This window comes from Micromonospora citrea (assembly GCF_049629545.1).
Taxonomy (GTDB): Bacteria; Actinomycetota; Actinomycetes; order Mycobacteriales; family Micromonosporaceae; genus Micromonospora; species Micromonospora citrea_A.
In genome coordinates this window covers 1-55,628 of record NZ_JBNADX010000022.1, presented here as the reverse complement: position 1 = coordinate 55,628, position 55,628 = coordinate 1, and the positions used below count along the sequence as shown (strand labels likewise).

The 55,628-nt window shown below is 74.6% G+C and carries 50 protein-coding genes, 6 pseudogenes and 2 riboswitches (1 of these 58 running past the window's edge); of the genes and pseudogenes, 31 read left to right on the top strand and 25 right to left on the bottom strand.

What is annotated here, in order from left to right; translation table 11 throughout:
• Together ACPFP2_RS22140 and ACPFP2_RS22135 are read left to right on the top strand one after the other, a co-directional pair.
• A protein-coding gene (locus ACPFP2_RS22140; protein ID WP_424091081.1) for an ABC transporter permease subunit crosses the window boundary here: on the top strand, positions 1-922 show its 3' portion. It extends 92 nt beyond the left edge of the window; 922 of the gene's 1,014 nt are visible here — the last part of the coding sequence; its start codon lies beyond the left edge, outside the window; its stop codon occupies positions 920-922.
• Positions 923-1,071: 149 nt separating this feature from the next.
• On the top strand, positions 1,072-1,563 hold the full coding sequence (locus ACPFP2_RS22135; RefSeq protein WP_424091080.1) for a DUF3263 domain-containing protein: 492 nt from the start codon (positions 1,072-1,074) through the stop codon (positions 1,561-1,563).
• Here ACPFP2_RS22135 and ACPFP2_RS22130 read toward each other — a convergent pair whose 3' ends face one another.
• On the bottom strand, positions 1,564-1,776 hold the full coding sequence (locus tag ACPFP2_RS22130) for a hypothetical protein (RefSeq protein WP_091299833.1): 213 nt from the start codon (positions 1,774-1,776) through the stop codon (positions 1,564-1,566).
• 290 nt (positions 1,777-2,066) lie between these two features.
• Here ACPFP2_RS22130 and ACPFP2_RS22125 point away from each other — a divergent pair, with 290 nt between their 5' ends.
• The 12 genes and pseudogenes from ACPFP2_RS22125 (at position 2,067) to ACPFP2_RS22070 (ending at position 9,202) form a co-directional block, all read left to right on the top strand.
• Positions 2,067-2,966 carry a hypothetical protein gene (locus ACPFP2_RS22125; RefSeq protein WP_424091079.1) on the top strand — a complete coding sequence of 300 codons (900 nt, stop codon included), beginning with the start codon at positions 2,067-2,069 and terminating at the stop codon, positions 2,964-2,966.
• Between the two features lie 131 nt (positions 2,967-3,097).
• The gene (locus ACPFP2_RS22120; protein WP_424091078.1) at positions 3,098-3,607 is read left to right on the top strand and encodes a GNAT family N-acetyltransferase; all 510 of its coding nucleotides are present in this window, start codon (positions 3,098-3,100) and stop codon (positions 3,605-3,607) included.
• Positions 3,608-3,897: 290 nt separating this feature from the next.
• Positions 3,898-4,368, top strand: coding sequence for a hypothetical protein (locus ACPFP2_RS22115; protein ID WP_424091077.1), 471 nt, complete (start codon positions 3,898-3,900; stop codon positions 4,366-4,368).
• Positions 4,369-4,370: 2 nt separating this feature from the next.
• Positions 4,371-5,600: an SRPBCC family protein gene (locus tag ACPFP2_RS22110; protein WP_424091076.1), complete on the top strand. Its 1,230-nt coding sequence runs from the start codon at positions 4,371-4,373 to the stop codon at positions 5,598-5,600.
• 41 nt (positions 5,601-5,641) lie between these two features.
• A pseudogene (gene gvpJ / locus ACPFP2_RS22105) lies at positions 5,642-5,824 on the top strand (gas vesicle protein GvpJ); the annotation flags it as partial.
• 208 nt (positions 5,825-6,032) lie between these two features.
• On the top strand, positions 6,033-6,788 hold the full coding sequence (locus tag ACPFP2_RS22100) for a GvpL/GvpF family gas vesicle protein (protein WP_424091075.1): 756 nt from the start codon (positions 6,033-6,035) through the stop codon (positions 6,786-6,788).
• Between the two features lie 3 nt (positions 6,789-6,791).
• On the top strand, positions 6,792-7,121 hold the full coding sequence (locus tag ACPFP2_RS22095; protein ID WP_424091074.1) for a gas vesicle protein GvpG: 330 nt from the start codon (positions 6,792-6,794) through the stop codon (positions 7,119-7,121).
• A gap of 5 nt (positions 7,122-7,126) precedes the next feature.
• Positions 7,127-7,468: a gas vesicle protein gene (locus ACPFP2_RS22090; protein WP_424091073.1), complete on the top strand. Its 342-nt coding sequence runs from the start codon at positions 7,127-7,129 to the stop codon at positions 7,466-7,468.
• Between the two features lie 49 nt (positions 7,469-7,517).
• Positions 7,518-7,670: pseudogene (gene gvpJ / locus ACPFP2_RS22085) on the top strand (gas vesicle protein GvpJ); the annotation flags it as partial.
• A 151-nt stretch (positions 7,671-7,821) separates the two neighbouring features.
• Positions 7,822-8,643 carry a GvpL/GvpF family gas vesicle protein gene (locus ACPFP2_RS22080; RefSeq protein WP_424091072.1) on the top strand — a complete coding sequence of 274 codons (822 nt, stop codon included), beginning with the start codon at positions 7,822-7,824 and terminating at the stop codon, positions 8,641-8,643.
• A complete protein-coding gene (locus ACPFP2_RS22075; protein ID WP_424091071.1) occupies positions 8,640-8,852 on the top strand; it encodes a gas vesicle protein in 213 nt (70 codons plus the stop codon). Before ACPFP2_RS22080 ends, ACPFP2_RS22075 begins: the two co-directional genes overlap by 4 nt.
• Positions 8,849-9,202 (top strand): gas vesicle protein K, encoded by a 354-nt coding sequence (locus ACPFP2_RS22070; protein WP_424091070.1) that lies wholly within the window; start codon positions 8,849-8,851, stop codon positions 9,200-9,202. The genes ACPFP2_RS22075 and ACPFP2_RS22070 overlap by 4 nt, the downstream gene beginning before the upstream one ends.
• 51 nt (positions 9,203-9,253) lie before the next feature.
• Here the strand turns inward: ACPFP2_RS22070 and ACPFP2_RS22065 are convergent.
• From ACPFP2_RS22065 to ACPFP2_RS22030, 8 genes and pseudogenes are all read right to left on the bottom strand, one after another.
• Positions 9,254-10,813: pseudogene (locus tag ACPFP2_RS22065) on the bottom strand (AAA family ATPase); the annotation flags it as partial.
• Between the two features lie 135 nt (positions 10,814-10,948).
• Positions 10,949-11,650 (bottom strand): annotated as a pseudogene (locus tag ACPFP2_RS22060) (AAA family ATPase); the annotation flags it as partial.
• Between the two features lie 40 nt (positions 11,651-11,690).
• Positions 11,691-12,158, bottom strand: coding sequence for a hypothetical protein (locus ACPFP2_RS22055; protein WP_424091069.1), 468 nt, complete (start codon positions 12,156-12,158; stop codon positions 11,691-11,693).
• A gap of 45 nt (positions 12,159-12,203) precedes the next feature.
• Complete coding sequence (locus ACPFP2_RS22050) at positions 12,204-12,785, bottom strand: GTP-binding protein (protein ID WP_424091136.1); 582 nt, start codon at positions 12,783-12,785, stop codon at positions 12,204-12,206.
• A gap of 154 nt (positions 12,786-12,939) precedes the next feature.
• The gene (locus ACPFP2_RS22045; RefSeq protein ID WP_424091068.1) at positions 12,940-13,401 is read right to left on the bottom strand and encodes a DUF742 domain-containing protein; all 462 of its coding nucleotides are present in this window, start codon (positions 13,399-13,401) and stop codon (positions 12,940-12,942) included.
• Positions 13,398-13,862, bottom strand: a complete 465-nt coding sequence (locus ACPFP2_RS22040) for a roadblock/LC7 domain-containing protein (RefSeq protein ID WP_091299877.1) — start codon at positions 13,860-13,862, stop codon at positions 13,398-13,400. Before ACPFP2_RS22040 ends, ACPFP2_RS22045 begins: the two co-directional genes overlap by 4 nt.
• Positions 13,859-16,615: a nitrate- and nitrite sensing domain-containing protein gene (locus ACPFP2_RS22035; RefSeq protein ID WP_424091067.1), complete on the bottom strand. Its 2,757-nt coding sequence runs from the start codon at positions 16,613-16,615 to the stop codon at positions 13,859-13,861. Before ACPFP2_RS22035 ends, ACPFP2_RS22040 begins: the two co-directional genes overlap by 4 nt.
• On the bottom strand, positions 16,605-17,843 hold the full coding sequence (locus ACPFP2_RS22030) for a hypothetical protein (protein ID WP_424091066.1): 1,239 nt from the start codon (positions 17,841-17,843) through the stop codon (positions 16,605-16,607). The genes ACPFP2_RS22035 and ACPFP2_RS22030 overlap by 11 nt, the downstream gene beginning before the upstream one ends.
• A gap of 377 nt (positions 17,844-18,220) precedes the next feature.
• Between ACPFP2_RS22030 and ACPFP2_RS22025 the strand changes: the two genes are divergently transcribed.
• A complete protein-coding gene (locus ACPFP2_RS22025; RefSeq protein ID WP_424091065.1) occupies positions 18,221-21,118 on the top strand; it encodes an alpha/beta fold hydrolase in 2,898 nt (965 codons plus the stop codon).
• Positions 21,118-22,005 carry an ABC transporter permease gene (locus ACPFP2_RS22020; protein WP_424091064.1) on the top strand — a complete coding sequence of 296 codons (888 nt, stop codon included), beginning with the start codon at positions 21,118-21,120 and terminating at the stop codon, positions 22,003-22,005. Before ACPFP2_RS22025 ends, ACPFP2_RS22020 begins: the two co-directional genes overlap by 1 nt.
• A 108-nt stretch (positions 22,006-22,113) precedes the next feature.
• Here ACPFP2_RS22020 and ACPFP2_RS22015 read toward each other — a convergent pair whose 3' ends face one another.
• Complete coding sequence (locus ACPFP2_RS22015; protein ID WP_424091063.1) at positions 22,114-22,770, bottom strand: DUF4232 domain-containing protein; 657 nt, start codon at positions 22,768-22,770, stop codon at positions 22,114-22,116.
• Positions 22,771-22,919: 149 nt separating this feature from the next.
• Between ACPFP2_RS22015 and ACPFP2_RS22010 the strand changes: the two genes are divergently transcribed.
• Positions 22,920-23,366, top strand: a complete 447-nt coding sequence (locus tag ACPFP2_RS22010; protein ID WP_424091062.1) for a DoxX family protein — start codon at positions 22,920-22,922, stop codon at positions 23,364-23,366.
• A gap of 66 nt (positions 23,367-23,432) precedes the next feature.
• Here the strand turns inward: ACPFP2_RS22010 and ACPFP2_RS22005 are convergent, their stop codons facing one another.
• Complete coding sequence (locus ACPFP2_RS22005; protein WP_424091061.1) at positions 23,433-24,107, bottom strand: hypothetical protein; 675 nt, start codon at positions 24,105-24,107, stop codon at positions 23,433-23,435.
• A gap of 126 nt (positions 24,108-24,233) precedes the next feature.
• On the opposite strand from ACPFP2_RS22005, the gene ACPFP2_RS22000 reads away from it, so the two are divergent.
• Entirely contained in the window at positions 24,234-25,532 is a 1,299-nt protein-coding gene (locus ACPFP2_RS22000; protein WP_424091060.1) for a low temperature requirement protein A, read from the top strand.
• A gap of 18 nt (positions 25,533-25,550) precedes the next feature.
• On the opposite strand, the gene ACPFP2_RS21995 is transcribed toward ACPFP2_RS22000, so the two are convergent.
• Positions 25,551-26,255: a hypothetical protein gene (locus tag ACPFP2_RS21995; protein ID WP_424091059.1), complete on the bottom strand. Its 705-nt coding sequence runs from the start codon at positions 26,253-26,255 to the stop codon at positions 25,551-25,553.
• A gap of 164 nt (positions 26,256-26,419) precedes the next feature.
• Positions 26,420-26,552, top strand: a riboswitch (SAM riboswitch).
• A gap of 11 nt (positions 26,553-26,563) precedes the next feature.
• Here ACPFP2_RS21995 and thrC point away from each other — a divergent pair.
• Positions 26,564-27,853 carry a threonine synthase gene (thrC, locus tag ACPFP2_RS21990; RefSeq protein ID WP_424091058.1) on the top strand — a complete coding sequence of 430 codons (1,290 nt, stop codon included), beginning with the start codon at positions 26,564-26,566 and terminating at the stop codon, positions 27,851-27,853.
• Between the two features lie 503 nt (positions 27,854-28,356).
• Positions 28,357-29,376 carry an N-acetyltransferase family protein gene (locus tag ACPFP2_RS21985; protein WP_424091057.1) on the top strand — a complete coding sequence of 340 codons (1,020 nt, stop codon included), beginning with the start codon at positions 28,357-28,359 and terminating at the stop codon, positions 29,374-29,376.
• Positions 29,377-29,395: 19 nt separating this feature from the next.
• Here ACPFP2_RS21985 and ACPFP2_RS21980 read toward each other — a convergent pair whose 3' ends face one another.
• Positions 29,396-29,686, bottom strand: a complete 291-nt coding sequence (locus ACPFP2_RS21980; protein ID WP_424091056.1) for a hypothetical protein — start codon at positions 29,684-29,686, stop codon at positions 29,396-29,398.
• A 173-nt stretch (positions 29,687-29,859) separates the two neighbouring features.
• Here ACPFP2_RS21980 and paaN point away from each other — a divergent pair, with 173 nt between their 5' ends.
• Positions 29,860-31,533, top strand: a complete 1,674-nt coding sequence (gene paaN, locus ACPFP2_RS21975) for a phenylacetic acid degradation protein PaaN (RefSeq protein WP_424091055.1) — start codon at positions 29,860-29,862, stop codon at positions 31,531-31,533.
• 246 nt (positions 31,534-31,779) lie between these two features.
• Here the strand turns inward: paaN and ACPFP2_RS21970 are convergent, their stop codons facing one another.
• A complete protein-coding gene (locus ACPFP2_RS21970; protein WP_424091054.1) occupies positions 31,780-32,310 on the bottom strand; it encodes an N-acetyltransferase family protein in 531 nt (176 codons plus the stop codon).
• 219 nt (positions 32,311-32,529) lie between these two features.
• Between ACPFP2_RS21970 and ACPFP2_RS21965 the strand changes: the two genes are divergently transcribed.
• The 3 genes from ACPFP2_RS21965 (at position 32,530) to groL (ending at position 36,132) form a co-directional block, all read left to right on the top strand.
• On the top strand, positions 32,530-32,733 hold the full coding sequence (locus ACPFP2_RS21965) for a cold-shock protein (RefSeq protein WP_111217633.1): 204 nt from the start codon (positions 32,530-32,532) through the stop codon (positions 32,731-32,733).
• Between the two features lie 108 nt (positions 32,734-32,841).
• On the top strand, positions 32,842-34,233 hold the full coding sequence (locus tag ACPFP2_RS21960; RefSeq protein ID WP_424091053.1) for a hypothetical protein: 1,392 nt from the start codon (positions 32,842-32,844) through the stop codon (positions 34,231-34,233).
• Between the two features lie 276 nt (positions 34,234-34,509).
• A complete protein-coding gene (groL, locus tag ACPFP2_RS21955) occupies positions 34,510-36,132 on the top strand; it encodes a chaperonin GroEL (RefSeq protein ID WP_424091052.1) in 1,623 nt (540 codons plus the stop codon).
• Between the two features lie 79 nt (positions 36,133-36,211).
• On the opposite strand, the gene ACPFP2_RS21950 is transcribed toward groL, so the two are convergent.
• The 3 genes from ACPFP2_RS21950 to ACPFP2_RS21940 all read right to left on the bottom strand — a co-directional run bounded on the left by ACPFP2_RS21950 (position 36,212) and on the right by ACPFP2_RS21940 (position 40,065).
• A complete protein-coding gene (locus ACPFP2_RS21950) occupies positions 36,212-36,454 on the bottom strand; it encodes a hypothetical protein (RefSeq protein ID WP_424091051.1) in 243 nt (80 codons plus the stop codon).
• Positions 36,455-36,554: 100 nt separating this feature from the next.
• Positions 36,555-37,475: a GNAT family N-acetyltransferase gene (locus tag ACPFP2_RS21945; RefSeq protein WP_424091050.1), complete on the bottom strand. Its 921-nt coding sequence runs from the start codon at positions 37,473-37,475 to the stop codon at positions 36,555-36,557.
• Positions 37,476-37,521: 46 nt separating this feature from the next.
• Complete coding sequence (locus tag ACPFP2_RS21940) at positions 37,522-40,065, bottom strand: S8 family serine peptidase (RefSeq protein WP_424091049.1); 2,544 nt, start codon at positions 40,063-40,065, stop codon at positions 37,522-37,524.
• 186 nt (positions 40,066-40,251) lie between these two features.
• Between ACPFP2_RS21940 and ACPFP2_RS21935 the strand changes: the two genes are divergently transcribed.
• Both ACPFP2_RS21935 and ACPFP2_RS21930 read left to right on the top strand, forming a co-directional pair.
• Complete coding sequence (locus ACPFP2_RS21935; protein ID WP_424091048.1) at positions 40,252-42,084, top strand: glycerol-3-phosphate dehydrogenase/oxidase; 1,833 nt, start codon at positions 40,252-40,254, stop codon at positions 42,082-42,084.
• An 88-nt stretch (positions 42,085-42,172) separates the two neighbouring features.
• Positions 42,173-42,682: a hypothetical protein gene (locus ACPFP2_RS21930; protein ID WP_424091047.1), complete on the top strand. Its 510-nt coding sequence runs from the start codon at positions 42,173-42,175 to the stop codon at positions 42,680-42,682.
• A 63-nt stretch (positions 42,683-42,745) separates the two neighbouring features.
• Here ACPFP2_RS21930 and ACPFP2_RS21925 read toward each other — a convergent pair whose 3' ends face one another.
• The gene (locus tag ACPFP2_RS21925; protein ID WP_424091046.1) at positions 42,746-44,146 is read right to left on the bottom strand and encodes an FAD-binding oxidoreductase; all 1,401 of its coding nucleotides are present in this window, start codon (positions 44,144-44,146) and stop codon (positions 42,746-42,748) included.
• Between the two features lie 35 nt (positions 44,147-44,181).
• Here ACPFP2_RS21925 and ACPFP2_RS21920 point away from each other — a divergent pair, with 35 nt between their 5' ends.
• Positions 44,182-44,475 (top strand): DUF4031 domain-containing protein, encoded by a 294-nt coding sequence (locus ACPFP2_RS21920; RefSeq protein ID WP_424091045.1) that lies wholly within the window; start codon positions 44,182-44,184, stop codon positions 44,473-44,475.
• A gap of 139 nt (positions 44,476-44,614) precedes the next feature.
• Here ACPFP2_RS21920 and ACPFP2_RS21915 read toward each other — a convergent pair whose 3' ends face one another.
• A complete protein-coding gene (locus ACPFP2_RS21915) occupies positions 44,615-45,250 on the bottom strand; it encodes a metal-dependent phosphohydrolase (protein WP_424091044.1) in 636 nt (211 codons plus the stop codon).
• A gap of 66 nt (positions 45,251-45,316) precedes the next feature.
• Here ACPFP2_RS21915 and ACPFP2_RS21910 point away from each other — a divergent pair, with 66 nt between their 5' ends.
• Entirely contained in the window at positions 45,317-46,576 is a 1,260-nt protein-coding gene (locus ACPFP2_RS21910) for an FUSC family protein (RefSeq protein WP_424091135.1), read from the top strand.
• 41 nt (positions 46,577-46,617) lie between these two features.
• Here ACPFP2_RS21910 and ACPFP2_RS21905 read toward each other — a convergent pair whose 3' ends face one another.
• Positions 46,618-47,889: an aminotransferase class V-fold PLP-dependent enzyme gene (locus tag ACPFP2_RS21905; RefSeq protein ID WP_424091043.1), complete on the bottom strand. Its 1,272-nt coding sequence runs from the start codon at positions 47,887-47,889 to the stop codon at positions 46,618-46,620.
• Positions 47,890-47,940: 51 nt separating this feature from the next.
• A riboswitch (SAM riboswitch) is annotated at positions 47,941-48,061 on the bottom strand.
• Between the two features lie 23 nt (positions 48,062-48,084).
• Here ACPFP2_RS21905 and ACPFP2_RS21900 point away from each other — a divergent pair.
• Entirely contained in the window at positions 48,085-49,575 is a 1,491-nt protein-coding gene (locus tag ACPFP2_RS21900; RefSeq protein WP_424091042.1) for a PrsW family intramembrane metalloprotease, read from the top strand.
• A 53-nt stretch (positions 49,576-49,628) separates the two neighbouring features.
• Here ACPFP2_RS21900 and ACPFP2_RS21895 read toward each other — a convergent pair whose 3' ends face one another.
• On the bottom strand, positions 49,629-49,796 hold the full coding sequence (locus tag ACPFP2_RS21895; RefSeq protein ID WP_170839495.1) for a hypothetical protein: 168 nt from the start codon (positions 49,794-49,796) through the stop codon (positions 49,629-49,631).
• 95 nt (positions 49,797-49,891) lie between these two features.
• Positions 49,892-50,239 (bottom strand): GroES family chaperonin, encoded by a 348-nt coding sequence (locus tag ACPFP2_RS21890; protein ID WP_424091041.1) that lies wholly within the window; start codon positions 50,237-50,239, stop codon positions 49,892-49,894.
• A gap of 160 nt (positions 50,240-50,399) precedes the next feature.
• Here ACPFP2_RS21890 and ACPFP2_RS21885 point away from each other — a divergent pair, with 160 nt between their 5' ends.
• The gene (locus ACPFP2_RS21885) at positions 50,400-51,698 is read left to right on the top strand and encodes an AI-2E family transporter (protein WP_424091040.1); all 1,299 of its coding nucleotides are present in this window, start codon (positions 50,400-50,402) and stop codon (positions 51,696-51,698) included.
• Positions 51,699-51,754: 56 nt separating this feature from the next.
• On the opposite strand, the pseudogene ACPFP2_RS21880 reads toward ACPFP2_RS21885, so the two are convergent.
• Together ACPFP2_RS21880 and ACPFP2_RS21875 are read right to left on the bottom strand one after the other, a co-directional pair.
• Positions 51,755-52,441 (bottom strand): annotated as a pseudogene (locus tag ACPFP2_RS21880) (ATP-dependent DNA helicase); the annotation flags it as partial.
• A gap of 111 nt (positions 52,442-52,552) precedes the next feature.
• Positions 52,553-53,911: pseudogene (locus tag ACPFP2_RS21875) on the bottom strand (ATP-dependent DNA helicase); the annotation flags it as partial.
• Positions 53,912-54,048: 137 nt separating this feature from the next.
• On the opposite strand from ACPFP2_RS21875, the gene ACPFP2_RS21870 reads away from it, so the two are divergent.
• Positions 54,049-54,555 carry a DUF402 domain-containing protein gene (locus ACPFP2_RS21870; RefSeq protein ID WP_424091039.1) on the top strand — a complete coding sequence of 169 codons (507 nt, stop codon included), beginning with the start codon at positions 54,049-54,051 and terminating at the stop codon, positions 54,553-54,555.
• Between the two features lie 7 nt (positions 54,556-54,562).
• On the opposite strand, the gene sigJ is transcribed toward ACPFP2_RS21870, so the two are convergent.
• On the bottom strand, positions 54,563-55,477 hold the full coding sequence (gene sigJ / locus ACPFP2_RS21865; protein ID WP_424091134.1) for an RNA polymerase sigma factor SigJ: 915 nt from the start codon (positions 55,475-55,477) through the stop codon (positions 54,563-54,565).
• Between the last annotated feature and the right edge of the window lie 151 nt (positions 55,478-55,628).

Genomic DNA, 55,628 nt, shown 5'->3' with positions numbered 1-55,628 from the left:
CGCCACGGTCTTCGCCTTCTCCAGCCACAAGCTCTCGCCGGCCGTCGTGGCGCAGGCCCAGGCGGAGTCGGACGCGCAGTACCGGCAGGCCGTCCAGGACTGGCAGAAGTCGGTCGCCGAGTGCGACGCCGCCCAGGCGCGCGGGGAGCAGACGGAGGAGCGGTACGGCCCGAACTGCGGTCGTGACTGGCAGCCGCAGCCGGACATGTTCGATCCGAAGTGGAACCTGCCGTACCAGTTCGACTTCCGGGCGGAGTTCGGCATCTTCGTGGCCGTCTTCGCCGGCGCCGTCGGGCTCTTCGCCTTCCTGGTCGGGGCGTCGTTCGTCGGAGCGGAGTGGAGCACCGGCGGAATGATGAACCTGCTGCTCTGGCGGCCCAGACGGCTGGCCGTGCTCGGCACCAAGCTGGCCGCGGTGCTGACCGTGCTCACCGGCGTGACCGTGGTGCTCGGCGCGCTCTGGACGCTGGCCTTCTGGCTGATCGGCACGTGGCGGGGCACCACCGCCAAGGTCACCGGCGGGGTCTGGCAGTCCGTGGGCCTCGACGGGCTGCGTGCGCTGGCGCTGATCCTGGCGGTGGGCGCGGTCGCGTTCGCGCTCGCCTCGATCGGCCGGCACACCGCGATGGCGCTGGGTGTCGCGGTCGGTCTCGGCGTGGTCAGCGAGATCGGGGTGCGGATCGGCACGGCGATCGCCGATGTCCCGTTCGGCGACCGGTACGTCCTCTCGACCTACGCGATGGCCTGGTTCCAGAAGCAGTGGAAGCTGGTGGACTACAACTCCTGCCAGTTCGTCCAGGGCGCGTGCGAGCCCAAGGAGATGATCGTCACCTGGCAGCAGTCGGGCCTGCTCTTCGGGCTCGGTGCGGCCCTGGTGCTGATCGCCGCCTTCTGGCTGATGCGCCGGCGGGACGTCACCTGACCCGTGCCGCCCGGTGCACGTGACGGGCCCGCGCCGACCCCGGTCGGCGCGGGCCCTCGTCCGCTGCGATCGTCGCCCGCCCTGGTTAGGCTGGGTGTCCCCCTCCGGTCGGCCTGCCCCACCGGACGTCCGCCCTGCTGAGGAGCGCCATGCCCCCCGCCGACGCCGCCCCGGCCGCCGCCGACCGGTCCGAGCCGTCGTCGGGCCGGGCCACCACCGACGTCACCGGACGTACGGTCCCGCCGCCGCGTCCCGTCCCTTCGGTGGAGAGCACCGGCTCCGCCTCGGAGGTCGCCGGGCGGCTGCCGGACGACAGCGCGCCGGCCTCTCCCGCCGGCGCGGTCGCGACCGGTGCGGAGTCCGACGGGGACACTGCCGCCGTCGCGTCCGACGGGGACACTGCCGCCGCCGACACGCTCACCGAGCGGGAGCAGCGGATCCTGGCCTTCGAACGGCAGTGGTGGCGGCACGCCGGGGCGAAGGAGCAGGCCATCCGCGACACCTTCGGCCTCTCCGCCACCCGCTACTACCAACTGCTCAACGGCCTGCTCGACCGGCCCGCCGCGCTCGCCGCCGAGCCGGTGCTGGTCGGGCGGCTGCGCCGGCTGCGCTCGTCGCGCGCCCGCAACCGCCGTCGCTGATCACTTCTCGTACGTGCGCAGGCCGTTGCCGAGGGCGAAGAAGGTCGGGGCCCACTCCCCGATGAAGATGCCCCAGCGGTCCGCCCGGGCGACCCCCGCGCGCTCCAGGTGCTTGGAGAGGAACCAGCTGGTGAAGGAGAGCCCGATGCTGACGAAGCCCGCCAGGTAGGCGTGCTCCGCCTTCAGTCCCGACTCGTGCAACCGTTCCAACATGGCGATCCCCCTGTCGCGTCGTACGGCTCCCCCGGCGCGGTCGGGTCGTCCCGCCGCGTCGGCCCGGTGCTGACCCGGGAAGCCGACCGCCTCTGACGCTACCGTCGGTGACCGTGGTGTACCGCTCGGTTTCCGTGATCCCGGTTCCGGCGGCGCTCGCTGCCGGTGCGCTTCGGCACGGTGGTGACCGGGCCGGACGCGGTGGCCGAACCGGGTGCGCCGAGCGGCGGCGGGCATGGCGGGCCCCGGTCCGGGTAGCCGGGCCCGGGGAGCGAGGAGGGAGCGGCGAGATGGCGGGACCGGAGGCGCGGCACCCGGCGGGGCACACCGTCCGGACGGTCGGGGAGGCGTCCACGATGCGGGTCCGCTCCGCCTCGGTGGCCGCCCCCGGACGGCTGGAGAACGAGGACGTCGTCTTCCGGTTCGGCCCGCTGGTCGGGGTGCTCGACGGCGCCACGGTGCCGGACGGCTTCGACACCGGGTGCGTGCACGGGCCGGCCTGGTTCGTCCGGCACCTGGCCGCCCGGATCGGGCTGGCGGTGGCCGCGCGACCGGCCGCGACCCTGGTGAGCAGCCTCGCGGCGGCGCTGCTCGCGGTCCGCGCCGACCACGGCGACAACTGCGACCTGGACCACCCGGGCACCCCGTCGGCGACGGTCTGCCTGCTGCGGGAGGGCGTCGACGAGATCGACTACCTGGTGCTCTGCGACAGCCCGCTGGTCCTCGACGTCGGTGGGCGGGTCGAGGTGGTCTCCGACGACCGGCTCGACGTCGCCATGGCCGACCTGAGGCGGATCGCGGCGGGGCTGCCGGCCGACGGGATCGACCCGCAGACCCGGTTCCGGCAGGCGGTGGCGGTGCAGCGGGAACGGATGAACCGGACGCACGGCTACTGGGTCGCGGCGACCGACCCGGACGCGGCGTACCACGCGGTCACCGGGACGCTACCGCTGCGCGGGCCGGACGCGGTGCGCCGGGCGGTGCTGCTCAGCGACGGCGCCTCCTGCGCGGTCGAGCAGTTCGGGCTCCTCGACTGGGCCGGGCTGCTCGACCTGGTCACCGCCGAGGGGCCGGGCGCGCTCATCGACCGGGTGCGCGCCGCCGAGCGCGAGCACCCGGACCGGCTGCGCCGGCACAAGCGCGCCGACGACGCGTCGGCGGTGCTCTGCGAGTTCCCGTCACGCGACTGAACCGCACCCTCCGACAGCGGAGCGTGACGTGGACCACCCCGGTGGTCCGACCGGCCGATACCGGGGGACGGAGGGCCAGTCCACCGCCGAAAGGCTGGACGAGCGGTGAATGGGACGGCAGACTCCGGCTCGTGAGGGGTGCCGTACGACTGGAGCCGGTGGACGAGCGGAATCTGGAGCCGTTGCTCTCCGTAGCCGTTGCCGAGGCGGAGCCGGACGACGTGATGCCCCCGGTCGAGGCCCCGGCCGGCTGGTCGGCGGCCCGCCGGGAGGCGTTCCGCGAGTTCCACCGGGCCAGCTTCGCCGGCCTGGACGGCCCCACCCGCACCCTGATGTACGCGATCCTCGCCGGTGGCGAGGTGGTCGGCATGGTCCGGATGAGTCGGTGTGACGAGCCCGGTGTGGTGGAGACCGGCATGTGGCTCGGCCGCTCCGCCCGGGGGCAGGGTCTCGGCGTGGCCGCCCTGCGGGAGTTGATGGACGCGGCGGCGGCCGCCGGCATGCAGGCCGTCGTCGCCGACACCACGCGGGACAACGCGGGCGCGGTGGAAGTGCTCCGTAAATGCGGTGCCAAATTGCTGGAGAATGGCGACAGGGTGCACGCGGAAATCTGTCTCGACGCCACGCCGCCGGCGCTCTGACAATTATTTGCGAGGTCTGAACCGGTCTCGGATCCTCCCTGTTCAACCCGCATCACATGTCCGCTTCGTTCCTGATCGTACCGCCCTGCCTCCGCCTTTCCCGTTTCCGCGGTGACCCATTCCGGAATTCGCGGGGAAATGTTTCGCGAAGGGGGCCGCGGGTACTGCCGGCCGGGTCCGCTGATACGGGACATCCGATCACAGGCCCGCCACGTGCTGATTCCCCGGCAGTTGTCTTCCGGCCTGCGGTGGATCGGGTCGTCCCACCACCGGGGAGTGAAGGAGAACTGATGAAGAGCGGAATGCGGATCGGCCTCGCGGTCGGTGCCGGATACCTCCTCGGGCGGCGCAGGAAGCTGCGTACCGCCCTCACCCTGGCCGCCGCGGTCGCCGCCGGCCGGGCCAGCCGCGACCCGGGGCAGCTGCTCAAGCGCGGCGGTGACCTGCTGAACTCGTCGCCCCAACTGGCCAACCTGGGCAAGCTCGGCGGCCCGCTCGCCTCGGCCGGCAAGGCCGCCGCGACCGCCGCCGCGAGCAGCGGCATCGACGCCGTCAGCGGCCGGCTGCGCGGCAGCGCCGACGCCCTGCGCCGCAAGTCCACCGGCGGCGCCGGTCAGGACCAGGCCCGCGACGACGAGGCCGGCGACGACCAGGCCGGCGACGAGAGCTCCGCGCCGGACGAGGAGCAGGAACTCGACGAGCAGCCCGGGGCCGACCACGACGAGCCGGCCGAGCGCCCGGTTGCGAAGCGGAGGCGGTGACCATGGTGACGAATCCCGCCGGCGGTCTCGCCGGCAAGGCCCGCGACCAGCTCGGCAACGACCTGAAGGACCTGGCGTCCGCGATCGGCGAGCGGGCCGTCTCGGTGGTCACCGAGCGGCTCACCGGCGCCACCGGGCGGCTCAGCGAGTACGCGAAGACGGGCGGCGGTCCCGGCCTGATCGCGGCGGCCACCGGCGCGCAGAAGCTGGCCGAGGGCGACTCCCCGATGAAGGCCATGTTCCAGGCCGGTCTGGCCGGCGGTAAGGAGAAGCTGATGTCGGCGTTCGGCGGCGGCAAGGGTGGCAAGGGCGGCGGCAAGAAGCTCAAGGTCACCAACATCGTCGAGACGATCGAGGTCGGCGTACCGGTCCGGGCCGCGTACAACCAGTGGACGACCTTCGGCGACTTCCCGAGCTTCATGAAGAAGGTCGAGCAGGCCGAGAACGACTCGGACGAGAAGATGACCTGGCGGGCGCAGGTCTTCTGGTCGCACCGCAGCTGGGAGTCGACCATCGTCCGGCAGATCCCGGACAAGCTCATCCACTGGCGGTCCAAGGGCGAGAAGGGCACGGTGGACGGCACCGTCAGCTTCCACGAGCTGACCCCGGACCTGACCCGCATCCTGGTCGTGCTGGAGTACCACCCGAAGGGCCTCTTCGAGCACACCGGCAACCTCTGGCGGGCGCAGGGCCGGCGGGTGCGGCTGGAGCTGAAGCACTTCGTACGGCACGTGATGACCAGCACCGTGCTCGACCCGGACTCCGTCGAGGGCTGGCGGGGCGAGATCGAGGACTCCCAGGTGGTCAAGGACCACGAGACCGCGCTCCAGGAGGAGCAGGAGGCCCGCGAGCAGGTCGAGCAGGCCCAGGCCGAGGAGCCCGAGGTCGAGGAGCCCGAGGCCGAGGAGGAGCCGGAGGAGGAGCGCCGGCCCGCCGCCCGCGGGCGCCGTCGGCCGCCGCAGCGTCGTCGTCCCCCCGAGGAGGAGGAGTACGACGACTACCACGAGGGCGAGGACTACGACGAGGGGTACGACGAGGAGGAGCCCGAGGAGGAGCAGCCCCCGCCGCGCCGCCGTCAGCCGGAGCGGGCCCGCCGCCCGCAGCCCCGTGCCGAGCGGGAGCCCCGGGAGGAGCGCGAGCCCCGCGAGGAGCGTCCCCGCCCGGCCGCCCGCCGCCCGGAGGCGCCCCGCCGTCCGGTGGTCCGCCGCCGGCGCGAGGAGCGCGGCGAATGACGATCGCGACGACCAGCGGGGGCGGGCAGCCCGGCAGCGCGTTGGAGCGTGGCGGCAACGGCGGCGGCGGCTCGTTGGCCGACGTGGTGGAGACGGTGCTCGACAAGGGCGTCGTGATCGACGCCCAGGTCTCCGTCGCCGTGGTCGGCATCCAGCTGCTGGAGATCAACGCCCGGATCGTCATCGCCAGCGTCGAGACGTACCTGCGGTTCGCCGAGGCGGTCGACCGGCTGGCCATCGTGCCCGAGGACCAGAAGGGCCTGCCCGACCTGGTCGACGGCGCGACCGGGGCGGTCACCAAGGGCAAGGCGATCTCCGGCCTCGGCAAGGCGGCCCAGGAGATCAGCGGCGCGGTGGTGGACTCGCTGGGCGACCGGGGGTCCGACCGGGAGCGGGAGCGCCCGCGCCGACGCCGGGACGAGGAGCGCTGAGATGGCCGACGAGAACGGACTGTTCCTGTACGGCATCGTGCCGTCCGACGTGGAGCCGACCCCGGACGCCGCCGGGGTCGGCGAACCGCCGGGCGAGGTGGACGTCGTCCGCCACGGCGACCTGGCGGTGCTGGTCAGCGAGGTGGGGCTGGAGGAGCCCATCGGTCGGCCGGCCGACCTGACGGCGTACCAGACGCTGCTGGACGGGACGGCGGAGGTCGCGCCGGTGCTGCCGGTGCGCTTCGGCACGGTGGTGACCGGGCCGGACGCGGTGGCCGACCTGCTGGAGGCGCACCACGACCGGTTCGCCGCCGCCCTCGACGAGTTCGAGGACCGGGTCCAGTACACGGTGCACGGCCGCTTCGACGAGCAGCAGCTGATCAGCGAGCTGCTGGCGGAGAACCCGGACGCGGCGGCGCTGGCCGAGCAGGTCCGGGGCCGCCCGGAGATCGAGAGCCGGGAGCAGCGCATCCGTCTCGGCGAGATGATCGCCCAGGCGGTGGAGCTGCGCCGGGAGACGGAGAACCGGGCACTGATCGACGCGGTCGGTGACCTGGCGGTGCAGCACGCGCCGCGCCAGCCCAGCGACGAGCTGGACGCGGCCAACGTGGCCTTCCTGGTCGGGGTGGACGACGAGGAGGATTTCGTCCGGGTGCTGGAGGACTTCGCCGAGCAGCGCCGGGACCTGATGCGGACGAGGCTGCTCGGCCCGATGGCCCCGTACGACTTCGTCAGCGCCCATCAGCTGGTGGAGTGAGCCGTGGACATCCTGTGGGGACTGCTGACCCTGCCGTACGCCCCGGTGCGCGGCCTCACCGCGGTGGTGAAGGCGATCGCCCGGGAGGCGGAGGCCAAGCAGTACGACCCGGCCAACATCCGGCGCGAGCTGGAGGAACTGGACCAGGCGGCGCGCTCCGGTGACCTCACCGCAGCCGAACGGGACCGGGCCCAGCAGCAGGTGCTGGACCGGCTGACCGGGACCAGCGGTGGCGTCGCCGCGCCGGCGGACCGCCCCACGCGGCGGCCCGCCGGCACCCGGCGCCGGCCGGCCGCCCGACGTGACGACCACGACCGACGGCGAGGGAGGTGAGCGGATTGGCGCCAGGACGGATCCGCGGCGACGGCGAGCGGGAGCGACGACCGGACCCCGAAACCCGGTACGACGACGAGGACTACGAGCCGATCTCGACGGCCGAGGCGGCCCGGGAGGGGCTGAAGCAGATCGTCGCCCTCACCGGCAAGGACCCGCTCGGGATCACCTCGATCCAGGCCACCGACGACGGGTGGCTGGTCGGCGTGGAAGTGGTGGAGGACCACCGCATCCCCGCCTCCACCGACCTGCTCGGCCTCTACGAGGTGGAGCTGGACATGGAGGGGCAGCTGCTGGGCTACCGGCGGGCCCGCCGCTACCAGCGCGGCAAGGGCGACGGGGGTTGACATGACCAGTCCACGGCAACCGTCGGTGGTGCAGAACACCGGCCAGGTGATGGGGGCCGGCCACGAGCCGGCGAACCTCGGCGACATCCTCGAACGGGTCCTCGACCGGGGCATCGTGATCGCCGGTGACATCCGGGTCAGCCTGCTCGACATCGAGCTGCTGACGTTGAAGCTGCGGCTGGTCATCGCCTCGGTCGACACGGCCCGGCAGATCGGGATCGACTGGTGGGAGCACGACCCGTGGCTCAGCTCGAAGGCCCGGCCGCCGGTCGAGCCCGGCCCGCGCGACCCCGAGCAGGTGGAGGCCGAGCGTCGGCCCAGGGTCGCCCGCCGGGCGGCACGGGAGGAGTGGAATGAGTACGACGGCTGAGCCGGCGGTCACCGTCGGCGCCTGGCTGCACGGCGTGGTCTCCGACGCCGACGACGGCGTACTGGCCACGGTCACCGGCATGGACGGCGTCGCGGTCCGCGCGGTGCGCGCCGCCGGCCTGGCCGCCGTGGTCAGCGCCGTCCCGCTGGACGGGTACGGCGAGGAGGCGCTGCGCCGGAACCTGGAGGACCTGGCCTGGCTGGAGCGGGCCGCCCGGTCGCACCACGCGGTGGTGGCCGCGCTGAGCCGGACGGGTCCGGTGGTGCCGGCCCGGCTGGCCACCGTGCACCACGACGACACCCGGGTCGCCGCGATGCTCGCCGCGCGCCGCGCCGACCTGACCGGCGCGCTGGAGCGGCTGACCGGTCGCGGCGAGTGGGGTGTCAAGGGGTACGTGGTGCCGGGCGCCCTGCCTCGCGGCGAGGAGCCCACCGGCGGGGGCGGGGCCGGTGCGGCGTACCTGCGGCGGCGTCGCGCCCAGCTCACCGCCCGGGACGAGGGGCAACGGATCGCCGCCGAGGCGGCTGCCGCCGTGCACGCCGCCCTCGCCGGGTACGCCGTCGAGGCACGCCGGCACACCCCGCAGGACCGGCGGCTGTCGGGCGCGCCGACGGCGATGGTGCTCAACGGCGCGTACCTGGTCGGCACCGGGTCCGTGGACGGCTTCGCCGCGCTGGTACGCGAGCTGGCCGAGCGCCACCCGGAGATCCGGCTGGAGTTGACCGGCCCGTGGCCGCCGTACTCGTTCGTCGCCGAGCGGCCGGAGGAGGAGGCCGTGCACACCGTGCGGGAGGCGGCGTGGTGACCACCCAGCTCGCGCCGAGCACGGCCGACGACCCGCTGGCCTACCGTCCGGTGGCCCTGGTGGACCTGCTCGACCGGGTGCTCGGCACCGGCGTGGTCATCACCGGCGACATCACCCTGGCCATCGCCGACATCGACCTCGTCCGTATCTCGCTGCGCGCGCTGGTCGCCTCGGTCGGCGCCCTCGTCCCGCCGGAGGTCGCGTCGTGACCGGGCGGGACGAGGCGGCCGAGCTTGCCGCCGCGCTCGGTGAGGCGACCTGGCAGGCGCCCCGGGTGAAGCCCCTGGACCGGCGGCTCGCCGTCGACCGGGACTCGGTCGAGCGGGGGCTGGCCAGCCTCGTGCTCACCGTGATCGATCTGCTGCGCCAGCTCATGGAACGGCAGGCGCTGCGCCGGGTGGATCTCGGCGACCTGACCGAGGAGCAGATCGAACGGGTCGGCGCGACGCTGATGGCGCTAGAGCAGCAGATGACCGAACTGCGCGAGTACTTCGGCCTCGCCCCCGAGGACCTGAACCTGGACCTGGGCCCGCTGGGCCCCCTGCTCCCCACCGACTGACCCCACCCCCGTGGGTCTGCCGGAGTGCGGTCGGGACGTGGCGGCGGCCGGTCAGTGGTGTTTGTCGGCGTAGGCGGCGAGCCAGGCGACCTGGGCGGGGTCCAGGGAGGGACGGACGCGGCGGCGTGCGGTCGCCACGTGGGCGGCGGTGACCGTGGACGCGGTCAGCGACTCCCGCATCGCGGCCAGGGCCGCCTCCCGGATCAGCGCCGCGCAGTCCGCCGCCGAGAAGCCGTCCAGTTCCCCGCCGAGCGCGGACAGGTCCACGTCCTCGGCGAGCGGCACGTTCCGCGACGACGCGCGCAGGATCTCCGCCCGGGCGGGCCCGTCCGGCGGCGGCACGTAGACCAGCCGTTCCAGCCGGCCGGGACGCAGCAGCGCCGGGTCGACCAGGTCCGGCCGGTTCGTCGCACCCACCACCACCACGTTGCGCAGCGCCTCCACCCCGTCCAGCTCGGTCAGCAGCGCGGCGACCACCCGGTCGGTCGTACCCCCGTCGGTGGCCTGGCCGCGGACCGGGGCCAGCGCGTCCACCTCGTCGAGGAAGACCAGCGTGGGCGCGGCCTCCCGGGCCCGCCGGAACAGCTCCCGGACGGCGCGTTCGCTCTCGCCCACCCACTTGGAGAGCAGCTCCGCGCCCTTGACCGAGAGCACGTTCGCCCGGCCGGAGCCGGCCAGCGCGGTGACCAGGTAGGTCTTGCCGCAGCCGGGCGGGCCGTACAGCAACACCCCCCGAGGCGGCTGCACGCCCAGCCGGGCGAAGGTGTCCGGGTAGGTCAGTGGCCACAGCACCGATTCGGTGAGGGTCTGCTTCACCTCGACCAGGTCGCCGACGTCGTCCAGCGTGACCGAGGCCAGCTCCAGGGTGGACGCGGCCATCGTGGTCGGCCGGACCACCTCCAGCGCGGCGGTGAAGTCGGCCATCGCCACCGTCGGCGTCCGCGCCGACTTCTGCCGCAGCGCCGCGCGCACCCCGGCCTCGCGGACCAGGGCGGCCAGGTCCGCCGCGACGAACCCGGGGGTACGGCCGGCGACCTCGTCGAGGCGTACGTCGTCGGCCAGCGGCACCTGCCGGGTCAGCACGGTCAACTGCTCGCGGCGCAGGGCCGGGTCGGGCAGCGGGACGGTGATCCGCAGGGAGAGCAGGTCCGGGGCGCGCAGCGCCGGGTCGACCGCCTCGGGACGGGAGGTGGTGCAGACCACCGCCGCCCCGGACCGGACGGTCTCGGCGAGCACCTGCCGGAACACGGTGGCCAGCGGGCCGGCGTCGTCGGCCGGGGCGAGCGCCTCCACGTCGGCGACCAGCAGCACGGCCGGTCCCTCGGCGCGTACCCCGGCGGCGGCCTCGCGCAGCCGGCGGGCCGCCGCGTCGTTGGTCAGCGCGGCCAGCTCCGGGGCCCAGAGCCGGCGGACCCGGGCGCCGACGGTCGCGGCGACCGCCCGGACCAGCGCCGACTTGCCCGATCCGGCCGGCCCGCTCACCAGTACGCCCAGCGAGACGGTGGTGCCGAGCCGGCCCAGCACCTCGCGGTGGTGGAAGCCGAGGTCGAGCAGTTCGGTCAGCTCCTCGGCCTGGGCCCGTAGCCCGGGCAGCTCGTCCACGTGCGGCGCGTCCTGCGCGGCCAGGTCGTCCTGTTTTCCATCGACGCCGGCCACCCCGGTCGCGCCGCTCGCTCCGGTGCGGGTGGCCGTCGCCCGGCCACCGCCCGCGCCTGTGCCGCTGCCCGTGCCCGTCCCGCCGTCCGCGGTCGGCGCGCCGCCGCCCTCCGCCCTGCCCGGGAGCGTGCTCCCGGTGCCCGTGCCCGCCGTGGCACCGGCCGGGCCGCCCGCACCGGCCGCCGGGCCACCGCTCGCCGGGGCGGCGCCGTGGGTGGTGTGGCCGTGCTCCCAGCCGACCACGGTGTCCATGGTGACCAGCGCGCCGTCTGCCGGCTCGGCCGCGACCACGGTCAGCAGGGTGCTCGTCCAGGCGTACCCGACGGTGTTGGCCAGGCTGCGTCGGGCGGCGTCGACCAGGGCGCGGACCGAGGCGTCGGGGAGCACGTCCTGCGGCAGCAGCGAGACGTCGTCGCCCGGGGTGACCATCTTGCCGAGCAGGGCGAGCCGGAGCATCTCCGGCGACACCGCCGCGACGACGGGCACCGGGCCGGCCAGGATCACCCGGCGGGCCGGCGTCACCGGGGCGGGGGAGACCGTCACCTGCCCGCCGTCGCGCAACCCCAGGTTGCCGAGGACGAGATCGTCGGCGTGGAGCACCGTCGCGCCGGCCCGCGCCTCGGCGGGCGCGACGATCCCGGCGGTCACCCGCCGGCCGGCCAGCCGGACCGGGTCGCCGGGGCGCAGCGCGAGCGCGGTCAGCACCTCCGGGTGCAGCCGGACGATGCCGCGCCGCGCGTCCAGCGCGGCCGGTCGCAGGCTCGCGGTGAGGGTCAGCTCCGGTTCGGCCATCGCCCGACAGTAGCGGCCCGCGGCACCACCCGCCGGGCCGTCACCGGTCGTCGGTCAGCAGCGAGGGGTCGCGGCGGATCATCTCGGCCAACCGGGCCGCCGGGTCACCGCCCGGCCCGTCACCGGTCGGCGTCCAGGCCGGCACCGTCCGCCCCGACAGCGGCCAGGCAGGCGGGGACGCGGCCGGGGTGTCCGGCCCCACCGTGGCGCCGGTCTCCGTCCAGTCGATCCGCAGCGGGTACGTCCGCCCCTCGTACTCCACGCGGAGCGTCACCGCGAGCCCGGGGTGCGCGTCCACCACCCGGCGGGCCGCCTCGACGACCTCCCGTACCGGGTCCCGGCCCTCGCCGGCCCGCCCGGGATGTCCAGGTTGCCCGCCCCGGCCCGTCGGCTCGACCGCGCCGGCCGACGCGTCCCGCGCCTCGTCGCCCGGATCACCGCCGCGGCGCCGCAGCGCCTCCTCCCGGCGGGCCATCCGGGCCAGCGCCTCGTCCAGACCACCTCTCATGACGTCCCCCTCTCCGCTGAAGAACGGGTCGCAGCGCCGAACGGTTCAGCTGCCTCTCTCCCTGGTCGCCCGGTCCAGCGCCCGGTCCAGGACGACCAGCAGGGCGTCGCGTACCGAGAGCCGGTCCCGGGCGTCGAACTGGACCAGCGGCACGTGGTTGCCGACGGCCAACGCCCAGCGGATCGCGTCGAGGTCGTGCGCGATCCGGCCGTCGAAGGCGTTCACCCCGACCACGAACGGCAGTCCGGCCCGCTCGAAGTAGTCGATCGCCGGGTAGCAGTCGTCGAGCCGGGAGCTGTCCACCACCACCAGCGCGCCGAGCGCGCCCCGGGCCAGGTCGTCCCACATGAACCCGAACCGGGCCTGCCCGGGCGTGCCGAAGAGGTACAGCTTCAGGCTGCGGTCGATGGTGACGCAGCCGAAGTCCATCGCCACCGTGGTGGTGGTCTTCGTGCTCCGGGTGCCCGGGTCGTCCACCCCGATGCCCGCACTGGTCATCTCGGCCTCGGTGGTCAACGGGGCGATCTCGGAGATCGCGCCCACCGTCGTGGTCTTGCCGACGCCGAAGCCCCCGGCGATCAGGATCTTCACCGGGATGGGCGCCGAGCCGGACCCGCTCCGGGTCACCGGTGTCGGTCCGGCCTCCGGTGGCGTCGGCGGCCGGTACGGCGGCGGTGGCGGGACCGCGGCCGGTGGCGGCGCGGCCGGACTGCCGCCCGGGGCGACGTAGCGGGCGGAGGCGCTGTTCGCGGCGAGCCCACCCAGCGGGGCGACCGGCCAGTCAGGAGATCGCACGGAGTCCATCAATCACTCGCAGGATGATGTCGGGGTCAAGGGCGTCCTCGACGTCCCCGACGTGCACGTCGAGGTGGCCGGCGGCCCGCAGGTCGCCGACCAGGACGCGGGTCACGCCGAACTGCATCCGCGTCCGGGCGGAGATCTCCGCGACCGAGATCGGCTGGGCGCAGAGCGCGATGATCGCCTGCAACTCCGGGGCGAGCCGGGCGGCCGGGACGGCGGTCCCGCCCCGCGCGGTCACCTGGGTCTCCAGGCCGATCGCCGGATCCGCGCCGGCGACCCGTCCGGCGGTGAGCACGAACGGGCGCGGCCCGGCCGGGCGGGCGGCCTCCGGGTCGGCGGTCGCCGACTCGTCCTCGGCGGACGGTGCCGGCGACCGCAGGTAGGGCCGGATCCGGACCAGCGGTTCCGGGTCCGGATCCTCGCCGCCGGCCAGCGGGGTCATTGCTGAACGGCGTTCTTCAGCTCGGCGATCAGTCTCGGGGTCAGCGCGCCGCCGGCCCGCCCGGCGAAGAGCGTCATCTCGTACGCCACGGTGCCGAGGTTGGCCGACCGGTCGGCGACCACGCCGAGCACCGAGCCGCTGCTGATCGCGCTGATCAGCAGGTACCCGTCGGCCATGTCGACGATCACCCGGTTCAGTCCGCCGAGGGCGTACCAGCTCGCCGCCCCGCCGGCCAGGCTGGTCATGCCGGAGACCACGGCGGCGAGGCGTTCGGCGTTGGACCGGTCCTTGATCGCCGACATGGCCATCAGCAGCCCGTCCGACGAGACGGCGATCGCCTCCATCACCCCGGCGGTGCTGGAGGTGAACGAGTCCAGCAACCAGTTGAAGGTGCGGGCCTCCGGGCTGAGCTCGGCGCCGGTCGTCCGGTCGACGTTGTCGTGCAGGTAGGGGCTGGTCACCGTGATGATCCCTCTTGGTCGTGGCGGTGGTCGGTACTGACTTCACGCAGAGCACGGGCGACGCCCGCCTCGAACTCCGTGACGCGGTCGCGGACCTCGGTCGGGTCCTGCGGTTCGGCGATGACCGGGGCCGCCTGGGGCGGGGTGACGGCCAGGTTCGCCCCGGGCACCCGCCGGCTCAGCCGGGGCCGGCCCATGGTCGCGCCGAGGCCGCCGGTCGGGCCCGGCCGGCTCTGCTCGGCCCGGCGTACCCCGGACTCGACCTGCTCGACCAGCGCCCGCGCGGCCTCCGGATCGGCGAAGGTGGCGTTCACCGGGCCGGTCGCCGGACCGGCCGGCGGCAGGCTCGCCCCCGGTACCCGCTGCCGGATCGTCGGCGTCCCCGCGGGCGCTCCCGGGGCCACCGGCGGCCAGGCCGGCGGCGCGGACGCCGCCGGGACGGTCGGCGCGGCGCCCGGTGGCGCTGAGGTCGGCGGTGTGGCGACCGGCGGTACGAGGGTCGGCGGTGTGGCGACCGGCGGCACGAGGGCGGTCGGCCCGCCGGCGGCCGGGGTGTCCGTCCCGGTCGTCGCCGGCGCACCGGTCCGTTGCCGTCGCGGCAGTCCACCCTGTGTGGTCGCCGGCTCCCCGGCCTCCTCGACCGGCCGGCTGATCTCCAGGAAGGCGGTCGCCCCGGCGGGCGACGCCTCGGCGCCCGCCCCGAAGGCGTCCCAGGACTGGGCGGACTCGATGCTCCGGGTGGCCCGGCTCAGCAGGGCGGAGTCGAAGCCGGGCGTCGCGTCGGCGTGGCCGGGTGCCGAGGTCAGCGCGCGAGCCGACCGGACCGCGTCGATCGCGCCGGCCGTCCGCCGGTCCCGGGCCGGTACGGCGGCCTGCGCCACGGTGACGCCCACCCGGTCGGCCCGGCGGACGACCAGCAGCGGGTTCGGCACCCCCAGCCGGGCGGTCACGCCGCCCCCGGCGGTCGGGGCGAGCTGCACCGACCACCCGTGCCGGCGGGCCAGCCGGCCGACCACGAAGAGCCCGAGCACCTCGGTCGGGGCCAGGTCCAGCCGTTCCCGGCGGGTCAGTCGGGCGTTCTCCTCGGCCAGCCGCTCGTCGGTCATGCCGATGCCGTGGTCCACGACGGAGAGCAGAGCGCCTGTCGCGGTCAGCTCGCCGGTCACCACCACCCGGGTGTGCGGGGGCGAGAAGACGGTGGCGTTCTCCATCAGCTCGGCCAGCGCCAGCACCAGGTCGCCGACGGTGGCGGGCGCGGCCGACACCCCGGGCGGCACCTGGACGTCCACCCGGGTGTAGTCCTCGATCTCGCCGAGCGCCAGCCGTACCACGTCGGCCAGCGGCACCGGGGCGACGTGCCCGTCGCTGCCGGCGGAGCCGGAGAGCACCACCAGGCTGCCCGCGTTGCGGCGCAGGCGGCTGGAGATGTGGTCCAGCCGGTACAGGTGCTCCAGCCGGGCCGGGTCGGTCTCCTGCCGCTCCAGCCGGTCGATCAGCGCGATCTGGCGGCCGACCAGGTTCTGGGTACGCCGTCCGACGTGGCCGAACATCTGCGCCACGTTGCGCCGGCCGGCGACCTGCCGTTCGACCAGCCGGGCGGCGGTGCTCTGCACCCGTTCGAAGGCCCGGGCCAGGTCGCCGATCTCGTCGCGGGCGTGGATGTCGACCGGGTCGAGGCGTACCGGTGGGGCGGATTCGGACTCGTCGTCGGCGACGCGGACCAGCTCCGCCTCGGCAACCCGGGCGACCCGGTCGGCGGAGCGGGTGAGCCGGGTCAGCGGCCTCGCCACCGTACGGGCCACGGCCACGCTGAGCAGCACGACGGTGAGCAGGACCAGGACGGCCGCGCCGCCGACCAGCCAGGCGGTGGTGAGCGCCCGCCGCTGGTCGGCCGTGGCCTCCGCGATGACGTCGGCGGCGATCTTCTTCTCCATCAGCTGCCCGAGGGTGATCATCGAGCGGACCGAGGGGAAGAGCGCGTCCAGCGGCACGTCCTTGATCGCCGCGACCGGGTCCTTGACGCTGTCGACGAGGAAGGTCGGTGAGGTCCGGGCGGCCACCGCGGCGTCGTCCAGCATGGCGAGCTTGTACTGCTCGGCGGTGATCAGGCTGCGGAAGCGCAGGTTGTCCACCTGGAGCGCGGCCATGCAGGCGATGTACGCGGCGGAGACCCTCGGGTCCGAGGTCGCCTTGACCAGCACGATCAGGGTGGCGCACGCGCCCAGCCCCTCGTCGGCCCGCAGCAGCCCGTCCAGGGCGAGCACCTGGCGGCCGGCGGGGGTGTTGGTGTCCACCCGGAACGCCAGCCGCAGCGACTCGATCAGGGCCATGTCGATCGGGCCGAAGACCTCCATCACCTGCGCCGGGGTGGCCGTGCGGGCGAGCACCAGGGAGCGCAGGTCGGTGAGCTTGCGTACGCCGTCCAGGGCGGCGACGGTCTCCGCGGAGAGCTGGTCGCCCAGGTCGGCGCGGATGTCGGCGACCCGGTCGTCCACCGCCGCCGACTTCTGGACCAGTTCGGTGCGCTGCACCCGGCCGAGCAGCAGGCCGACCGACAGGATGCGCTCCTGCTGGAGGTCCTGCACGAGGCTGCCGACCCGGTTGGCCAGGCGTACGGTGTCGGCGATCTCGCCGGCCCGCTGCGCGGCGGCGACCCGGTCGAGCACCACCGGCACGGCCAGCCCGACCATGCTCAGCAGCGGGATGATCACCAGCAGGGCCAGCTTGCCCCGGATCCGGAGCCTAGCGAGCATCGAAGGGCCCCCAGCGGTCGGTTCCGCCGTCCCGGCCGGTGCCGGCGGGCTGGAGCAGCCGGTGGTCCTCGGGGCTGATCCGGGCGCCCGTTGCGCCGGTCGCGGTCGGGACGCCCCGGTCGGCCGGCGGCTGCCAGCCGGAACCCGGCTCGGTCGGCTCGTCGGCGTCCGCGTCGGCGGCGCGGCGGGCCTCGGTGGCGCGCCATCGGGCCCGGCGGAACGCGGCGAGCAGCACGCCGATCAGGATCACCACGAGCAGCACCGCCACGGCGACGGCGCCCACGGCCAGCCAGCGGTCCCGGTCGTACCCGTCGATCCGGTCGGCGAGCTGCCCGTCGAGCTGGTCGAGGATGACCGGCTGGAGCAGCCGCGCCGCGGACTGCGCGTTGGCCCGGGCGGCGGCGACCTGGGCCGGGTCGGCCAGGCCGGTCCTCGACCGGGCGTCCGGCGCGGAGTAGGCGGCGAGCGCCTCGACGGCCCGCTGGTAGGTGTCCAGCGGGGTGAGCACGTTGGGGCCGAGGTCGGTGCGCTCCGAGTTGTCCACCGCCGCCCGCAGGTCGGCGACCAGGTCGGCGGCGGAGCCGAGCGCGACGACCCGCACCTCGGCCAGTTCGCCCTGGGTGCGGGCGCGGGTGTCGGCGGGGCGGCGGGCGGCGAGCGCGGAGAGGTCGGCGAGGCGGCCGGCGGCGACCACCGCGGTCGGCAGGTCGCGCCCGATGCCGTCCTGGAGGAAGAACGAGTCCGGCTCGGGGTCGCGGACCAGTCCGGAACTCTCCCGTACCTTCCGGTACAGCGCCAGCAGCAGGTCGGTGACCTCCCCGTACGCGGCGTACGCGGCCTCGGGGTCGGTGAGCGACTTCTCGGGCAGCGCCTCCAGCTTGGCGCGCAGCCCGGCCCAGCGTTCGTGGCTGCGCAGTTCGTCGCCGATGCGCACGTCGACCTGGGTTGCGTTCTCGACCGCGCGGTCCAGGGCGTCGCGCGAGGCGGGCCGGCCGGCCACGGCGGCGGACTGGGCGTCCACCAGCGCCTCGGTCACCGGGGCGAGCGCGCGCAGGTACTCGACGCCGAGCCGCTCGCGGACGGCGAGGTCCCGGTCGTCGCCGGTGAGGCGGTAGGTCTGGACGAAGAGGAACGCCACCGGGGCCAGCAGCGCCACGACGAGCAGCAGCGGCAGGACGCGGCCCGAGGCGGAGGGGCGTCGACGGACCCGCTGCGCGGGGACGGTCATGGGTCTGTCTCCTCCGGCGACGGCGGGGGATCTGTCCGGGTGCCGGGGGTCGCCGAAGGAGTCCCGTACACCGGACCGGAAAACTAACCGACGGGGCTGCACCAGAGACGGTTGCGAATCAGTCAGTTTTGCGTCACTACGAGCGATGTCACCTGACGTTGGTCCGATCGACACGCAAAGTGCCGCTGAGGGTGTCGACCTGGCCGAATCCGAGGTGATTTCGGATGAAGATCGGAATTCACGTAATCCGAAGCCGTCCCGCCGGTGTCGCTCTGGACGGGAGGCGGTCGACCGGATCCGGGCTCCGATCGGACGAACCGGACGGACGTACGGAGGATCCCAGCCAACGCTCAGGAACCGGGCCGTACCTTTGCCGCATGAGATCACCGCTGTCGGCCGTACGGCGCAGCCGCCTCCTGGCCAGCCGACGCCGGATCGTGGCCGCGTCGGTGGTCGCCGTGCTGCTGGCCGCGGCCGTCCTCTGGGCGGCCCGACCCGACGGGCCCGCCTTCCGGACCGAGTCCGCCCTGGTCACCGTCCGTTCCGGGCCGAGCGGCGAGGAGCCGGTCGAGCTGGACACCACGCTCTGGCTGCCCGAGGACGCCTCGGCCGACCGGAAGGTGCCGGCGGTGCTCCTGGCCCACGGCTTCGGCGGCACGAAGGACTCCGTCCGCGCCGACGCCGAGGACCTGGTCGGACGCGGCTACGCCGTGCTGACCTGGACGGCGCGCGGCTTCGGCCGCAGCGGCGGCGAGATCCACCTGGACCACCCCGACTACGAGGTCCGCGACGCCCAACGGCTGCTGGACCGGCTCGCCGCGCGGCCGGAGATCCGTACCGACGCCGCCGGTGACCCCCGGGTCGGTGTGGTCGGCGGCTCGTACGGCGGCGGCCTGGCCCTGCTGCTGGCCGCCCAGGACCGGCGGGTCGACGCGATCGTCCCCATGATCACCTGGAACGACCTGTCCCGCGCCTTCCTCCCGGAGAACACCGGCAAACCGGCCACCGAGGGCGTGTTCAAGAAGGGCTGGGCCGGCATCTTCTTCGGTGGCGGCGGCAACGCCGGCTCCGGCCCGGCCGGGATCTCCGGCAACTCGGCCGCCGTGCCCGAGGGCGCGCCCGCCTCGGCCGGCCCGCCCAGCCCGGGGCCGGGCGCGGGGCCGGGCACCGGTCCGTCCCGGGCGCCCGCCGGGGCCGCCGACCCGTCCTGCGGCCGGTTCGCCGCCGACGTCTGCGCCACGTACCTGAGGATCGCCACCACCGGACGGGCGGACCAGGCCGCGGTGGACCTGCTGCGCCGCTCCTCCCCGGCCGGCGTGCTCGACCGGATCGACGCGCCCACCCTGCTGGTGCAGGGCGAGGCGGACACCCTCTTCCCGCTGGCCGAGGCCGACGCCAACGCGCGCGGCATCGCCGCCGCCGGCACCCCGGTACGGGTCGCCTGGTTCACCGGCGGGCACGACGGTGGCGAGGGGCCGAAGACCGACTCCGACCGGGTGAAGTTCCTGACCGCGCAGTGGCTCGACCACTACGTCGCCGGTGACGGCCCGGCCCCGGGCGACGACTTCACCTTCTCCCGCATCGCCGGCTTCGACGCGCTCGACCGGGGACTGGTGGCCACCGGCTACCGGATCACCGACTACCCGGGGCTGACCGGGCAGGCCCGGCGCGAGGTGGCGGTGCGCGGGCCGGCCCAGCCGGTCGCCAACCCGCCGGCCGGCAACCCGGCGGCGATCTCCTCGGTGCCGTTCGCCGGGGCGCTCGGCTCGCTGCTCGACGGGGTGGCCGGGGACATCCCCGGTCAGCACGCCCGCTTCGAGTCCGCGCCGCTGACCGAGGCGGTGGACGTGGTCGGCTCGCCCACCGTCTCCCTCCGGGCGGCGTCACCGACCGGGGAGGCGGTGCTCTTCGTCAAGCTCTACGACGTCGACCCGAGCGGCGCGACCACGCTCCCCTCCGGGCTGGTCGCCCCGGTCCGGCTCACCGGCCTGCCGACCACCGTCGACGCGGCGCAGCCGGTCCAGGTCACCCTGCCGGCGATCGTCCGCCGGATCGAGGCCGGACACCGGCTGCGGGTCGTCGTCGCCACCTCCGACCAGGCGTACGCCACGCCGGTGGAGCCGACCGTGCACACGGTCGCCGTGGGCGACGCCCCGTTGACCCTGCCGACGGTCGACGCCGCCCCGATCCCCACCACCGCCACCGTGTGGCGTTGGGTGCTGGTCGGGCTGCTCGCGGCCATCGCGGTCGGGCTCGCCGCGGTCGTCGCCGTCGCCCGCCGCCGGCGCCGCCGCCAGGACAGCTCCGTGCACCCGCAGTACGCGGGCGTCCCGCTCGCCGTGCGGGACCTGCGCAAGGAGTACGCCGACGGCTTCGTCGCGGTCTCCCGGGTCGACTTCGAGGTGCACCCCGGCCAGGTGGTCGGCCTGCTCGGGCCGAACGGCGCCGGCAAGACCACCACCCTGCGGGTGTTGATGGGGCTGACCCAGCCCACCGCCGGCGAGATCTACGTGTTCGGGCACCGGCTGGTGCCCGGCTCGCCGGTGCTGTCGCGGATCGGCGCGCTGGTCGAGGGGCCCGGCTTCCTGCCTCACCTGTCCGGCCTGGAGAACCTGAAGGCGTACTGGCGGGCGACCGGGCGGCCCTGGGCGGACGCGCACTTCGACGAGGCGCTGGAGATCGCCGGCCTGGGCGCGTCGGTGCACCGGCGGACGAAGAACTACAGCCACGGCATGCGGCAGCGGCTGGCCATCGCGCAGGCCATGCTCGGCCTGCCGGAGCTGCTGGTGCTCGACGAGCCGACGGACGGGCTGGACCCGCCGCAGATCGCCGAGATGCGCCGGGTGCTCCAGCGGTACGCCACCGACGGTCGGGCGGTGCTGGTCTCCAGCCACCTGTTGGCCGAGGTGGAGCAGACCTGCACCCACGCGGTGGTGGTCAACAAGGGCCGGATCGTGGCCTCCGGCCCGGTCGGGGAGATCGTCGGCGAGTCGCCGAGCGTGCTGTTCGAGGTGACCGACCCGGTCGCCGCCCGCGCCGTGCTGGACGGGCTGGACGGGGTCCGGGTGCTCGCCGCCGGTGACGGCGGGGACGTGCCGCCGGACGGCGGTGGCGGTGGCCTGGTGGTGGACACCAACGGCACCGCCCGCAGCGAGGTGGTGGCCGAACTGGTCCGGGCCGGGATCGGGGTGGACCGGGTGGTGCCTCGGCGTCGCCTGGAGGACGCGTTCCTCGCCCTGGTGGGCGAGAACTCTCGGGGAAGCGGGGACCGGTGATGGCTCAGTCGTCTTCCGTGGGGGAGGTCGGGCCGGGCGGGGCGGCGGCCGGGTACCGGCCCTCGGCCACCCTGCCGTTCGCGGCGGAGTTCCGCCGGCAGGCGTCGCGGCGGCGTACCCAGTTGGCGCTCGGGTTCATGGTGCTGCTGCCGCTGATCATCCTGATCGCGTTCCAGTTCGACTCGGGCGACGACGACCGCGACGGTCGGGGCGAGTTCGCCAGCCTGGCCGACCTGGCCACCTCGGGCGGGCTGAACTTCACCCTCTTCTCGATCCTGGTCTCGGCGTCCTTCCTGCTGGTCGTGGTGGTGGCGCTGTTCTGCGGGGACACGGTGGCCAGCGAGGCGAGCTGGGGCAGCCTGCGCTACCTGCTGGCGGTGCCGGTGCCCCGGGCCCGGCTGCTCACGGTGAAGCTGCTGGTCGCGCTCGCGTACTCGGCGCTGGCCCTGCTGCTGCTCGCCGGCACCGCCCTGCTCGCCGGCACCCTCCGGTACGGCTGGGAGCCGCTGCGCAGCCAGGTCGCCGCCGAGTTGGCCCCGACCGACGGGGTGCTGCGGCTGCTGGCGGTGCTCGGCTACCTGGCGGTCGTCCTGCTGGTGGTGGCCGGGCTGGCGTTCCTGCTGTCGGTGACCACGGACGCCGCGCTCGGCGCGGTCGGCGGCGCGGTGCTGCTCTGGATCCTCTCCAGCATCTTGGACCAGATCACCGCGCTCGGTGCGCTGCGCGCCTTCCTGCCGACGCACTACAGCACCGCCTGGCTCGGGCTGCTCTCCACCCCGATGCAGACCGACGACGTGGTCCGGGGCGCGATCTCGGCGATCAGCTACGCGACGATCTTCTGGGGGCTGGCGTTCTGGCGCTTCACCCGCAAGGACGTCACCTCGTAGCCGGGCTCGCCGGGTCGGCGGAATGGCGGTGTCGGTGTCGGTCGGACACCGCCGTTCCGCCGACACGGTGACGGGCAGGTCAATCCGGCGCGCACCCGTTGTCGGGGTTCAGAGTCGGCTGTCGGGCGGTGGGGTGGCCTCGGCCGGTGCGCGGGTGGGCGGGACGCTCGGTGAGGAATCTTCCCGCCTGCTCCAGGCGCTGACCCCGAGCCGGTTGGTGTTGCCCAGGTCGATCGAGCTTCGCAGGTCCACCGGGACCGCCGGGCGGTCCGCCACCGGGGCGACCTCCAGGAACCGGCCGTCGACCGCCGGCACCGTGGGGTTGTCGACCAGGTTGCGCCAGATGAGGGCGGCTCCGGCCCGTTCGCCGGGGCGGAGCACGAGCTGCCGGGGCGGGGCGTCGAAGCCGGCGGTGATCCCGCGGGCGCCCTGGACGATCCGGACCTCGATCGGGTCCCCGTCGGCGTCGCGCAGTCGGGGGACCGGCCAGCCCTTGAGCCGGTACGGGGTGCTGCCGCAGTTGACCAGTTCGATGCCCATCGCCCGCAGGCCCATGGCCGCGTTACCGTCGAGCGCGGTGATCCGTACGCCGCCGGGTGGGCAGTGGTCGGGCGGCGGGGCGGCGACGGCGGGCGAACCGGTCGGCGCGGTGGTGGCCGTGTGGGTCAGCGCGGGCGCGGTGGACGGCACGGGGCCGGTTGCGCAGCCGGCGACCAGCGCGACGGCGGCCAGTGTGGACAGCCGGCCCGCTCTCGTCCTCGTCACCGTCGGATCCTGGCACGGCCCGGCCTCTCCGTGGGGGAGGCGTCGCCGGCGTCGATCCCCGGAGACCTTCCCACCAGCAAGGAATTTATTAACTTGGATTCATTTGTGCCTCATCCTGGAGTGACCTGTCCCACTCCTTGGAGGTGTCGATGAATCTCGACCGTCTGAACGGTCCTGCCCTGTCCCTGTTCCGCATGGTCGTGGGCCTGCTGTTCCTCTGCCACGGACTGGCGTCGCTCTTCGGCGTCCTCGGTGGCAACCGCGGCAGCGGCGAGGCCGTACCGGTCGGCCAGTGGCCGGGCTGGTGGGCCGCGCTGATCCAGGTCCTGTGCGGCGCGCTGGTGCTGGCCGGCCTCGCCACCCGACCCGCCGCGCTCGTCGCGTCCGGCTCGATGGCGTACGCCTACTTCGTGGTGCACCAGCCCGAAGGGCTGCTGCCGCTGCGCAACGGCGGGGAGCTCGCCGCGCTCTTCTGCTGGTCGTTCGCCCTGGTCGTGGTGCTCGGCCCGGGTCCGTGGGCGCTCGACGCGCTGATCCGCCGCAGGCGCGGCGAGACCGTGGCGCCCGCGGCCGGGCGGACCTCCGTCCCCGTCTGACCCGACCGCGGCACACGTCGCCGGATGCCGGTCTCCCCCGGGGTCTCCGGCGACGTGCCCCCGACGTCAGGGCGCGTACGGCTGGTCGGTGTGGCTCACCTCGACGAGCTTCGCGCCGGAGAGTTGGTAGACGGAGGTACGCCGGACGTTCAGCTCGGCGAGGCTCCGCCCGGCCGACCGGGTCAACCAGACGACCGTGGCCTTCCGACCGGCCATGCTGATCCGCTCCAGCGGCGTACGGTCACCGAGATCGGCCAGCGCCCGGAACACCGGCTCCCCACCGCCGCCGCGCCAGGCCACCAGGGTGAAGAAGGTGCCGCTGCCCCCGCCGTTGAGGGCGACCGCGCCGACCACGTCGGCCACCCCGTCGCCGTCCAGGTCGCCGACACCGCACGCCTGCTGCAGGGTCACCGTCGTGCCGTCGCGCCCCCGCCAGGTCCCGTCGTCGAGGGTGACCGGCTGCGCAAGGCCCCGGTAGCGGACCGTACGACTGCCGACCTGCGCGTCCTCGAGGTCGTCGCAGCCGAGCCGGACGTCCCTGCGCCGGCTCGCGGTCGGGCCGGGCGTCGCGGCCGGGAGGGTCGCGTCGACGTCCCGGTCCTTCTTCGTGCCCGGTGCGGCGGCCGGCGCCCGGTCGGTGGAGCGGGAGCGTTTCCTCGTGCTGCCACCCGACCCGCAGGCGCTCACGGTCAGCAGGCAGACCATCGCGAGCGCCGCCACCGGCACCAGCTTCCGACGCATCCTCCGACACTCCCCTCCCGCGCGGAGCCCGTACCGTAGTCCCTCCCCGCCACCGTGCGGTGATCGTCGGCCGGCGGTCCCTCCGTTCCGGCCCGGGCGGCCGGTCCGGCTGCCACACTCGCGCTGATGAGCAAGCCTGGGACGCCCCGGAGGGAGCCGGTCCGGACGGTCTCCGCCGGCACCCGGGTGGCCCGGGTCGAGGTCTTCTTCGACCTGATCTTCGTCTACGGCTTCTTCAACCTCTCCCGGTACGTGGCCGAGGACCTGACCGTCCACGGTCTGGTCAAGGGCCTGTTGGTGCTGGCGCTGCTCTGGCTCTGCTGGGTGGCGCACATGCTCGTCGCGCAGCGGATCCGGCTGGGGGAGGGGATCGCCCCGCTGGTGACCTTCGCCGCCATGGGGGCTGCGCTGGCGATCGCCCTGACCATCCCGCACGCCTTCGGCGACCCGCCCGGCGACATCTCCGGACCGGTGCTCTTCCCGATCTGCTACTTCACGCTGCGGTGGCTGCACCTCGGCCTGCACTGGTACGTCGTCCGGAAGGTGCCCGTCGAACGGCGCCAGCTCACCCGCATCGGCGTGGCGGTGTTCGTCTCCACCGGGCTGCTCCTGGTCGCCGCGTTCCTGCCCTGGATCTCCCCGGACCTCGACACCTTCGGCGTCCGCGTCGGGCTGTGGATCCTCGCCGTGCTGGTCGAGTACGGCACCGGGCTGGCGGTCGGACTGGCGGGGTGGCGGCTCGCCGCGCCCGGCCACTTCGCCGAGCGGTTCGAACTGATCGTCATCATCGCCTTCGGCGAGTTGATCATTTCGATCGGCATCGGCAGCGGGGTGCTCGGTCAGCCGATCACCTGGCCGCCGTTCTTCGCCTCGCTGGTGGGACTGGTCGCCATCGCGAGCCTCTGGTGGCTCTACTTCGACAGCCTGGCGTACGCCGCCGAGCTGACGATCCACGCCCTGCCCCGCCGGGAGCGGGTCGCCCTGGCCCGCGACGGCTACATCTACCTGCACCTGCCGATCATCGCCGGCCTGATCCTGCTCGCCGCCGGAGGCGAGGAGATGGTGCGCTTCCTCGGCGTCGCCGAGGCCCACGTCCTCGAGCCGGTGCACGGGCTCGGCGCCACGTTGCTCTATGCCGGGGTCGGGCTGTACCTGCTCGCGCTGATCGCGTTCCAGCTCCGCGCCCTCGGCACGATGGTCTGGACCCGGGTGGTCGGGGTGCTGCTGATCGCCGGGGCCGTACCGCTGGCCGGCCGGCTCCCGGCGGTGGTGGCGCTGGGACTGCTCGCCGTGATCTGCCTGGGGGTGGTCATCGCCGAGATCGTCTTCCTCGCCGACTCCCGACGAGGATTGCAAGAGGCGATCCGGGAGGAGCGCGAGGCGCACGAGGCCCGGGAGACCGAGTGGCGGCGCCGTCGGCGGTGACCGGCGCCGCCGACGGCGTCAGGGGGTGTAGGGCGCGTCGGTGTGGCTGACCTCGACGAGGGTCGTGCCGGAGAGCCGGTAGACCGAGGTGCGCCGGATGTCCAGCTCGGCCATGCCCCGGCCGTCGCTGCGGGTCAGCCAGACGACGGTGGCCCGCTGCCCGGAGACGCTGACCGAGGTCACCGGGTTGCGGTCGCCCAGGTCGACCAGGGCCCGGTAGACCGGCTCGCCGCCGGAGTTGCGCCACACCGCGACCGTCCAGAACTGCCCGGTGCCGCCGGCCCGCAGCCGCACCGTGCCGACCGCGTCCGCCGCCCCGTCGCCGTCCAGGTCGCCGGTGGCGCACGGCCTCTGCAACTCGACGGTCGCCCCGTCCTCGCCGTTCCAGATCCCCTCGGTCAGCGGGATGTGATCGGGATAGCCGTTGTACGGCGTCGCCGCGCTGCCGAGCTGCGCGTCCGCGAGCTGCGCGCAGGTGAGTGGGGGCACGGTGGGCGGCTTCGGCTTCGGCGGCGCGGGTTCGGCGGGGGCGCTGCCGCCGGCCGGCGTTGCGGTGGCGGTGTCCGCGCTCGGCGCGATCGGGGCCGGGGCGGAGGCGCTGGGCGTCGCCGCCGCGGGCGTGACGGTGGTCGACGCGCTGGCCGTCGTACCGGAGTCACCTCCGCACGCGGTGAGCAGGCAGGCCAGGGTGAGGGCCGCGAAGCTCGGCAGGGTCCGGCGCATGGGCGGAGGTTCCTCTCTCGATGATCGGGTGCCCGCACCGTACTGACCCCCCGCCACCGTCCCCCGCGGGCGGGGATCGCGGCGGCCCGCGGGATGGCTCACACCGTGGGAACCCGGGTGGGCGAGCGTCGCGGATCTGCTTAGACTCGGCGGCACAACTACATACCTCATCCAGAGGGGCTGAGGGATACGGCCCGACGACGCCCCGGCAACCACCCGCACGCTCGATGACGAGCCGGCGCGGGCAGGTGCCAATTCCGTCCCCGCCGCAGGGTGCGATGCGGGGAAAGATGAGAGGACCTCTCGACATGACGTCGACGCTTCCCGCCGCCCCCGGTATCGACACCACCGCCGGCCCCGCCCGTGCCCTGGTCTGTCGCGCCTGTTCGGCGCGCTACCCACTCGCCGCCCAGCACGCCTGCTACGAGTGTTTCGGGCCGCTGGAGGTCGACTACGACGCCGCCGCGCTGGCCACCGTCACCCGCGAGCAGATCGAGGCCGGCCCGCAGAACATCTGGCGGTACGCCGCGTTGCTGCCCGCCGGGCAGGACCCGGCCACCCGGGTCACCCTCGACCCGGGGCTGACCCCGCTGGTCGCCGCCCCCAACCTCGCCGCCGAGCTGGGCATCACCGCGCCGCTGTGGGTCAAGGACGACAGCGCCAACCCGACCCACTCGTTCAAGGACCGGGTCGTCTCGGTGGCGCTGACCGCCGCCCGCGCGCTCGGCTTCACCCGGTTCGCCTGCGCCTCGACCGGCAACCTGGCCAACTCGGTCGCCGCCCACGCCGCCCGGGCCGGGGTGCCCTCGGTGGTCTTCATCCCCGGTGACCTGGAGCAGGGCAAGGTCGTCACCACCGCGGTCTACGGCGGCGACCTGGTCGCCATCGACGGCTCGTACGACGACGTGAACCGGCTCTGCGGCGAACTGGTGGAGACCGACGAGTTCGAGGACACCGCGTTCGTCAACGTCAACGTCCGGCCGTACTACGCCGAGGGCTCGAAGACCCTGGGGTACGAGGTGGCCGAGCAGCTCGGCTGGCGCATCCCGGCCCAGGTGGTCATCCCGATGGCCAGCGGCGAGCTGCTCACCAAGATCGACAAGGCGTTCTCCGAGCTGGTCGAGATCGGCCTGGTCGAGGCCCCGGCCGGCGGCTGGAAGGTCTTCGGCGCACAGTCCGCGGGCTGCAACCCGATCGCCACCGCCCTGCACGACGACCGGGACACCATCACCCCGGTCAAGCCGACCGGCATCGCCAAGTCGCTCAACATCGGCGACCCGGCCGCCGGCCTGTACGCGCTGGAGGCGGTGCGCCGCACCGGCGGCTGGATGGAGTACGTCGACGACGAGGAGATCCGCGAGGGGATCCGGCTGCTCGCCCGTACCACCGGGGTCTTCGCCGAGACGGCCGGTGGGGTGACCGTGGCGGTGCTGCGCAAGCTGGTCGAGTCGGGTCGGCTCGACCCGACCGCCGAGACCGTCGTGTTCAACACCGGCGAGGGTCTCAAGACCATCGACGCGGTCGCCGGCCAGGTCGGCCCCACCCACCGCATCAAGCCGTCGCTGCGCGCCGCCCGCGACGCCGGTCTCCTCTCCTGACCCGCACCGCCCGGGCGGTGCGGGTCCCCGGCCGGTGAGCCCCGCCACCCGGGCCACCCGGCCTGCCCCCGTGGCCGGGTCAGTGTGCGTCCGAGCCGCCGCACCGTGTGCGTGATCGACTCCATGTCGGCGACACGGCGCTGTCGGAGCGGCCCGGATACCGCCATGTCGCCGCCATGGCGTGCCGGCACCCCCCGCCGGCACCCGGCACTCCCGGCTGCCAGCCCATCGGGGGAGGGGTGGATCGCCCGGACGGGGGATCGGGTCGATCCGCCGGGTAACTGGCTTTTCGCTGTGAGTGCGGAAAAACCGCCGACCAGGACTTGACGACAGGAACCGGACGGCGCAAGATGCTCCGTGCGGGAGGGCATCCGCCGGAGACTTTTCAAGTTCTTGCGACCCAACGCCGGAGGCGTTGTGCGGACGTCCCTCCCGACCAACGTCCGAAGGGGCCGGCGGAAAATCGCTGGCCCCTTCGCTGCGTCTCGGCCAGGCTCGCCACCATGGGCATCGACGTCGCACCGCTCGACCTCGCCGACCCGGCCGCCGTCGAGGCGGCGTACCGGATCGGCGCCGCCGCCGAGCCGGTGGGCCTGCCGGGCCTTCCGCCGTACTGCCGGCGACGCTTCGAGGCGATGATCCGGCACCCGATGCCGGGCGTCGACATCCGGTGGGTGCTCGCCCGGCTCGACGGCACGCCGGCCGGCTGGCTCCGCCTGGAGCTGCCCCTGCTGGACAACACCGACAACGCCGGCGCCGAGCTGGTGGTGGACCCGGCGTACCGGCGGCGCGGCGTGGGCCGGGCGCTGCACGAGCACGGCCTGCGGCTGCTCCGCGAGGCGGGGCGCAAGCGGGTGGTCGGCTCGACCGTGTCGGCCCTGCCCGGTGGCCCGGCGCGGAATCCGGCCGGGGACGCCTTCGCCGCCGCGCTCGGCGCGCGTCCCGTGCTCGTCGAGGTCCGCCGCCGGCTCGACCTCACCGCGCTCGACCGGGCCGCGCTCGACGCCCTCGCCGCCGACGCCCGGGGGGCGGCCGCCGGCTACCGCACGGTCCGCTGGCGGCAGAGAACCCCCGAGGAGTACGTCGCCGACGTCGCCTACCTGGAGGGCCGGCTGATGACCGACGCGCCCACCGGCGACCTCGAGTGGGAGCAGGAGCAGGTCGACGCGGACCGGATCCGGGGCATGGAGCGGGCGCTCGACGCGCGGGGCACCCGGCGGTACCACCTCGGGGCGGTGCACGAGGCGACCGGGCGGCTGGCCGCCTGGACCCTGGTCAGCCTGACGGCCAGCAGCACCTGGCACGCCTGGCAGCAGATCACCATCGTCGACCCGGACCACCGCGGTCGCCGGCTCGGCCTGCTCACCAAGATCGAGAATCTGGGTCACGTCCTCGCCCACGAGCCGGAACTGCGGGCCGTCGACACCTACAACGCGGCGGAGAACGACCACATGATCCGGATCAACGAGCAGGTCGGCTTCCGTCCGGTGGACGCCTCCACCGAGTGGCAACTGACCCTGTGAGGTCCCGACGCCCCGGCGGTCAGCCCTGCTCCTGGGCGACCTCCAGGTTGACGTAGCGGGGAGTCCCCTTCGCCAGCTTCCGCATCCGCTCGGCGTACGCGCCGGTCTCCGGCCGCCCGCTGTGCGCCATCGCCTGCTCATAGCTGTCGAACTCGGCGACCATGACGAAGTGGCCCGGACGTTCCCGGTCCTCCGCCATCACGAACCGGCTGGGGCCGCCGTTCGGGGCCTCCCGCGCCCACTCCTCGCTGAGTTCGCGCACCTTGTCCCGCTGGTCCGACTCGTACTCGATCACCTGGACGAAGGGCATCGCGGCCACCTCCTGTCGTGCTGTCTCCTGACACCGGTGGCCCGGCTTACCCGGCACCGCACCGGTCATTCCGCCCGGGCGGCGCGGACGGCCCGACTCCAGTGGCCGACGGCGATCTCCAGTTGTGACACGCCCCTACTGATCTGGTGGCCGACTGTTGCATGATGGCGGGCATGACGGAGACCCCGCAGGCCCTGTACGACAGGCACGCCGACACCCTCAACCGGGCGCTGACCGCGATCACGGAGCGGGCGTACTGGTCCGCCTACCCCGAGTCCCCCAGCCCCCGGGTGTACGGCGAGACCGCCGCCGCCGACGGCAAGGCGGCGTTCGAGGCGTACCTCGACGGCGACTTCCCCCTCGACCAGCCCGGCGACGGCGACCGGGTCGCCACCGAGACCAGCCCGTTCGGGCTGGAGCTGAACGTGCGCTACCCGCACGCGGGCGCCGACAGGCTGGTCGCCGCCGCCACCGCCGCCCTGCCGGCCTGGCGCGACGCCGGCCCGCAGGCCCGGGTGGGCGTCTGCCTGGAGATCCTGGCCCGGCTGCACAGGCACATCTTCGAGCTGGCCAACGCGGTGCAGTTCACCAGCGGCCAGGCGTTCGTGATGGCCTTCCAGGCCGGTGGCGCGCACGCGCTGGACCGGGCGCTGGAGGCGATCGCCTACGCGTACGCCGAGATGACCCGGCACCCGGGGACGGCCGGCTGGGAGAAGGCGGCCGGCAAGGGCGACCCGCTGCGGATGACCAAGACGTTCCACGTGGTGCCCCGGGGCGTGGCCCTGGTGATCGGCTGCAACACGTTCCCGACCTGGAACTCGTACCCGGGCCTCTTCGCCTCGCTGGCCACCGGCAACCCGGTCGTGGTCAAGCCGCACCCGCGCGCGGTGCTGCCGCTGGCGGTCACCGTCAGGTACGCCCGTGAGGTGCTCGCCGAGGCCGGCTTCGACCCCAACCTGGTGCTGCTCGCTCCCGAGGCGCCGGGCGAGAAGCTCGCCTCCACGCTGGCCCTGCACCCGGCCGTCCGGATCGTCGACTTCACCGGCTCCACCGAGTACGGCGACTGGCTGGAGGCGAACGCCCGGCAGGCGGCCGTCTACACCGAGAAGGCCGGCCTCAACGCGGTCGTCGTCGACTCAACCGACGACTTCGCCGGCATGTGCCGCAACCTGGGCTTCACGCTCACGCTCTACAGCGGCCAGATGTGCACCACCTCGCAGAACATCCTCATCCCGGCCGGCGGCATCGCCACCGACCAGGGGCACAAGACCTTCGACGAGGTGGCCGCCGGCATCGCCGCCGCGGTCGGCAAGCTCACCGCCGACCCGGCCCGGGGCGTCGAGCTGACCGGCGCGATCGTCAACGACGGGGTGCTGGAGCGCCTCGACGAGGTCACCAAGGTCGGCGAGGCGGTGCTGGAGTCGCGCACCGTCGAGCACCCGTCGCTGCCCGGCGCGGTGGTGCGGACGCCGACCATCGTCAAGCTGGCCGCCGGGGACACCGAGGTCTACGGCAAGGAGTGGTTCGGGCCGATCTCGTTCGTCATCGCCACCGACTCCACCGCGCACAGCCTGGAGATCCTCCGCTCGACGGTGGGGGAGAAGGGCGCGCTGACCGCCGCCGTCTACTCGACCGACCCGTCGGTGCTGGACGCCGCCGAGGCCGCCGCGATCGACGTCGGGGTGCACCTGTCCTGCAACCTGACCGGCGCGGTGTTCGTCAACCAGTCGGCCGCGTTCTCGGACTTCCACGGCAGCGGCGCCAACCCGGCCGCCAACGCCGCCCTGACCGACGGCGCGTACGTGGCGAACCGGTTCCGGGTCGTGCAGTCGCGTCGGCACGTCTGAGTCTGTTTGTCACGGTGGGGGTTTCCGGGGCAGCCCACCCCGCTCCGGGCGGTCAGGCTTGATCCCTGCGCGGGGCGGGCTGCCCCGGAAACCCTCGGGTCCGGCCGGTCGTGGGGTGGCTCCTGGCCGCCCGGACCTTGGGATCATGGGGGTGCTGCCCTGCGTGACAGTCCTACGGGTTCGGGTGGGAGTGGTCGCTGTCCGGACTCCTCCTGCGCTCGGCGTCGGCGGGAGGTCGGTCCGGCCTCAGGCGGGGCGGCGCATCTGGAGTTCGCGCATGGCGGGGACGGTCGGGTGCGGCACGCGCACCCCGGTGTCGGTGAAACCCAGCCGCTGGTACGCCCGGTAGGCGCGGTCGTTGCCGACCACCACCTCCAGCATCAGCTCCGGCCGGCCGCACCCGCGTGACCAGGCGGCCACCCCGTCGATCAGCGCGCCGAGCAGGCCCCGGCCGCGCCAGGCGGGGGTGACGTAGACGGCGTACACGACGGTCAGGCCGGGCTCGTCGGGCGACACGGTGCCACCGGCGTGCCCGACCAGCCGGCCACCGGGGTCGGCGACGAACTGGGCGGTCTGGCAGCCCTGGGAGACGTGCGCGATCCGGGCGGCGTAGTCGGCGTGCGGGCGGGCGGCGGCCTGCGCGACGGTCTCCAGGAAGGCCAGCGGCGAGTCCGCGAGCATCTCCAGTCGCAGCGCCCGCATCCGGGCGGCGTCGGCGGGACGGACCCGCCGCACGGTTGCCGTCCGGGTGTCCGACGGGGCCGGCAGGGGTGTCATGTCACCTGCATACCCCAGTGACGGTCACCGATGGGCGCAGCGGTCGCCCTGCGCCGGAATATGCCCGATTTGTGGTCGTGCGCCGTCGTCACTCCTCGTGTAGCGTGCGATTTCGGTCACCGATTCAGCGGCCGTCGCCGATCTCGAACGGTGGTCGTCCGGTGCCGGCCCGCCGGCCTCCGGGGTTGTGGAACGCCGCGCTAAGTGAGGAAGTGCACCGTGGCACAGGGCACCGTGAAGTGGTTCAACGCCGAAAAGGGCTACGGCTTCATCGCCGTCGACGGCGGCCAGGACGTCTTCGTCCACTTCTCCGCCATCGAGATGGACGGCTACAAGGCGCTGGACGACGGGCAGCGGGTGGAGTTCGAGATCGCCCAGGGGCAGAAGGGGCCGCAGGCCGAGCAGGTTCGCGTCATCGCCTGAGTCGGGCCCGGCCCCGCTCGCCGATCCGCCCCGTCCCCGGGGCAGCGGCGCCGGCGAGGGCCAGGGAAGATCATGAGCCGTTCCAGCCGTCGTCGCTGAGGAGGGCCCATGTCCGACCAGTCCCCTCCGGGTTCTCCCGGGCCCGGTTCCGCCGGTTCGTCCGGCCCCGGTGGCCGCCCCGAGTCCGCCGACCCGGCCGTGCCCCGGCAGCCGACCGGCCCCGCCTCGTCGGATCAGCCCTCCGCAACGGGCCTCGACGGGCCGGGCCAGCCGGTCGCCGCCGGGCCCGGCGGGCCGACCCGCCCCGAGGCGGACGAGCCTGCCCCTGGGCCGACCCCTGCGGACCCGGCCGATCCCGACCCGACCGCTCCCAGGTGGGCCGCCCCCGACCCCACCGCGGCCTTCGGCCCGCCCGGCTCCACCGCGGCCTTCGGCCCGCCCGGCTCCACCGCGGCCTTCGGCCCGCCCGGCTCCACCGCGCCGGGAGGTCCGGCCGGCACGGCGCCCGGCCAGCCGGCGTACCCGTGGGATCCGGCCGTCCCGGGCCAGGTCTTCCCGCCCACCGGTGGCTTCCCGCCCGGTGCCGGCCCGTACGCCGGCTTCCCCCCGGGCTACCCGCCGTACGGCGGGCACCTCCCGTACGGCTGGCCCGGTGCAGGCGGATGGGATCCGGACGATCCGCTGGTCAACCCGCCGCACGCCGGCGTCAACGGCTGGTTCGCCCGGTGTGCCGGAGCGGTGCGCCGCGGCTGGCGGCTGCTGCTGCCGCTGCTCTTCCTCACCCAGGTGCTGCCCGGCCTGGTCGTCTCGCTGGTCTCGCTCGTGTTCGGTCCCGGTGCCGGGGAGGAACTGCCGGCCGACGGGTCCCTGCCCGACGGCTTCCTGACCGACCTGGCCGTGTTCGGCTCCGCCGTGTTCCTCGCCAGCCTGCTGTTCAGCCTGGTGCAGTGCGTCGGCTGGGCGGGCGGCACGTGGGTGGTCGCCCGCCAGGCCGCCGGTGAGCCGGTCGACCTCGGTGGCGCGTTCCGCTACGGCCTGCGCCGCGCGCTCGGCCTGTGGGGCTGGCAGCTGCTGATCTCCCTGCTGGTGATGGTCGGGGTCTGCTTCTTCGTGCTGCCGGGCATCTACCTCGCCTTCGCGCTCGCCCTCGCCGGCCCGGTCTACCTCTTCGAGCGGCAGAACCCGATCGGTCGCTCGTTCCGGTTCTTCCACGATCGGCTCGGGCTGGTGCTGGGTCGGGTCGGCCTGGTGGCGCTGGCGCTGTTCGCCGGTGCGGTGGTCGGCTTCGTGCTGGAGACCGTCGCGACGGCCCCGTTCGGCGCCGACCCGCTGGGCACCCCCGTCTCGACGGCGGTGGTGGTGGCGGTGACCCTGGTGTCGTCCCTGCTGACCCTTCCGGTCCAGGTGATCCAGCTCGTCGGACTGGTCGCCACGTACGCCGAACAGCGGGCCCAGGAGGGCCCGGTGGACGCCGCCCGACTGGCGGCCGAACTCGGCTGACCGGACCGGAGTGTGCTTGCACTCGGCAGGGGAGAGTGCTAAACAAGTCATTGGCACTCGCATACCGTGAGTGCCAAAGGTCGGGGCGGTGGGGCCACGGTCGCGGAGGCGTTCCACAACGTCGCCGGGGCACATGGCCGGTCGTCGCGGGCTATCCGGCCCGGCCGAAGGACGTCGTCGTCGCCAGGTGGCGACGTCCCAAGGTGCGTACACCAGGCGGCCCATCCGGGGCACAACACTCGGGTGGCCCGTGAGTGTCCAGGAGGACAACGCCGTATGGCCAAGATGATCGCGTTCGACGAAGAGGCGCGCCGCGGCCTCGAGCGGGGCATGAACCAGCTCGCCGACGCCGTGAAGGTGACGCTCGGCCCCAAGGGCCGCAACGTCGTGCTCGAGAAGAAGTGGGGTGCCCCCACCATCACCAACGATGGTGTGAGCATCGCCAAGGAGATCGAGCTCGAGGACCCCTACGAGAAGATCGGCGCCGAGCTGGTCAAGGAGGTCGCGAAGAAGACCGACGACGTCGCCGGTGACGGCACGACGACGGCGACCGTCCTGGCCCAGGCCCTGGTCCGCGAGGGCCTGCGCAACGTGGCCGCCGGCGCCAACCCGATGGCCCTGAAGCGGGGCATCGAGGCTGCCGTGGCCAGCGTCTCGGAGGAGCTGTCCAAGCTCGCCAAGGACGTGGAGACCAAGGAGCAGATCGCCTCCACCGCCTCCATCTCCGCCGGTGACAGCACCGTCGGTGAGATCATCGCCGAGGCGATGGACAAGGTCGGCAAGGAAGGCGTCATCACCGTCGAGGAGAGCAACACCTTCGGCCTGGAGCTTGAGCTCACCGAGGGTATGCGCTTCGACAAGGGCTACATCTCCGCGTACTTCATGACCGACCCGGAGCGCATGGAGGCCGTCTTCGACGACCCCTACCTCCTGATCGTCAACAGCAAGATCTCGTCGGTGAAGGACCTGCTCCCGATCCTGGAGAAGGTCATGCAGTCGGGCAAGCCGCTGCTGATCATCGCCGAGGACATCGAGGGCGAGGCCCTGGCCACCCTGGTCGTCAACAAGGTCCGGGGCACCTTCAAGTCGGTCGCCGTCAAGGCGCCGGGCTTCGGTGACCGCCGCAAGGCCATGCTGGCCGACATCGCCATCCTCACCGGTGGCCAGGTCATCAGCGAGGAGGTCGGCCTCAAGCTGGACGCCGTCGGCCTCGACATGCTGGGCCGCGCCCGCAAGGTCGTGGTGACCAAGGACGAGACCACCATCGTCGACGGCGCCGGCGACGCCGAGCAGATCCAGGGCCGGGTCAACCAGATCCGGGCCGAGATCGAGAAGAGCGACTCCGACTACGACCGTGAGAAGCTGCAGGAGCGCCTGGCCAAGCTGGCCGGCGGTGTTGCGGTGATCAAGGTCGGTGCGGCCACCGAGGTCGAGCTCAAGGAGCGCAAGCACCGCATCGAGGACGCCGTCCGCAACGCGAAGGCCGCCGTCGAGGAGGGCATCGTCCCGGGTGGTGGCGTCGCGCTGGTGCAGGCCGGCAAGACCGCCTTCGACAAGCTGGACCTGACCGGCGACGAGGCCACCGGCGCGCAGATCGTCAAGATCGCGCTGGACGCCCCGCTGCGGCAGATCGCCGTCAACGCCGGCCTGGAGGGTGGCGTGGTCGTCGAGCACGTCCGCAACCTCGACCCGGGTCACGGCCTCAACGCCGCCAACGGCGAGTACGTCGACCTGCTGGCCGCGGGCATCATCGACCCGGCCAAGGTGACCCGCTCGGCGCTGCAGAACGCCTCGTCGATCGCGGCGCTCTTCCTCACCACCGAGGCCGTCGTGGCGGACAAGCCGGAGAAGACCCCGGCCGCCCCGGCTGGTCCGGGTGGCGGGGACATGGACTTCTGAGTCCAGCTCCAGCAACGCCGAGAAGGGGCGGGCCGCGTCAGCGGTCCGCCCCTTCCGCGTCAGCGGGCCGAGCGGCCCGTCAGGGCAGTGGCCGGTGGTTGCGCCGCTTCTGCGCCCGGTCGTACGGCGGGGGGACCGGGACCGGCTCGTCCACCACGGTCACCGGCTCGTCGACCGCCGGCTCGTCGATGCCGGTCATCTCCGCCATCTGCTCGGCGTCGCCGTAGTCCCGGCGGTCGAACGGCACCGGGGTGGGCGGGTCGCCGACCGGCGCCCAGGCGCCGGGCACCGCGTCGTCGGTCTGCTCGTCGTCCGTGGTCATGGCCGCCTCCTCTACCGAAACGGTAGGGGGCGTCGATCACCCGCGCGGGTGAACAGCGCTATGTGGTGATCTGTCTGTTATGCCGCACAAAGCGGCCTGCTCAGAGCGTCCGGCGGTACAGGAAGAAGACCCGCTCGATCCGAGCGCCCGCGCTGCCCGAGTAGAACGGCACCGGCCCCACCCAGCCGATCTGCGCCGCCGTGATCCCGGCCGCCCGCTGGTCGGCCAGGCAGCGGCGCAGCAGCACCCCGCCGATCCCCGACCCCGCCGCCGCGGGCGCCGTGCCCATCGGCCCGAACCAGCTCGGCCGGGACGACCCCCAGGCCGCGAACCCCATGATCTCCCCGTCCCGCTCCGCCAGGTGGCAGCCCGCGTCGTCGCGGCCGACCGAGCCGGCCAGCTCGCCGTCCCACGAGCCGCCGAAGGTGGACCGGGCGAACGCGGCCAGCGCCGGCAGGTCCGCCGGCTCCGCACGGCGTACCGAGATCCCCCGGCCGGCGAGCCGGGCCATCGCCGGCTCCGTCGTGCGCAGCGCCGGCGACCCGTCGTACGACAGGTCGGCGGTCATGTTCCAGGCGGTACGGTCCTGCCGGTAGCCTGCCGCCAGCGCCAGGCAGACCGCCGGGGTGTACCGCACGTCGATCCCCGGCCAGCCGTAGTACGGCGGGTTCCCGGCCAGCAGCACCTCGGCCGCGCCGAGCCCGGCGAGGCGCTGCTCCGCCCCGCTCAGCAGCGCCCGCCCGACGCCCCGGCGGCGGTGTCCCGGCTCGACCGCGACCAGGTCCACGTGTCCCAGCCGGGGATCGACCGCCGAGAGCGACCCGATCAGCACCCCGAGAAGTTCCTCACCCGCGTACGCCCCGAGCGCCAGCACCGGCCGGTCGGCGGCGGCCCGGGTCCAGAGGGTGCCCACCAGGGGCGCGGCCTCCGCGGCGTCCTCGGGCAGGTCGAGCGCACGCCGGCAGAGGGCGACGGCGTCGGGCACCCGGTCCACGGGCAGTTCGGCGAGGCGGAGCTCCATGGTCGCCGACCCTAGATCAACCACCACGGGTCGGCGCAAGACCCGCTCAGCCGGCGCGGGCCGCCCGCACCGCCGCGTACGCGTCGACGACGCCCGCGCCGGTGGTGTCGCGACCCGCGCACGACTGCCGGGCGGTGTCGGCGCGGATGCTCTCCCCGGCCGGCTTCGCCGTGTCCCGGAGGATGTCCCGGGTGCGCGTCAGGTCGCCGACGAGCGCCGGGTTCGCCGACCACATCAGCGCCACCACGCCCGCCACCTGCGGCGTCGCCATCGACGTGCCGTCGAGGGTGGCGTACCCGCCGCCGGGCATCGCGGAGAGCACGCCCGCGCCCGGGGCGAGCAGGTCCGGCTTGGCCGCGCCGCCCGGGGCGGGGCCCCGGCTGGAGAACTCGGTGACCGTCCGGTCCCGGTCCACCGCGCCGACGGTCAGCACGTCCGGGTACGGCGCGGGCGGGTCGGCGATCGAGCCGCAGTACGGGCCGGTGTTCCCGGCGGCGGCCACCACCAGGATCCCGGCGGCGGCCAGCGCGGCGGTCGCCGGGCGCAGCACCCCCAGGTCGCAGCCCTCGATCGGCGGGCAGCCCCACGAGTTGGTCAGCACGTCCGGCGCCCGCGCCGGCCGGCCGTCGGTGAACGGGTCACCACCGGGCGGAAAGGGGGCCAGCATGAACTGGAGGCAGTCCAGGTAGCGCGCCGGGCTGCCGAGGTTGCGGTCGAGATTGACGCAGCCCACCCACTGCGCCCCCGGGGCCACCCCGATCCCGTCCCGGCCGACGGCGCTGCCCACGGTGTGGGTGCCGTGCCCACCGGAGTCGTTCGGGGCGCTGGTGTCGTCCCACGGGTCGTACCAGGAGTCGTCGCCGCCCCGGAACCCGTCGGCGAGCGCCGGGTGGCGGCCGTCCACCCCGGAGTCGGAGCTGCCGACCACCACGCCGGACCCGGTCACCCCCAGCTCGGACCAGACCCGGGTGGCCCCGATCGTCCGGACGTTCCACACCGGCTCGACGGGGGCGGGCAGGTCGCCCCCGGTCGTCGGCGCGGGGGCGGGCACCGGGCGGACCCGCTGGCTGACCAGCACCCGGGCCACCTCGGGCCGGCCGGAGAGCCACGCCCGTACCCCCGGCCCGCCGTCCGTCTCGATCGCGTTGACCAGGTAGTACGGCGTGGGGCGCAGCCGCAGCCGGGTCAGCTCCCGGCGCAGGTCGCCCTGGGTCCGGTCGGCGGTGTCGACCAGCCGGCGGTACACCTCGGCGATGCGGGCGTCGCGGCCGGCGCGCCCCGGCGTCCCGGCGGGGACACCGGAGAAATCGGCCTGCTCGCGGAGCACCACCAGCAGCCGTTCGCCGTGCAGGCCGGGCTGCCCCGGGCCGGCAGCGACCACCCCGACCGTGACCAGCAGCGCGGCGGCGGTCACCGCGGCCACCCGGCGGCTCGGCGGCCGGGCGCCGGGCCGGGCCAGCAGCACGCCGTACCCGAGGGCGAGCAGGACCGCGACGGCGAGCCCGACCCCGGCGGCCACCGCCACCCAGAACGGCACGTCGCGGGCCGTGGCCAGGAGCAGGGTGATCTCCTCCGGGTCGGTGAGGGCCAGCGGGCCGAGCACACCGAGCCCGACCAGCCAGCCGGCCCCCGCCGACGTGCCGCTCCCGGCGACGTCCGTGGTCCGGTCGCCGGTGTCCCCACCCGGGCGGGCCCGGCGTACGGCGGTGGCGTGCAGGGCGGCCAGCGCGAACGCCGTCGGCGGCAGGACCAGCAGCAGGGGCAGCTGTGCGCCGGACTGCCCGACCCCGGCGGCGACCAACAGCAGCGCCACCCCGGCGACCAGGCCGCCGACCAGCACCAACCGCGCCGGTCGGGGTGGCGCGCCGACGGTGAAGCGGGCCCAGAAGGCGCCGTCGAGCAGGCTCCCGGCCAGCACGCCGAGCGCCGCCGCCGCGAGCCCGGCGAGGAGCGTCTCCAGCAGCCCGCCGAGCGCCCCCACCCAGACCCAGGGCAGCAGCAGGGCCAGCCCGCCGGCCATCCCGAACAGGGTGGCCGGACCGGGCGTCCACCGGGCCGGCCCGGCCGGCCGACGCACCGTGGGGCCGTCCGTCTCCGACGTCGCCGCCACCTCGGTACCGCCGCCTGACGGTCGATCCGACGCCGGGGCGGCGGCGCGGCGGCGGGCGAGCCGGCGTACCACGAGCGCGGACGCCGTCGCACTGATCGCCAGCGCGGCGAGGTACGCCTCGTGGTGCACCGGCGGAACCGCCCGGAGCAGCGCCAGTCCGCCGAGCGCCAGCGCCGCCGTCAACCACGCCCGGCCGCTCGCCCGCACCGCCGCCGAGCGGGGCAGCCGGGCCAGCGCCAGCGCCGGACCGCCGACCAGCAGGACGGTGGACAGACCGATCACCGGCCATAGCCACACCACCCGCGCCAGCCCGGAGGCGAGCAGGACCTGGTCGGTCACCCAACCGGTGAGCTGGCTGACCACGGTGAACCCGACGGTCCAGAGCCCGGCCAGGACCGCCGCCAGCACCGGCCACGGACTGGCCGGTCCGTCGGCGGGCAGGGCGTGCCCGACGTTCCGGTGGGGAGGCTCGGCCTGCATGGCAGCACTCTCCCACGACCGTGCCACGCCCGTCCCACGGCCGGCCCTGCCGCCGATCGGGACATCACGGAGGGTGACTGCCAGTCCGCCGTCGGAGCGGTGACCGACCGTGGTCACGCGGGTGTCGTCGCGTACCCGGGGGAGCGGGGCCTGCTGCTCGCGGCTCCGGGCGGTTACCGTGGACGGGTGCGCGACCCCAACCTGACCCGATCCGCCGCCGGCCAGCTCTCCCCGGAGCGCCGCGCCACCGACCTGCGCCGGCTCCGGACCGAGCGCTTCGACGTGCTGATCATCGGGGGTGGCGTCACCGGAGCGGGCGCCGCGCTGGACGCCGCCTCCCGAGGGCTCAAGGTGGCCCTGGTAGAGGCGCGGGACTACGCCGCCGGCACGTCCAGCCGGTCCAGCAAGTTGATCCACGGCGGCCTGCGCTACCTGGAGCAGCTGGAGTTCCACCTGGTCCACGAGGCGTTGACCGAGCGTGGCCTGCTCGCCACCCGGCTCGCCCCGCACCTGGTCCGGCCGGTGCCGATCCTGGTGCCGCTGCCCGCCGGTGAGAGCCTGCGCGACCTGCCCGCCCGGGCCTTCCGCCGCGCCTACTACGGCGCCGGCGTGGCCGCCTACGACGCCTTCGCCGGGATCTTCGGTGGCGGCCGGGGGATGCCGCTGCACCGGCACCTGAGCCGCGAGGGCGCCCGGCGGATCTTCCCCAGCCTGCGCGCCGACGCCCTGGCCGGGGCCATCCGCTACTACGACGGGCAGGTCGACGACGCCCGGCTGGTGGTCACCCTGGCCCGCACCGCGGCGAGCCTCGGCGCGACGGTGGTGACCAGCACCCGCGCCGTCGGCCTGATCCGGCAGGCCCGCGAGGTCACCGGGGTCCGGGTCCGCGACCTGGAGGCGGCCCCCGGCTCCCCCGACGCCGAGTTCGAGGTGCACGCCCGGGTCGTCATCGGCGCGACCGGCGTCTGGAGCGACGACATGTCGCGGATGCTCAACGACGTCGGGCTGCGCCCCGGCATCCGGGTACGCGCCTCCAAGGGCGTGCACCTCGTCGTCCCCCGGTCGGCGATCACCGGCGAGACCGGACTGATCCTGCGCACCCCCAGCAGCGTGCTCTTCGTGATCCCCTGGGGCGGGCACTGGATCATCGGCACCACCGACACGGACTGGCGGTTGGACCGGTCGCACCCGGCCGCCTCCGCCCGCGACATCCAGTACCTGCTCGACCAGGTCAACACGGTGCTCGACCGGCCGCTGACCACGGCCGACATCGAGGGCGTCTACGCGGGCCTGCGCCCGCTGCTGGCCGGCGAGGCGGACTCTACCTCCAAGCTCTCCCGTGAGCACGCGGTCTTCGAGCCGATGCTCGGGCTGCTCCTGGTCGCCGGCGGCAAGTACACGACGTACCGGGTGATGGCCTCGGACGTGGTGGACCGGGCCGCCCACCGGCTCGGCGGGGTACGGCCGTCCCGCACCGCCGACCTGCCGCTGCTCGGCGCCGACGGATACCCGGCGATGTGGCGGGACCGGGCGGACCTGGCCCGCCGGCACGGGGTGCCGGTGGGCGTGGTCGAGCACCTGCTGGAGCGCTACGGCACCCTCACCCGGGAACTGCTGGCCCTGATCGACGCCGACCCCCTGCAGGCGTCCCCGCTGGCCGGCGCGCCGGAGTACCTCGCCGCCGAGGTGACGTACGCGGCCCGCGCGGAGGGGGCGCTGCACCTGGAGGACGTGCTGACCCGGCGTACCCGGATCTCCTTCGAGACCACCCACCGGGGCCTGGACTCGGCCGGGCACACGGCGGAGCTGATGGGCGCGGTGCTCGGCTGGGACACGGCCACCCGGGAACGGGAGGTCGCGCACTACCGGGCGCGGGTCGAGGCGGAGCGGGAGTCCCAGCTCATGCCGGACGACGCCACTGCGGACGCGGCCCGGCTCGGCGCACCCGACGTGCGGGGTTTCGCCGCGGACCGGGGTGTCGACGGCGACAACGTCGAACTCCCGACGTCCACCCGCTGACCGATCGGCCCCATGGACGTTGCACCCATCGATGCCCGTCCGGTCGGCCGGTACCGGTTCTTACCTACGGTGGGGTAGGTTGCGGCGCGTGGTTCCCCCTCAGTGGTCACGCGTGCTCATGGTCTCCGCCGGTGCCGTCCTGACGGTCACCCTCACCGCCTGCTCGGTGTTCGGCAAGGACGGCGGCGAGTCCACACGGGACCCGAAGGGGACAGCGGTGACAGCGTCCCCGGCCGCCGGCCGGGTCAGCCTGCTGCAGAAGCTCGGTCAGGACGGTCCGCTCCGTTCGCTCAACGTGGAGCCCGACGGCCGCTGGGAGTGCGACGACTGTGCCGGCGACGGGGTGACGTCCACCGGGTCGCTCGACCCGGAGCAGCTCCAGCGGCTGCACGGGCTGCTCGCCGACCCGCGGCTGGCCCAGGAGACCGACGAGGTCCGCAAGTACAAGGCGACCTGCATCGACTCGCTGACGTCGAGCCTGCTCACCTCGGTCGGCCTGATCACCTCGCAGGACTGCCCGGGCGAGGAGCGCCCACCGGTGGCGAACGAGATCCTGCTCCTGCTCACCCAGGCCACCCCGGCCGAACCGACCGCCTGACGCAGTGCGGGAGGCCGCCGGGCGGCGACCTCCCGCAGCCGGCCCCGGCCGGCCGGACGTGGGTCAGAGCACCTTGCCCGGGTTGAGCATCCCCGTCGGGTCCAGCGCCGCCTTGATCGCCTGGTGCACCCGGACGCCGACCGGCCCGATCTCCCGGGCCAGCCAGTCCCGCTTGAGCAGCCCGATACCGTGCTCGCCGGTGCAGGTGCCGCCGAGTTCCAGGCCGAGCCGCATGATCTCGTCGAAGGCCCGCCGACCGCGTTCCAGGCTCACCGGGTCGGCCCGGTCGACCACGATGTTGGGGTGCATGTTGCCGTCCCCGGCGTGCCCGACCACGCCGATGGGCACGTCGCACTCCTCGGCGATCCGGGAGACCCCGTCGAGGAGCGCGGCCAGCGCGCCGCGCGGCACTGCCACGTCGTCGATGACCAGGCCGCCGTTGCCACCGGGAAAGGCGTCGGCGGCGAACTTCTCCATCGCCGGGTGGGCCAGCCGGCGGGCCTGCAACAGCGCCGCCGCCTCGACGGCGTCGGTGGCCGCGTACACCTCCTCGGCCCCGGCGGCCTCGCACACCTCGGCCAGCCGGGCCAGGTCGTCGGCCGCCCGGGAGCCGGTGTCGGCGGCGGCGAGCAGCAGCGCCTGCGCGTCGGTCCGCAACCCCATCGGCCGGTACGCCTCGATCGCCCGCAGATGGGTCCGGTCGAGCAGTTCCAGCAGGCTGGGGCTGAGCCCCTTGGCGGCGATGTCGGCCACCGCCGCGCCGGCCTCCGCCGTGGACCCGAAGACGGCCACCATGGTCAGTGACTCCTCGGGGGCCGGGCGCAGCGACACGGTGATCTCGGTGATCACCCCGAGGGTGCCCTCCGCGCCGACGAAGAGCCGGGTCAGGTCGTACCCCGCGACGCCCTTGGCGGTGCGTCGGCCGGTGCGCAGCACCTCGCCGGAGGCGAGCACCACCTCCAGGCCGAGCACGTACTCGGTGGTCACGCCGTACTTGACGCAGCACATGCCACCGGCATTGGTGGAGACGTTGCCGCCGATGGTGGAGGACTCCCAGGAGCCCGGGTCCGGCGGGTACCAGAGCCCGTGCTTCGCCACCGCCCCGGCCAGGGTCGCGTTGACCACTCCCGGCTGCACCACGGCGATCCGGCTGACCGGGTCGATCTCCCGGATCGCGTCCATCGCCGCCGTGCTGAGCACCACCGCGCCGTCGACCGCGTTCGCCGCGCCGGCCAGCCCGGTCCGCGCCCCCTGCGGCACCACCGGTACGCCGTGCCGGGCGGCCGCCCGGACCACCGCCACCACCTGCTCGGTGCTGCGGGGGCGGGTCACCACCAGCGGCGTGCCCGCCGGGCAGAGGTCTGCTTCGTCGCGCCGGTGCATCCGCAGCAGGTCAGGGTCGGTCAGGACGGCGTCGTCGCCGAGCGCCGCGCGCAGGTCGTCGAGGAGGGGGGAGCCAACCATGCGGGGAAGGCTAACCGCCGGCTAGATTGGCCGCCATGCTGTACCTCGACCGGCCCGCCTGGCCGTGGCGGGGCCGGCTCTGGTCCCATCTGATCAGCGACGTCTCCCACGCCGAGCTGCACGCCTTCGCCGAGGCGCTGGGCGTGCCCCGCCGGGGCTTCGACCGTGACCACTACGACATCCCCGCCGAGCGCTTCCCGGTGGCGGTCTGGCTCGGCGCCCGGGTGGTCCCCACCCGCGAGATCGCCCACCGACTCCGCGCCGCCGGTCTCCGCCGCCCCAAACACCTCCACCCCCGAACCCCCACCCCCACCCCCACCCCCACCTGACCCTCCCACGCCGATCCGCCTCCCACGCCGATCTTGCACTTGTGGTGCCCCTCTAACGGCGTTTTGCGGCATCTGCCCCCACCACAAGTGCAAGATCGCCGGGGCGGGGCGGGGCGGGGCGGGGCGGGGCGGGGTGGGGTTAGGGGAGGGTGGTGAGTTCGCGGGTGAGGTTGGCGCGGGCGGGCGCCTCCCAGCGGGCCGCCAGTGGCGGCAGGCGGAAGAGGGCGGGGAGGGCGAGCAGGGAGCCGAGGACGCGGGCCCGACCGGCGCGGAAGTCCGGCTCGGGGACGTGCGCGTACTCCTGGCGCACCGCGGCGGCATACCCGTCGTACTCGTCGGGTGGCGTGGCGAGGACCGCGAGGTCGGCATCGCAGAGCAGCGCCCCGTCGGGGTCGCCGGCGGCGACGGCGTGCCCGGCGGTGAGCAGCACCAGCCGGCGGACCTCGGCCACCGCCTCGCCCGGCAGCCCCAGCCCGGTCAGCAGCGTGCCGGCCAACGCGGCGCTGTCCCGCTCGTTCGCGTCCCCGGCGGCGCGCGGGTCGTAGACCGCGTCGTGGCACCAGGCGGCGAGCCGGACCAGGTCCGGTCGGGTGGCCAGCCCGGCGTACGCGTCGACCACGTCCAGCACGGCGGTCAGGTGGCGCACCGTGTGGTACCGGCGGTGCGGCTCGCGCCAGCGGGCGAGCAACTGCTGCCCAGCCCGGATCGACGCCCGGTCGTCGGTGGCGCCGGCGGCCCGCGCCGCCGTCCGCCAGCGCTCGGTCAGCTCCGTCACCCCGCCGAGTCTGCCGCACGGGCGTGGGGATGAAACCTCCCGGTACGGGTAGTCCCCGCCATGGCCGTGGCCCGGGACCGACGACCGTCGCTGATGCGGCGCGCCGCCCTGCGCGACGGCGTGACGGACGTCGACTCCGCCCGGATCGCCGAGGCGATGGCGCAGTTGCGCCACCGCGGCCGAGCCACCCTGCACGATCGGCTGCACCGGGTCCGGATGGCGCTGGTCCTGGCCGTCCAGGCGGGGCTGGCCGCCGGGCTGTCCTGGATCTTCGCGCACGAGCTGCTGGGCAACCCGCAGCCGGTCTTCGCCCCGATCTCGGCGGTCGGCACCCTGGCCGCCTCGGTCGGGCAGCGGCTGCGCCGTACCGTCGAGCTGATCATCGGGGTGGCGGTCGGGGTGTTCCTCGGCGACGCGCTGATCTACTTCCTCGGCACCGGCGGTTGGCAGCTCGGCGTGGTGGTGACGTCGGCGATCCTGCTCACGATCTTCTTCGGCGGCAGTGTGGCCGTCGTGATCCAGGCCGCCGCGACCGCGGTGCTGATCGTCACGCTCAGCCCGTCCGTCCAGGACCTGGAGATTCCCCGCTTCGTCGACGCGTTCGTCGGCGGTGGGATCGCGCTGCTGGTGACCGCGATCCTGCTGCCGCTCAACCCGTTACGGGTGATCAACCGGGCCGCGCGGCCCGCGCTGGACCTGCTCTCGGGGCAGCTGGACATCTGCGCCGAGGCGCTGCGCGACCGGGACCGCGGCAGCGCCCAGCGGGCCCTGGAGCGGCTGCGGGAGAACAAGGAGGAGCTGGCCGCCTTCACCGAGGCGATCGAGGGCGCGAAGGAGACCAGCACCCTCTCACCGGCCCGCTGGCACCGGCGCAGCGAGCTGACCCACTACGCGGAGGCGGCCGACCCGATCGACCGGGCGATGCGTAACAGCGGCACGCTGATCCGCAGGGCCGTCACCATGATCGAGGACGAGGAGCCGATCCCCGAACCGATGCCGGACGCGGTGGCCCACCTCGCCGAGTCCGTACGCCTGCTGCGGCACGAGTTCGCCGTGGGGGCGGAGCCGGAGCAGGCCCGGGAGCGGTCGCTGCGCGCGGTCAGCGAGGCCGGCCGGGCGTACGCACAGGGGGTGGGCTTCTCCGGCAGCGTCGTGATCGCCCAGGTGCGTACCACCGCCAGCGACCTGATGGTCGCCTCCGGCATCGAGCAGGAGGAGGCGAACCGGCTGGTCCGGCAGTCCTTCGGCGACCAGGAGCAGCCGGTCGGGGGGCCGGCGGAGCAGAACGCCCCCCCGAAGCCCCCCACCGCCCCGCCGCTCGGCTGAACCCGCCGACACCGGGTCGCCGCGCCGCCGCAGCGCCACGGTCAGCGCAGTGCCGCCAACGCGGCGAGCAGCCGGTCCACGTCGGCCGGCGTGCTGCCCAGCCCGAGGCTGGCCCGCAGCGCGGTCGGCGGCAGGTCGTCCCGGCCGCTGCGTGCCGCCGCCTCGGCGAGCAGTCGCCGGGCCAGCGGGTGCGCGCAGAAGAGCCCGTCGCGCACCCCGACCTCGTGCTCCCGGGCCAGGTACCCGGCCACCTCCGCGGAGTCCCGGCCGGCCAGCACGAACGAGACGATGCCGACCCGGGGCGCGTCCGGGGCGAAGGTGCGCAGCTCCACCACGTCCGGCAGCGCGGCGAGGCCGTCCCGCAGCCGGGTCAGCAGCCGCTGCTCGTGGGCGTGCAGGGCGTCCCGGTCCGCCCCGGCCAGCGCCGTGCAGACGGCGGCCAGGGCGACCGCGCCGAGCAGGTTCGGCGTACCGCCCTCGTGCCGGGCCGGGCCGGTCGCCCAGCGCACGTCGTGGGTGGCCGCGCCGACGTGGCCGGTGGCGCCCCCGCCGGCCAGGTACGGCGGGGCCGCGTCCAGCCAGTCGGCCCGGCCCAGCAGCACGCCCGCGCCGAACGGCGCGTACAGCTTGTGCCCGGAGACCGCCAGGTAGTCCACGTCGAGGTCGGCCACGTCCACCGGCGCGTGCGGGGCGAGCTGGGCGGCGTCGACCACGATCCGGGCGGCGTGCCGGCGTGCCGCCCGGGCCAGCTCGGCCACCGGCCAGCGCTCACCGGTCACGTTGCTCGCGGCGGTCACCGCGACCAGCACCGGCGGCCCGGACACCTCGCCCCGGCGCAGCTCGGCGAGAGCGGCGTCCAGCGCCCGGACCGCCGCGGCCGGGCTCTCCGGCACCGGCAGCCGCACCGAGCCGCGGGGCCAGGGCAGCAGGTTGGCGTGGTGCTCCCCGGCGAAGGTGACCACGGTGGTGCCGGCGGGCAGGGCCCGGGCCAGCAGGTTCAGCGCGTCGGTGGTGTTGCGGGTGAAGACGACGTGGTCGTCGGCGCGGGCGCCGAAGAAGTCGCCGACCGTCTGCCGGGCCCGCTCGTAGGCCAGGGTGCAGCGCTGCGACAGCGCCCCGGCGCCGCGGTGCACGCTGGCGTACCAGGGCAGCAGCTCGGCCACCGCGTCGGCCGCGGCCCGCGCGCAGGGCGCGCTGGCGGCGTGGTCGAGGTTCACCTGCCCGGGTACGCCGAGCACGCCGAGCGGGTCCGGCCGGTCCGGCGCGGGCGCGGCGGCGGTCGGACGGGCGGGCGGTACGAGGGTGACGGTCATGCCGGTTCCTCCGGGGTCCTCGGGACCCCGGGTGTGGGCACACCGGGACGGGGTCCGCGCTTGCCCAGCACACGGATCGGGCTGGGCCCGGTCATCACCCGGGGCACCCCACCGCGAACTCGACGAGGGTTGCCGGCCAGCAAGCCGGGGCTTGACGCTGGCGCTCGTGACCTGTGGGCAGCATAACCACCACCGATGCGTCCGGACCAGTGGGCCGTGGGTGACTACGCTGACCGCATGGCCGTCACCCCGCCCGGCTGGCCCGTGCCGCCGCCGACCGCGCCCGCTGTCCCACCACCGGGTGCGGTCGCGCCCGGGATGCCGCCGCGCCGGGTGGGCTGGCGGCGGGTCCTGGTGCTGGCCGGGGTGGTGCTGCTGATCGCCGCGTGCGCGGTCTACATGCTCTACACCCTCGGCGCCAACCTGGGCCTGGACGCGCTGCTGGTCGGCGTGGCCGCGGCGGTCCTGCCGGTGCCGGTGCTGGTGGCCTGCTTCCTCTGGCTCGACCGGTACGAGCCGGAGCCGCTGAAGTACCTGGTCTTCTGCTTCGCGTGGGGCGCGTTCGTCTCCACCGCGGCGTCGCTGACCGTCAACAACGCCGGGGCGAAGCTCTTCGACCGGTGGGACCTCCCCTCCGCGCTGACCGCGGTGCTGGTCGCCCCGTTCATCGAGGAGTTGACCAAGGCGCTCGGCCCGATCCTGCTGCTGGTCTTCCGCCGCCGGGAGTGGTCCGGCATCACCGACGGCCTGGTCTACTGCGGGCTCTCCGCGGTCGGGTTCGCCATGGTGGAGAACATCCTCTACCTGGGCGGCCTCGGGTACGCCTCGGGCGTCGACGAGTGGGGGCCGGCCACCGGCGTCCGCAACGTCATCATCATCTTCATCACCCGGATCCTCTTCTTCGGCTTCGCCCACCCGCTCTTCACCTCGATGACCGGTGTCGGGCTGGGCATCGCCGCGCGCAGCGCCGACCGGCGGGTGCGGATCCTCGCCCCGGCCGCCGGCCTGCTGCTGGCGATGATCCTGCACGGCACCTGGAACCTGCTGCCCTCACTGGTCCAGGCGACCGGCCAGCCGGTGATCTTCTTCCTCGGCATCGTGGCGCTGATGGTGCCGATCTTCTTCGGCATGGTCGGCTTCGCGATCTGGCTGCGCGCCTGGGAGGGGCGGCTCACCGAACGGGTCCTGCCCGACTACGTCCGGGCCGGCTGGCTCACCCCACCGGAGGTGGCCGCCCTGGGCAGCCTGGGCCGGCGGCACGCGGCGCGGGTCTGGGCCCGCCGGGTCGGGGGCGAGCCCGGTCTGCGGGCGATGCGCGGCTACCAGTTCGCCGCCACCCGACTGGCGCTGCTGCGCGACGGCATGCGCCGGGGGCTGGACCGCAAGGCGGCCGATCGGGAACGCACCGCCCGGGAGGAGCGGGAACTGCTGGACGCGATCAGCGCGTACCGGTCGTACTTCGTCGGTCGGGACCCGCAGGCGCCGGTCGGCATCTGGGACGGGCAGCGCTACCACCTGCGCTTCCCGGACGGTTCGCAGCGCGCGGTCGACGCCCCCGACTCCCCGGTGGTGCCGATTCCGGTGGTGCTGGCCCCGCCGCCACCTCCGGCGTACCCGACCGGCTACGGCCCGCCCGGCGGGTACGGTCCCCGTCCGGCCGCGCCCTGGCAGCCCGGGCAGTTCTGAGCCGTGTCGCCTGTCCCGCGCGTCGCCGGTGGGGAGCCGCCGGCGCGCGACGGTCAGGTCATCAGGCTGGTCATGAAGTCGCCGAGCCCTTGGAACATCGCCATCAGCCCGGCCCCGATCGCCTTGAACATCTGCGCCGCGCCGTCGGGCCGGAACGCCATGAAGTAGAACAGGAAGGCGACGCCGCCCCAGAGCAGCACCTTCTTCACGAATACCGGCATCGTCCCTCCCCAGGGCGCTGGATGCGCCTGGCTTCCCGCCGGGCAGCGGCACAAACGGCCGTCACGTCCCGCGGTGGGGAGGGTGGGGAGGGTGACTAAAGGTAGAGGCCGGTGTTGCCGGTGGGCTCCTTCTCCACCCGTTCGGCGGCGACAGCGTGCACGTCCCGCTCGCGCAGCAGCACGTACCCCCGGCCGTGCAGTTCCACCTCGGAGCGGTCGTCCGGGTCGAAGAGCACCCGGTCGCCCGAGACGATCGCGCGGACGTTCGGGCCGACGCCCACCGCGGTCGCCCAGGCCAGCCGCTTGCCCACGGCGGCGGTGGCCGGGATCACGATGCCGGCGGTGGAGCGGCGCTCACCCTCGCTCCCCTCCATCCGTACCAGCACGCGGTCGTGCAGCAGGCGGATCGGCAGGCCGGAGTCGAGATTCGGGTCGGCGGTCACGCGAAGACGCTACCGCGTGCCGGTCACCGGTCGTCGGCGTGGTTGAGCGGAGCCGGCCGGGGGCAATGTGTGGCGGAACTGCCCTACCGTGTCGGCTGTCGGACGTACCCTGTCCGGACCGTCGTCGAGGGGCGGCCCGTTCCATTCCCAGGAGGTGCGCTTGAGCCGCTTCGAGCGGGTACGCGCCCGGCTGCGCCGCGCGTACGAGTCCGGACGGGAGTCGGTGCGCGCGGGTCGCACCGAGGAGTCCGCCGTGACGGACGATCCCGGGGTGGCCTCGCCCGTGTCGCCGGGCCCGGTGGCGCCGCCGTCGGCCACCGTCGTCGGCGCGGAGCCTCCCGCGGCGATGCACAACTCGACGGCCAGCCGCGACGACGCGGACGTGCCGCACGCCCTGCGCATCGCCGCCGCCTGGTCGTGGCGGCTGATCGTGATCGGCGTGGTGACCTGGGCGCTGCTGAAGATCGTCGGGACGATCAGCATCGTGATCATCCCGCTGGCGGTCGCGCTGCTGCTCTCCGCACTGCTCGCCCCGGCGGTGGGCTGGCTGCTGCGGGCCCGCTTCCCGAGGTCGCTGGCGACCGGGGTGGTGCTGGTCGGCGGCCTGGCCGCGGTGGTCGGCACGCTGACCCTGGTGGTGAACGAGTTCATCCAGGGCGTGCCGGAGCTGAGCGAGAAGTCGTCGCAGGGCGTACGGCAGATCCAGGACTGGCTCAAGACCGGCCCGCTGCACCTGTCCGACAGCCAGCTCGACCGGTACATCGACGAGGGTCAGGCGTGGGTCAACGGCAACACCGAGAGGTTCACCAGCGGGGCGCTCTCCACCGCGACCACGCTGGCCGAGGTGCTGACCGGCGCCATCCTGGTGCTCTTCGCCACCTTCTTCTTCCTGCGTGACGGCAACAACATCTGGCGGTTCCTGGTCCGGCTGCTGCCGGTGGCGGCCCGCTGGAAGGTCGACGACGCCGGCCGTGCCTCCTGGGCCACGCTCGGCGCGTACGTCCGCGCGACCGTGCTGGTGGCCTTCATCGACGCGGTCGGGATCGGCGTCTTCCTGGTCATCTTCGACGTGCCGTTCGCCTTCCCGCTGGCCGCGCTGGTCTTCCTCGGCGCGTTCATCCCGATCGTCGGGGCCACGCTCTCCGGCGGGGTGGCGGTGCTGGTGGCGCTCGTCGACAGCGGCCCGGTGACCGCGCTGATCATCCTGGGCGTGGTGATCGGCGTGCAGCAGGTCGAGGGTCACCTGCTCCAGCCGTTGATCATGGGTCGGGCGGTGGCCATCCACCCGCTCGCGGTGATCATCGGCATCGCCGCCGGCGTGGTGCTGGCCGGCATCACCGGCGCGCTGGTCGCGGTGCCGCTGATCGCGGTGCTCAACACCGCCGTCCGCCGGCTCGCCGCCCGTACCGTGCCGGACACCCCGCCCGACGCGGTGGTGGTCGCCTCCCAGGCGCCCTGACCGTCCCCACGCGCAAGGCCGCACGACCCCTCGGGGCCGTGCGGCCTTGCGCGTGTTCAGGCTTTGGCGAGGCGCTCCAAGGCGCCCCGGGCCACCTCGGGGCGGGTGGTGTACCAGAACGGCGGCAGCGAGCGCCGCAGGAACGGCCCGTAGCCCCGGGCGGTCTCCAGCCGCGAGTCGAGCACCGCGACGACGCCCCGGTCACCGGTCGCCCGGATCAGCCGGCCCACGCCCTGGGCCAGCCGCACCGCGGCGATCGGCACGCTGACCGAGGCGAAGCCGGAGCCGCCGCCCGCGTCCACCGCCGCCGCGCGGGCCGCCGCGAGGGGCTCGTCCGGGCGGGGGAAGGGCAGCCGGTCGATCACCACCAGCTGGCAGGAGTCGCCCGGCACGTCCACCCCCTGCCAGAGCGACATCACCCCGAACAGGCAGCTCGACCGCTCCTCCCGGAAGCGGCGGACCAGCAGCGGCAGCGCCTCCTCACCCTGGAGCAGCACCGGCAGGTCGGTCCGCGCGCGGACCAGCTCCGCGGCCTGCTGCGCGGCCCGTCGCGAGGAGAAGAGCCCGAGGGTACGACCACCGAGCGCGCCGACCAGCGCCAGCAACTCCTCGCCGGCCGCCTCGGGCAGCCCGGAGACGCTGGGGCGGGGCAGGTGCGCGGCGACGTAGAGGATGCCCTGCCGGGCGTAGTCGAACGGCGAACCGACGTCCAGCGACCGCCACCCGGGGCCTTCGGTGGCCGGGACGGTGCCGGTGGCGGCCCGGCTGCCGGAGGCGGCGGCCACCGGGGTGGAGGCCGTCGCCTCGCCCCGGGCGGTGCTGGCGGCGAGGGCTGCGGCGGCCGGTGACGGCGGGGCGGGCGGGGGAGCGTCCAGCCCGAGCGCCCGGGCCACCGTGTCGAAACGGCCGCCCAGCGTCAGGGTGGCGGAGGTGGCGACCACGGTGCGCTCGTCGTACAGGTGGGTGGCGAGGGTGCCGGCGACCGAGAGCGGCGCGACGACCAGCGCGCGGCGGCTGCCGTTCTCGGGTTTCTCCACCCAGGCCACGTCGTGGTCGGCCTCCTCCAGCAGCCGCTGCGCGGTGGTGGAGAGTTCGTCCAGCACCGCCTTGGCCTGCTGCTTGCGGACCGGGTCCGGGTCGTCCGACTTGACGTCGCCGATCGCGTCCAGCGCGGCCCGGGTCGCCCCGTCGAGCAGCGTGCACGCCTCGCGCAGCGGGGCCGGCAGCCCGGCGGTGAGCCGCCCGGCCGGCACTTCGGCCAGCCCGACGGCGAGCGCGTCGCCGGCCTCGGTGAGCCGATCGGCGACGTCCGGCTTGAGCAGCGGCCGGGCCCGCCGGGTGGACCGGTCGATCAGCTCGGGGACCAGCTCCGCCTGGGCGGCCGAGGAGACCCGGTCGGCCAGCTCGTGTGCCTCGTCCACGACCAGCAGCTTGTGCGGCGGCACGATGTGCCGGCCGGCGAGCATGTCGACCGCGAGCAGGCTGTGGTTGGTGACCACGATGTCGGCCTCGCGGGCCCGCGCCCGGGACGCCTCGGCGAAGCACTCCTGGCCGAAGGGGCAGCGGGTGGCGCCGACGCACTCCCGCGCCGGCATCGAGACCAGCCGCCAGGCCTGGTCGTCCACGCCCGGGTCCAGCTCGTCCCGGTCGCCGGTGGGGGTCTCGTCGGCCCAGTCGCGCAGCCGCTGGATCTGCTTGCCGAGCCGCCCGGCCTCGCCGAGCCACTTGGTGCCGCCGCCGGAGCCGCCACCGGGTGCGTCGAAGAGGGTGTCGCCGGGCTCGTCCTCGGTAGAACTGTCCAGCCGGGCCAGGCAGAGGTAGTGGTGCCGGCCCTTCAGCACGGCGAAGGTGGGCCGGCGGCCGAGCAGCGGCTCCACCGCGTCGGCGAGCCGGGGCAGGTCGTGCTCGACGAGCTGGGACTGCAACGCCAGGGTGGCGGTGGAGACCACCACCGGGCCGTCCACGGTCAGCGACGGGGCGAGGTACGCCAGCGACTTGCCGGTGCCGGTGCCGGCCTGGACCAGCAGGTGCTCGCCGGAGGCGACGCTGCGTTCGATCGCCTCGGTCATCTGCTGCTGGCCGGGACGGGTCGCCCCGCCGGGGACCGCGCCGACCGCCGCGGCCAGCAGCTCGCTGCCACTGGGCCGGGCGCCTCGTCGCCGGCTACGGGCCGTCGGGGTGGCGGATCCGGTGGCGGTGCGCGGCGGAGTCACCGTGCGACGGTACCCGCCGGTCCCGACACCGACCGGGCCGCCGCCCGGGTGGCGTGGTCACGGTACGGAAACCGGCCGGCCGCGTCCGGTAACTTCCCCGCAGCGACGGTTGGGCGCAATCGGCTAGGGTGCGACTCATGCCGAGCGATGTGGTCCGTGTGATCTACCGCAAGTACGACGGCAGCGCCCACCGCGACTACCCGGCCCGCCGGCTCACCGAGGACGACCTCGGCGTCTGGCTGGGCGTGCCGGCCGGCACCGAGTCGGTCTACCACGGCCGGCCCTCGGTCGAGCAAATCCCGTTCGTGCTCCTGGTGCCGCACCACGCCTGGTGGACGGGGATGTTCAACCCGCCGCCGCGGACCAGCGAGGTCTACTGCGACATCGCCACCCCCGCCCGGTGGGAGGGCGACGACACGGTGCACCTGATCGATCTCGACCTGGACGTGGTGCGTCGTCGCGCCACCGGCCTGGTCGAGCTGCGCGACGAGGACGAGTTCGCCGTGCACCGGGAGCGGTTCGGTTACCCGGAGGACCTGGTCGCCGAGGCCGAGGCGGCGTCGGCGTGGCTGCTCGACGCGCTGGGGGACGGCACCGAGCCGTTCGCCACGTCGTACCGGAAGTGGCTGGCCCTGGTTCTCTGAGCCGGGTTCACCAGCGCGGCGGCCACGTGTCGTCGTCGGCGACCGCCGGCAGGCGGGTCAGCTTGTCCGGGTTGAGCTGGTTGAAGATGCCGGTGATCCGCCCCTCGTGCACGGCGAAGGCGACGACCAGCCGCAGCGGCCGGCCGTCGGTGTGCACGGTCTCCAGCTGCAGCCCGAGCGCGCCGTCGACCAGCACCGCCCGGCCCTGCACCCGCTGGCCGTACCGGCCGGCCTTGCCGAAGAGACCGAGGACGAATCGGCCGACGTTGTCCGCGCCGGTGACCGGCCGGCGGGCCGCCGGGAAGTGGCCGCCGCTGTCACCGATCAGCAGCACGTCGGGGGCGAGCACCCGGAGCAGTTCGCTCAGGTCGCCGGACTCGGTGGCGGCGGTGAACGCGGCCACCACGCGCCGCTGTTCGCCCGGGTCGGCGGTGTGCCGCGGGGTGTCCGGCGCGTCGACCGCGCGCCGCGCCCGGGAGGCGAGCTGCCGGGCCGCCTCCGGGCTGGTGCCGAGCGCCTCGGCGATCTGGGCGAACGGCACCGCGAAGACGTCGTGCAGGACGAAGGCGATGCGCTGCTCGGGGGTGAGCCGCTCCAGCACCACCAGCAGCGCCGTGCCCACCTGGTCGCGGCGTACGGCGCGCTCGGCCGGGTCGGGGGCGTAGCCGTCCGCCCCGGCGGCCGGCCGCAGCGGGGTCACCAGCGGTTCGGGCAGCCACTGCCCCAGGTACGTCTCCCGGCGTACCCGGGCCGAGCGGAGCACGTCCAGGCAGATCCGGGCGCAGGTGGTGGTCAACCAGCCGCCGAGGTGCCGTACCTCGGCCCGGGCGGCCGGGTCGCCCAGTGCCGTGGCGTAGCGCAGCCAGGTCTCCTGCACGGCGTCCTCGGCCTCGCTCCGGCTGCCCAGCATCCGGTACGCCACCGCCGTCAGCCGCCCGCGTTCCGCCTCGAACTCCGCCGCCGCGTCCACCGTCACCCCCGCCTCCCGTAGCCACCCCGCATTCTCCCCAACCCCCTGGACGTCCCGCCGCCCCCATCCGTGCCCCTTCCACCCCACCTCCCCCCACCCCTCC

Bases quoted from the DNA above. Each gene is read 5' to 3' on its own strand.
- ACPFP2_RS21940 (WP_424091049.1), bottom strand. From the start codon at position 40,065: ATGCAGGCCGAGCCTCCCCACCGGAACGTCGGGCACGCCCTGCCCGCC.
- ACPFP2_RS22020 (WP_424091064.1), top strand. From the start codon at position 21,118: ATGGCTCAGTCGTCTTCCGTGGGGGAGGTCGGGCCGGGCGGGGCGGCG.
- ACPFP2_RS22045 (WP_424091068.1), bottom strand. From the start codon at position 13,401: ATGACCCCGCTGGCCGGCGGCGAGGATCCGGACCCGGAACCGCTGGTC.
- ACPFP2_RS22035 (WP_424091067.1), bottom strand. From the start codon at position 16,615: ATGCTCGCTAGGCTCCGGATCCGGGGCAAGCTGGCCCTGCTGGTGATC.
- ACPFP2_RS22100 (WP_424091075.1), top strand. From the start codon at position 6,033: ATGGCCGACGAGAACGGACTGTTCCTGTACGGCATCGTGCCGTCCGAC.
- ACPFP2_RS22010 (WP_424091062.1), top strand. From the start codon at position 22,920: ATGAATCTCGACCGTCTGAACGGTCCTGCCCTGTCCCTGTTCCGCATG.
- ACPFP2_RS21925 (WP_424091046.1), bottom strand. From the start codon at position 44,146: ATGGTTGGCTCCCCCCTCCTCGACGACCTGCGCGCGGCGCTCGGCGAC.
- ACPFP2_RS21980 (WP_424091056.1), bottom strand. From the start codon at position 29,686: ATGCCCTTCGTCCAGGTGATCGAGTACGAGTCGGACCAGCGGGACAAG.
- thrC (WP_424091058.1), top strand. From the start codon at position 26,564: ATGACGTCGACGCTTCCCGCCGCCCCCGGTATCGACACCACCGCCGGC.
- ACPFP2_RS21985 (WP_424091057.1), top strand. From the start codon at position 28,357: ATGGGCATCGACGTCGCACCGCTCGACCTCGCCGACCCGGCCGCCGTC.
- ACPFP2_RS22115 (WP_424091077.1), top strand. From the start codon at position 3,898: ATGAAGAGCGGAATGCGGATCGGCCTCGCGGTCGGTGCCGGATACCTC.
- groL (WP_424091052.1), top strand. From the start codon at position 34,510: ATGGCCAAGATGATCGCGTTCGACGAAGAGGCGCGCCGCGGCCTCGAG.
- ACPFP2_RS22080 (WP_424091072.1), top strand. From the start codon at position 7,822: ATGAGTACGACGGCTGAGCCGGCGGTCACCGTCGGCGCCTGGCTGCAC.
- ACPFP2_RS22130 (WP_091299833.1), bottom strand. From the start codon at position 1,776: ATGTTGGAACGGTTGCACGAGTCGGGACTGAAGGCGGAGCACGCCTAC.
- ACPFP2_RS21870 (WP_424091039.1), top strand. From the start codon at position 54,049: ATGCCGAGCGATGTGGTCCGTGTGATCTACCGCAAGTACGACGGCAGC.
- ACPFP2_RS22005 (WP_424091061.1), bottom strand. From the start codon at position 24,107: ATGCGTCGGAAGCTGGTGCCGGTGGCGGCGCTCGCGATGGTCTGCCTG.
- ACPFP2_RS21900 (WP_424091042.1), top strand. From the start codon at position 48,085: ATGCGTCCGGACCAGTGGGCCGTGGGTGACTACGCTGACCGCATGGCC.
- ACPFP2_RS22110 (WP_424091076.1), top strand. From the start codon at position 4,371: ATGGTGACGAATCCCGCCGGCGGTCTCGCCGGCAAGGCCCGCGACCAG.
- ACPFP2_RS22025 (WP_424091065.1), top strand. From the start codon at position 18,221: ATGAGATCACCGCTGTCGGCCGTACGGCGCAGCCGCCTCCTGGCCAGC.
- paaN (WP_424091055.1), top strand. From the start codon at position 29,860: ATGACGGAGACCCCGCAGGCCCTGTACGACAGGCACGCCGACACCCTC.
- ACPFP2_RS21950 (WP_424091051.1), bottom strand. From the start codon at position 36,454: ATGACCACGGACGACGAGCAGACCGACGACGCGGTGCCCGGCGCCTGG.
- ACPFP2_RS22030 (WP_424091066.1), bottom strand. From the start codon at position 17,843: ATGACCGTCCCCGCGCAGCGGGTCCGTCGACGCCCCTCCGCCTCGGGC.
- ACPFP2_RS22055 (WP_424091069.1), bottom strand. From the start codon at position 12,158: ATGAGAGGTGGTCTGGACGAGGCGCTGGCCCGGATGGCCCGCCGGGAG.
- ACPFP2_RS22000 (WP_424091060.1), top strand. From the start codon at position 24,234: ATGAGCAAGCCTGGGACGCCCCGGAGGGAGCCGGTCCGGACGGTCTCC.
- ACPFP2_RS21970 (WP_424091054.1), bottom strand. From the start codon at position 32,310: ATGACACCCCTGCCGGCCCCGTCGGACACCCGGACGGCAACCGTGCGG.
- ACPFP2_RS21905 (WP_424091043.1), bottom strand. From the start codon at position 47,889: ATGACCGTCACCCTCGTACCGCCCGCCCGTCCGACCGCCGCCGCGCCC.
- ACPFP2_RS21920 (WP_424091045.1), top strand. From the start codon at position 44,182: ATGCTGTACCTCGACCGGCCCGCCTGGCCGTGGCGGGGCCGGCTCTGG.
- ACPFP2_RS21960 (WP_424091053.1), top strand. From the start codon at position 32,842: ATGTCCGACCAGTCCCCTCCGGGTTCTCCCGGGCCCGGTTCCGCCGGT.
- ACPFP2_RS21945 (WP_424091050.1), bottom strand. From the start codon at position 37,475: ATGGAGCTCCGCCTCGCCGAACTGCCCGTGGACCGGGTGCCCGACGCC.
- ACPFP2_RS21895 (WP_170839495.1), bottom strand. From the start codon at position 49,796: ATGCCGGTATTCGTGAAGAAGGTGCTGCTCTGGGGCGGCGTCGCCTTC.
- ACPFP2_RS22135 (WP_424091080.1), top strand. From the start codon at position 1,072: ATGCCCCCCGCCGACGCCGCCCCGGCCGCCGCCGACCGGTCCGAGCCG.
- ACPFP2_RS22125 (WP_424091079.1), top strand. From the start codon at position 2,067: ATGGCGGGACCGGAGGCGCGGCACCCGGCGGGGCACACCGTCCGGACG.
- ACPFP2_RS21995 (WP_424091059.1), bottom strand. From the start codon at position 26,255: ATGCGCCGGACCCTGCCGAGCTTCGCGGCCCTCACCCTGGCCTGCCTG.